Consider the following 52,461-nt stretch of genomic DNA (forward strand, 5'->3'; position numbering starts at 1 on the left):
GGCGCTGCGGCAGGCACGGCGGCGGGCGCCAACGGCGCGGCGCGCCAGGGCGGCCGTCGCGAGGATCGCGAGGCGCGTGGCGGACGCGAAGGTCGTGAACTGCGCGAAGTCCGCGAGCCGCGTGAGGCTCGTGAGGCGCGCGAACCCCGCGAAGCACGCGAGCCGCGTGAGGCACGCGAGGCACGCGAACCGCGTGAAGCGCGCGACCGCAACGCGGAACGCGCCGGGCGTCCGGAAGCAACCGAACGTCCGGAACGCCGCGAGCGTCCGGATCGTGGCGAACGCGCCGAGCGTGGCGACCGCGCTGAACGAACCGAGCGCGCGGAACGCGGCGAGCGTCGCAAGCCGCAACCGGAAGCCGCCGTCGAGGCGCTGACGCAAGGCGAAACGGTGCCGTCGGAAATCGTCGAAGCGGCGCAAGCCAATGCGGACGCGCAAGTGGCCGGCATCGATGCGGCATCCGACGCGGCGGCCGCACGTGACGGCGAAGAGCGTCGTCGCCGTCGCCGTGGGCGTCGTGGCGGTCGTCGCGAGCGCGAAGAAGACGGCATGACGGTGAATCACGCGGCGGACGTCGCCGAAGCAGAAGGCGCAGCAGAGAGCACTTCGGCGCAAGCCGGCGTGTTTGATGCGGAAGCCGCGCAGGAAGCGGCTGCACGTCGCGAACCCCGCCCGGCCGCGCCGCAACCGGTGGAAGCGTCGGTGCAGCAACCGGCCGCTCAGCCGCTCGAAGCGAAGCCGCAAGAGCAAGCGCCCGCCGCTGCGGAGGAAGCGCCGGTCGCCACGACTGTTGAGGCCGAGCCTTTCGAACTGAAGGCGCAAACGCCCGAACCGACGAACTTCGATCTCTTCGCCAAGCCCGCTCCGGCACCGGAGGTCGAGAATCCGTTCGGTCCGGAGCCGAAGGTCGCCGAGACGAAATTGGCCGATCCGTTCGCACCCGCGTCCGCGCCGGTCGCATCCGAAGAGCCGAAGCCCGTGGAAACGGCGCCGACGCCCGTCGAGCCGGTCGCGGCCGAGCCTGCCGAAGTCGCCGAGCCGGTGAAGACCGCCGCTGTCGCATCGACGCCCGAAGCGACAGCCGTCGAGCCAGTGAAGCCGGTCGAGATCGCGCAAGCGCAGACGCAAGCGCCGGTCTTCGCGCCGGAGCCTGTCGCAGTCGTCGCCGAGCCGGTGAAAGTCGCTGCGCCCGCCGCGCCTGCAACGTCGACGCCGATCGCCGTCGACACCCTTCAGCCGATGCTGGAGCGTGCGGGCCTCGTCTGGGTGAACACCGACGAAGGCAAGCTGCGCGAAGCCAATGCCGCCGCCGCACGCGAGCCGGCTGCGGTGCGCGTGCCGCGCGAACGCAAGGCACTTCCGCCGGCCGACACCGCGCCCATGCAGCAAGTGGAAACCAGCAAGCAGGCCCACTAAGCGCGCGCGTCCCGTTCACTCCGGTGAACGGGCAAAAGCCAGAAACGCCATCGATCCCCGATCGATGGCGTTTTTTTGCGTCGTAAAACGGCTGAACCGAGGGAAAACCGCGACTCCGTGGCAGTGCGTCCCGATGTCCCGCTTCCGTTAGAATGGAACGATCCAACCATTATTCGAACAAGGCCGAAGCGGCCGAGCCGAGCCCCGAGTCATCATGCCCCGACGCATCATTCCTCTCGCCGATGTCAGCGCGATCCCGGATTTCTCCGGCGCCGCGACATCGCCGTCCGGGCTGCTCACGGACACGCTCGCGCGCCCATTGCGGGATTTGCGCATTTCCGTGACAGATCGCTGCAACTTTCGCTGCGTGTACTGCATGCCACGCGAAGTGTTCGATAAGGATTACCAGTTTCTCCCGCACGCCGCCCTGCTCTCGTTCGAGGAAATCGAGCGCCTCGCGCGCGTATTCGTCGCCCACGGCGTGGAAAAGATTCGCCTTACGGGCGGCGAGCCGCTTCTGCGCAAGAACATCGAATTCCTGATCGAGCGGCTCGCGCTGTTGCGCACGCCGGAAGGCCGCCCGCTCGATCTGACGCTCACGACGAACGGCTCGCTCCTCGCGCGCAAGGCGAAGTCGCTGAAGGACGCGGGTTTGTCGCGCGTCACAGTGAGCCTCGATGCGCTCGACGACGCCCTCTTTCGCCGCATGAACGATGCCGATTTCGCGGTCGCCGACGTGCTGAACGGCATCGAGACGGCGCAAGCCGCCGGGCTCGCTCCGATCAAGGTGAACATGGTCGTGAAGCGCGGCACGAACGATCAGGAAATCGTCCCGATGGCGCGCCATTTCAAAGGCAGCGGCGCGGTTCTGCGTTTCATCGAATATATGGATGTCGGCGCGTCGAACGGCTGGAACATGAGCGAAGTGCTGCCTTCGGCGCAAGTGGTCGAACGCATCGACGCGCACTTTCCGCTGGAACCGCTCGAAGCCCACACGGCCGCGGAAACGGCGCAGCGCTGGGGCTATCGCGACGGCAGCGGTGAAATCGGCGTGATTTCGAGCGTCACACGCGCGTTTTGCGACTCGTGCACGCGTGCCCGGCTCTCGACGGAAGGCAAGCTGTATCTGTGTCTCTTCGCGGTTTCCGGCCACGACCTGCGCGGACTGATCCGCAGCGGCGCGGGCGACGACGAAGTCGCCACAGCCATCGCGCGAATCTGGGAGGCGCGCGGCGACCGGTATTCGCAATTGCGCGGCAGCGCGTCGGCGCCATCTCGCGACGATGCACGTCGCGTCGAGATGTCGTACATCGGCGGCTGAGCGCGGCGGATCGTTCGTGCTGAGCGCTCATTCATCGTCCAGCGTCACGGCGCTCGTGCTCGCGGGCGGACGCGGCTCGCGCATGGGCGGCATCGACAAGGGCATGCAGCCGTTTCGCGGTGAGCCGCTCGCGTTGCACGTGATGCGGCGCATCGCGCCTCAGGCGGGCGCGCTTCTGATCAGCGCAAATCGTTCCATCGAAGACTACGCGCGCCTCGGCGCGGCATTCGGCGCGCGCGTTGTCGCGGACGCGCGCGCGGATTTCCCCGGGCCGCTCGCCGGCATCGCCGCTGCGTTGCGCGTTGCGAGCACCGAATTCGTTCTGACCGCGCCTTGCGACGCCCCTTTCGTCGACGAACACATCGGCGCCGCGTTGATGCAAGCACTCGACGCGCACGGCGGCGACGTTGCATACGCAGCAACAATCGACGCGTCGGGCGAAGTCATGGCCCACCCCGTTTTCGCGTTGCTGCGTACATCGCTCGCCGACGACCTGGACGCCTGGCTGGACGCGGGCGAGCGCAAGGTGCGCGCGTGGTACGCGCGCCACAAGGCGGTGGAAGTGCAATTTCACGACGAACGCGCGTTTTACAATATCAACGATTTACAGCAGCTCGCCGATCTGGAACGCCGCTGACTCGTTCAACCGGCTGCCCGCTCACATCGCCATTGCGGGCGCTCAACCACCGCGCGGCCACGTGCTGCTTCGCCGGATTCCGGCCGCGATCCACGCCGATTCATGACCACGTCCAAGGATTTTTCCGCCTGCGTCGCCCACTACGATCCGAATGCGCTGCCCGTTGAAGCCGCGCAGGAAATCGTGCGTCAGTGGGCCATGCCGCGCATGCGGGACGCGCAGATCGAGCGCGTGAGCCTGTTCGACGCGCTCGGCCGCGTGCTCGCCGAGGATGTGATCTCGCCCATCGACGTTCCCGCTTACGACAATTCCGCGATGGACGGCTACGCGTTCGCCGGCGATGTGCTCTCGCGCGGTGGCGATACGGTCGGCTTGTCCGTCGCGGGCACGGCGCTCGCCGGACGGCCGTTCGAAGGCGCGCCGGGCGCGGATCAATGCGTGCGGATCATGACGGGCGCGCTCATCCCGCCCGGCTGCGACACGGTCGTGCCGCAGGAGTTCGTCACGCGCGAAGGCGACGCGATCCGCTTTTCGCCGGCGACGATCCGTGCCGGCCAGAATCGCCGCCTCTCCGGCGAGGATCTCGCGAAAGGCAAGCCGGCGCTGCTCGCGGGTCGCGTCGCGCGGGCATCGGATCTCGGTTTGCTCGCGTCGCTCGGTATCGGCGAAGTGTCGGTTCGCAGGCGGCTCACCGTCGCCTTCTTTTCGACGGGCGACGAATTGCGTTCGGTCGGCGAAACGCTGAACCCTGGCAGCCTTTACGACAGTAATCGCTACACGCTCTTCGCAATGCTCAAGCGGCTCGGCGTCGAAACCGTCGATCTAGGTATCGTGCGCGACGATCGCGCCTCGCTCGAAAAGGCGCTGCGTCATGCGACCGAAAGCGCCGATGTCGTCATCAGTTCGGGCGGCGTGTCGGTTGGCGATGCGGACTTCACGCGCGCGCTGATGAATTCGCTCGGCGACGTCGCCTTCTGGAAGATCGCGATGCGCCCCGGCCGCCCGCTGGCATTCGGCCGGCTGTGGTCGGGCGAGCGCCCGGGCGCGGGCGAGTCGGCGCTCTTCTTCGGGTTGCCGGGGAACCCGGTCGCCGTAATGGCGACGTTCTACTTCATCGTGCGCGAGGCGCTTCTGGCGATGTCGGGCGCGATGCGCCAGCCGCTCACCGTCATCCGCGCGCGCGCCGCCGAGCCGATGAAAAAGCGCGCGGGCCGCACCGAGTTCCAGCGCGGAATCGCGACGCGCGACGACGACGGGCGCTTTCGCGTCGTCACCACCGGTCCGCAGGGTTCCGGCGTGCTGAGTTCGATGAGCGAAGCGAACTGCTTCATCGTGCTCGAACACGCGCGCGGCGACGTCGAAGCGGGCGACGAAGTCGAAGTCGTGCCGTTCGACGGCCTGATCTGATCCGGCGCCGCCGCCAGCCGGTACAAACATTCCTACATCGATAGACGGGGCTTTCCTTCCATGAAAAAGCAGATTTCATTCATCGCACCGGGACAGACCGCCAAGGCGCTGATCCTCGTGTACCTGACTTTCAGCGTGCCCATTGTGCTGCTCGGCGTCGTGGTCGCGTTCGTGCGATACGGCTCGGTGGAAGTGAGCACCGTCACGAGCGCGCTGCTCCTGAACGCGATTCTCGGTTTCATCCTGCTGTGGATCGCGTGCCACGCGTACAACTGGGTGGCCTCGCGTTTCGGCGGCATCGAGATCGTGCTCTCCGACGCGCCGGAGGAAGCGTGAGCGCCCCGATCATCCGCGCGGCCTCGCCCGCCGACGTCGCCGCGATCTTCGGCCTGATGTACGAGCTGGCCGAGTTCGAGAAGCTCACGCATCTGTTCATCGCGACGGAGCAAGGCGTGCATGACGCGCTCTTCGGCGCACGACCGGCCGCTGAAGCGCTCGTCGCGGAAGTCGAAGGCGAAATCGTCAGCTATGCGCTCTTCTTCCAGAACTTCTCGACCTTCCTCGGCAAGCGCGGCCTGTATCTCGAAGACCTCTACGTGCGTCCTTCGATGCGCGGCAGCGGCCTCGGGACGCTGATGCTGAAAAAGCTCGCCGCGCTCGCGGTCGAGCGCCAGTGCGGCCGCTTCGAATGGTCGGTGCTGGACTGGAATCAGAACGCCATCGATTTCTACGAAAAGATGGGCGCGACCGTGCTGCCCGACTGGCGCATCGTGCGCGTGACGGGCGAGCCGCTCGAACGCCTCGCGTCCTGAATCGCGTCCTGCATCACGGCTCGTCGTCGCCTTCGGGCGATGACGGATCGCCGAACGCCTCGCCCAACAATCCCGCCGCCTGTTCGCCGGGCAACGCCTCGACATCCCGAAGGCGCTTGCCCATCTGCCGCGTGCGCGTCTGCGCCGCTTCGATCGAGCGCGTCACCGTTTCGAGCTGCGACTTTGTTCGCGCCAGCACTTCGCCGAACTTGCCGAACTCAGTCTTCACCGCGCCGAGCACCTGCCACACTTCGCTGGAACGCTTCTCGATGGCCAGCGTGCGGAAGCCCATCTGCAGGCTGTTCAGGAGCGCGGTGAGCGTCGTGGGTCCCGCGACGGTCACGCGAAACTCGCGCTGCAACGAATCGCTCAGGCCAGGACGGCGCAAGACTTCCGCGTAGAGACCTTCGGTCGGCAGGAAGAGCAATGCGAAGTCCGTCGTGTGCGGCGGCGCGACGTACTTCTGCGCGATCGATTTCGCCTCCGCGCGCAAGCGCCCTTCCAGCGCGCGCGACGCGTCCTCGACACCGGCCGGGTCCGCGCGTTCCTGCGCATCGATCAGACGCTCGTAGTCCTCGCGCGGAAATTTCGCGTCGATGGGCAGCCACACGGGCGTAGCCACGTCGCCCGGCGCACCCGGCGCGTCGTGCCGGCCAGGCAGCCTGATCGCGAACTCGACGCGTTCGTTGCTCTTCGGAACCGTCGCGACGTTCTTCGCGTACTGATCGGGCGTGAGCAACTGTTCCAGCAGCGCTTCGAGCTGCACTTCGCCCCAGATGCCGCGCGTCTTGACGTTGGTCAGTACCTTCTTCAGATCGCCGACACCCGCCGCGAGCGTCTGCATCTCGCCGAGTCCGCGATGCACCTGCTCCAGCCTGTCGGAGACGAGCTTGAACGACTCGCCGAGCCGTTGCTCCAGCGTCGCGTGCAACTTTTCGTCGACGGTGCGGCGCATCTCGTCGAGCTTCGTCGCGTTGTTCGCCTCGATGTCCTTCAGGCGCGCTTCGAGCGTCGCGCGCACTTCGCCGAGCCGCCGCTCGTTCGCTTCGGAAAGCTGCGCGAGATGCAGCGACATGGAATCGGCGAAGCGCTTCAACGCGTTGCCCTGATCCTCGCGCGCCTGCTGGCTTTGCTGTGCGAGCTGCTGCGCAAGCGCGTCGAATTGCGCGTTCTGCACGTTCGACGTGCTCGCCAGTTGCGTCGAAAGCGTCTGATGGAATTGCGCGAAGCCGCTTTGCGATTCCATGCGCGAGACGCGCGCGCTCTCCGCGATATCGCCACGCAAGCCGCGTTCGAGCCGTTCCTGCGCGCGCGCGTGTGCCTCGCCCATGTCGTTGACGCGATCGTTGAGCGCTTCGAACTCGTCGAAGATGACCGCGTTCGAATTGCGCCGCATCGTCATGACGAGCGCGACGAGCGAGACCACCAGCGCGATCGCCAGCACGGCGATCGCGCCAACCAGCAGTTCCATCATTTCTTCAGTACGTCCGGATTGATCGGGTTCGGCGGATTGCCTGCGCGCGGCCCTTCGCCCAGCGCGGCGATGAGATTGTCGGCCGCGAGATTGGCCATCGCGCGGCGCGTGCCTTCGGTCGCGCTCGCGATATGCGGCGTCAGCACGACGTTGTCGAGCAGCAGGAAATCCGGGTTGAAATTCGGCTCGCCCTCGAACACGTCGATGCCCGCCGCCGCGATGCGCTTGTCGCGCAACGCCGCGATCAACGCCGCATCGTCGACGATGCCGCCGCGCGCGATATTCGTCAGCGTCGCCGTCGGCTTCATCAGCGCGAGTTCGGCCGCGCCGATCGTATGATGGCTTTCCTTCGAGTAAGGCACGACGAGCACGACATGATCCGCGCGCTTGAGCAGATCTTCCTTCGACGCGTACTCGGCATTCAGCTCGCGCTCGATTTCCGGCGCGACGCGCGAACGGTTGTGATACATCACGCGCATGTTGAAGCCGGCCGCCCGCCGCGCCAGCGCCTGCCCGATGCGCCCCATGCCGATCACGCCGAGCGTCGAGCCGTAGACATCGGCGCCGAGGAACGAGTCGAACGACCACTTCTGCCATTTGCCCGCGCGCAGAAAGTGCTCGGATTCGGTGACGCGACGCGCCGCCGCCATCATCAGCGCCCAGCCGAAATCGGCCGTGGTTTCGTTCAGCACGTTGGGCGTGTTGGTGCCGAGCACCTTGTGCGCGTCGAACGCCCGCATGTCGAAGTTGTTGTAGCCGACCGCCATGTTCGCAACGACCTTCAGATTCGGCGCGCCCGAAAGCTCTTTCTCGCCGACCATCTCGCCCGCCGTGAACGCGCCGTCCTTGTCGGCGAGACGCCGCGCGAATTCTTCCTGCGGGAGCACGTCGCCGAGATTCACATCGACATCGAAATGCTGCTTCAGTCGCTCGATCACGTCGGGAAATGTGGGACGCGCTACCAGCACTTTCTTCTTCATCGGTTGCTCCTAGAAAAATAGCCAGCCCAGAACGGCGAAAAGCGGCAAGAGAATCGCGCCCGACCACGCCATGAAACCGAAGAAACTCGGCATGCGTACGCCGCGCGATTCGGCGATCGCCTTCACCATGAAATTCGGCGCATTGCCGATATACGTGTTCGCGCCCATGAAGACCGCGCCCGCGGAGATGGCGGCGAGCGTCGTGGCGTCGCTGGTCATGAGCGTGCGTGCGTCGCCGCCCGCGAGATTGAAGAAGACGAGGTAGGTCGGTGCGTTGTCGAGAAACGACGACAGAAGACCGGTCGCCCAGAAATAGGCGATGTCGACGGGCTTGCCCTGCGCATCCGACACCGCGTGCACGATGCCCGCGAACGCGCCCGATTCACCCGCGCGCAGGATCGTGATGACCGGCGCGATGGTGATGAAGATCGCCGCGAAAAGCTTCGCGACTTCCTCGATGGGCGCCCAGTCGAACGCGTTGCCCGCGCGCGCGCTTTTCGGCGTGAGCGCGAGCGATGCGAGCAGCACGGCGACGAGCAGCACGTCGCGCACGAGATTCTGCAACTGGACATGCGTGCCGAAGATGTCGAACGTGATGCCGGGTTTCCAGATGCCGCTCATCAGCACGAGCACGACGATCGCCGCGAGCAGCGCGAAATTGATCTTGCCGTCGATGCCAAGCGGAGGCGTATCCGGCGTCGGGTCGAGAAACGCGGGCCGCGCGTCGTGCCTGCGCCAGTAGAAACTGTCCAGCACGAAGAACACCGCGAGGAGCACGGCGCAGACGAAGAGCATCGGCAGCGCGAGATGCACGGTAGTCCAGAAGAAGCCGACGCCGTTGAGAAAGCCGAGAAAAAGCGGCGGATCGCCGAGCGGCGTGAGCGAGCCGCCTGCGTTCGCGACGAGAAAGATGAAGAACACGACGACATGCACGACGTGCTTGCGATTGTCGTTCGCGCGCAAAAGCGGACGGATCAGCAACATGGCCGCGCCCGTCGTGCCCATGACGCTCGCGAGCGCGGTGCCGAGCGCGAGCAGTCCGGTATTGAGATGAGCCGAGCCGTGCAGGTTGCCGCGTACGCAAATGCCGCCCGCAACCGTATACAGCGCTGCGAGCAGAATGATGAACGGCACGTACTCTTCGAGCATCGCGTGGACGAGCACGCTGCCCGCCGTGCCGACACCGAACGCAAGCCCGAACGGCGCGAGGAACGCGATCGCCCACCCCGCCGCGATCTTGCCGAAATGGTGATGCCAAACCTTCGGCGCGACGAGCGGAAACACCGCGATAGAAAGCAGGATGCCGACGAACGGTATGCCCCATGTGGCCGGGAGCGTCGCGCCGTCGGGCGTCGCAGCACCGGCCGGCGCCGCGATCAGCGCCAGCATCGCGCAAGGCACGTACAAAACCAGACGCCGCATTGACTCACGCTCCGCGCACGACGATCACATGCACGCGATACGGCCCATGCGCGCCGAGCACGATGGTCTGTTCGATATCGCCGGTGCGCGACGGACCCGACACGAAGTTCACCGCGCGCGGCAACTCGCCGCGCTCGGCGCGCATCAACGCGAATGCATCTTCATGCGCGGCGACGATGCGCGACGCCGGCACGATCGCGATATGCGTCTGCGGCAAGAGCGCGCCGGATGCGGGCGTCTGCGCGCCCGAGAGCAGCACGAGCGAACCGGTTTCAGCAGTCGCGCAGAAGCAGCCGGTGATGCCGACGAGATCTTCATCGGCAGGCTTGCGAAACGCCGCCCGAATGCCCGCTTCGGACCAGCGCAGATGAGCAAGCGCGGGCCACGCGACGACATTGACGGGAAGGTTCAGCGATTGGAGATAGCGCACGGCTTCGGCGGGCGCATCGTCGATCGATTCGACTTCGGCGACGGTCGTGGAAAGACGCTCCGCTTCGAGCGTGAAGCGCGCGATCAGCTCGTCACGCGTCTGAGGCAACGGAGGACGCGGACCCGCCGGATGTCGCTCGACATACTCGTCTGCGCCAGCGCGCTCGGCATCCGTAGCCGTGCCGCGACGGCCCTGCGCGCTGCGAATGCGCGCGAGAATATTGCGGCGCGCGTCCGATGTATCCATGGTGCCGTCCTCGTGTTGGCGTGCTTGAGATTCGTGCGCGCCGCGATGATTTACGACGCGTCCGAATTATAGCGAGCGGCATACACGCACGAACCTCGGCCGAACGGCATAGGCCGAATGGACGAATGCGCGTCGCTCAGTCGTCGCCGACCGGCTGCTCGATGCCGAAGACCTGACGCAGATAGGCGAGATACGCCTTGTCGTCGCACATGTTTTTGCCGGGCGAATCGGAGAGTTTCGCGACCGGCTGACCGTTGCATCGAACCATCTTGATGACGATCTGCAGCGGCTGATAGCCGAGATCGTTGGTGAGATTCGTGCCGACGCCGAACGCGAGCTGGCAACGTCCGCGAAAACGCTCGTACAGCTGCAGCACCTTCGGGATATCGAGCGCGTCGGAGAACACGAGCACTTTGGTGCGCGGGTCGCAGCGGTTTTCCTCGTAATGCCGGATGAGGCGCTCGCCCCAATCGAAGGGATCGCCCGAATCGTGGCGCGCGCCGTCGAACAGCTTGCAGAAGTACATGTCGAAGTCGCGCAGAAACGCCTTCATGCCATAAACGTCCGACAGCGCGATGCCGAGGTCGCCGCGATATTCCTTCGCCCACATCTCGAAGCCGAAGATCTGCGAGTCGCGCAGACGCGGGCCGAGCGCCTGACACGCCTGCAAGTACTCATGCGCCATCGTGCCGAGCGGCCGCAAGCCGTGCTTCATCGCATAGAAGCAGTTGCTCGTGCCGGCGAACTGCGCACCGAGCTTGTCCTTCAGCGTGAGCACGACTTCCTCGTGCCACTGCCCCGAAAAACGGCGGCGCGTGCCGTAATCGGCGATCTTGCAGTCCGAATATTCGGGTGGCGTGGCGAGCAGCTTGATCTTGTCGCGCAGGCGCTCGCGGCCGGTTTCATACTCGGGCTTGCGCTGCGTGTTGCGGAAATAGACTTCGTTGACGATCGCGAGCACCGGAATCTCGAAGAGAATCGTGTGCAGCCACGGCCCTTCGATCTCGATGTCGATCTCGCCGTTCTTCTTAGGCGACGGCGAAATGCGGATCGACTTTTCATTCAGATGGAAGAGCGCGAGGAAATCGATGAAGTCGCTCTTGATGAAGCGCATGCGCCGCAGATAATCCAGTTCCTCTTCCTTGAAGCGCAGATTGCAAAGCTGGCGCACTTCGTCGCGAATTTCATCGATATACGGCACGAGATCGACATTCGGCGTGCGGCAGCGGAAGCGATATTCGACATGCGCCGCGGGGAAGTGATGCAGCACGACCTGCATCATCGTGAACTTGTAGAGGTCGGTATCGAGCAGCGAATTGATGATCATGGTTCTGACGGGAACATCCACGCGAATGGACCGCGCGCTTTGCCTGCTTGCCAGCGCGCAGCCCGAGGCCTTTAGGGTCATGTTACCCGAATGTCCGCGCGGACATGATCCGCGCCCTGCCCTTTTGCGACGCCGCGCATACATACATCACGAATCGATATAAAGAGCGCTTCGCGCGGCGCGCGCCCACTTTTACCGTTACGCTACAATATGCGTTTCGGCAAGCGCACCTTCCGGCCCATGCAGCCGCCAGGGCGCCGCCCCCACGAATTCCGCATGCAGGAGCCTGAATGACTCACGTTGTGACCGAAAGCTGCATCAAGTGCAAGTACACCGATTGCGTGGACGTGTGCCCGGTGGATTGCTTCCGCGAAGGTCCCAACTTTCTCGCGATCGATCCCGACGAGTGCATCGACTGCGCCGTGTGCGTCGCCGAGTGCCCGGTGAACGCTATCTACGCCGAAGAAGATGTGCCTGGCGACCAGCAGCACTTCACCGAACTGAACGCTGAACTCGCGCGTAACTGGCCGAGCATCACGAAGACGAAAGGCTCGCTTCCGGAAGCGGACGAGTTCAAGGACGTCAAGGAAAAGCTGAGTCTGCTCGAGCGTTGATTGTTGCGCTCGCCGACGCACGCGCTTCATTTGATTGCAAAAAATGCGTATCAAATGAAGATTGAGCGTTGACACGCCAAAAGCAGCCCCCTATAATTCCGCTTCTCTGCTGTAGATGTTCCCCGATAGCTCAGTCGGTAGAGCGCCGGACTGTTAATCCGTAGGTCCCTGGTTCGAGCCCAGGTCGGGGAGCCAAAAACTCCAGCAAGTCGGTTTCAAAAGAGCTCGGTCAGTTGGCTGAGTTTTTATTTCAGTTGTAGATGTTTCAGTTGTTCCCCGATAGCTCAGTCGGTAGAGCGCCGGACTGTTAATCCGTAGGTCCCTGGTTCGAGCCCAGGTCGGGGAGCCAAAAGCTTCTGTCAAAAAGCCCAGTCGCATGACTGGGCTTTTTGCTTTGTGCGCTGACTTCATCGCTTCACGCAAGCCACACGACGGTCAGCGAGCGCACGCCCTGCGCGCCGCGAATCAGCACGCCTTCGATATCCGCCGTCGCCGACGGCCCCGTCACGAGTACCGCATAGCGCGCCGATTTGAAATCGTCGCGTCGATACACCTGCTGCAAGCCCTCGACGAGTTGCGCCGGGTCGAGCAGCACGACGAGATGCTGCGACAGATAGCCGATCGCGTTCACGACGTACTCTTCTTCGCTGAACCACACCGAGCCCGTTTCAGCGACGCCGAAGCGCCCTCGCACGATGCCCACATCGACATCCTGAAGCGATGCCGGCACGGTATCGGATGAAAGCGGCCGCGTGCCGTCGACGCCCGGAACCGCCGATGCAATCACCTTCGCATCGGCAAAGCGTGCCGCGATCAGCGCGTTCACGTCTTCGAGACTGGCCGCTTCGACGCATGTGCCGCCCATCGCGGTGAGCGCGGTCGTAAAGCGCGCCTTCAGTTCGCCTTCCGGCGACGGGAACACGGGCACGTCCGGGCGCGGACGCGATGGGGGCTGCGCCGCGCGGATCTTCGAGAGAAAAGCTTCGCGAGTCGTCATTTATCGAGCTTCCGGTTTTTCCTGTACCACTCGTGAAAAGTCTCGGCGGGCGCTTCGGGCAGATCGCGGCCGCGTCCCCAGATATTGAGCGGGTTGTAGAGCACGAAGTTGGGCAGGCGCTTCAACGCGCCGCCGAGCGATGCGACCGTCGCACGATAGAGCGTCGGGCTCGCGAGCAGGCGCCCCGCCATCTTCAGCACTTCCTGCTTCACGAACGGCACTTCGTGCTTCTCGGCGATGACCTCGCGCCACTTGTAGATCTGCTCGTGAATGTTCACCTTCACGGGACAGACATTCGTGCAACTGCCGTTCATCGTCGACGCGAACGGCAGCGCGCTATAGCGCTTCAAGTCGTGCGTCGGATTGATGATCGCGCCGATCGGACCGGAGTACGTCCCGCCATACGAAAGCCCGCCGCTTCTGCGATACACCGGACACGTATTCATGCACGCGCCGCAGCGGATGCACTTGAGCGAGTACCAGAAATCGTCCATCGCGAGGCGTTCTGAGCGGCCGTTATCGACGAGGATGAAGTGCATCTCCGTGCCCGGACGCGGCGCGCGAAAATGCGACGTGTACTGCGTGATCGGCGAGCCGAGCGCGCTTCTCGACAACATTCGAACGAACACGCCGAGATCGCTGATCGTCGGAATGATCTTTTCGATGCCGATCGACGCGATATGCAGCGGCGGCACGTTCGCCGAAAGATCCGCGTTGCCCTCGTTCGTGCACACGACGACCGTGCCCGTCTCCGCGACCGCGAAGTTGCAGCCCGTCATGCCCGCCGTCTTCTCGCGCACGAAATATGGCCGCGTGTTCATGCGCTGGCTTTCCGCGAGATAGTGGATGTCGCTGTTCCGCGGATCGGTGCCGATCGTCTTGCCGAACAGTTCGGCCACGTCCGCGCGCAGCTTGTGCACGGCCGGCACGACCATATGGCTCGGATCCTGATGATCGAGTTGCTGGATGCGCTCGCCGAGATCGGTTTCCATCACCGTGATGCCGCGCGGTTCGAGATAGTCGCGCATGTAGCACTCGTCGGTGAGCATCGACTTGCTCTTCACGAGCGACGTCATGCCGCGCTCGCTCATCAGCCTGAAGACGAGCGCGTTGTGCTCCTCGGCGTTCGCCGCGAAATGCACGACGACGCCGTTTTTCTCGGCCTGATCGACGAACTGCGCGATGTAATCGGCGAGATTGGACAGCGTGTGTTCCTTGATCGCCGATGCGAGATTGCGCATCGTCTCCCATTCGGGGATGCCGTGCGCCTGCGCGTCGCGCTTGCTGCGCAAGTCCCACAGACGCTTGTCGTGGAACGCGACGTGATCTGGCTTCTGCAGGAACGCGCCCGCCGCCTTCGCGTGATCGATACGAACGCTTTTGCTCATGCGCGCGCCCCGTTCAGAACCTGCGCGATGTGGATGAACTTCGCATCGGCTTTCATGCGCTCGGCGCAGCATTGCTGATGCATGAGACACGACATGTCGCCCGACACGATGTACTCCGCGCCCGCGCCGACGTGATCGCGCACCTTGTCCTGACCCATCCGCACGGAGACGGCCTCTTCCGTCACCGAGAACGTGCCGCCGAATCCGCAGCATTCGTCGGGACGCGCGGGCGCGACGAACTCGATACCCCTCACGCGTTCGAGCAGCGTGCGCGGCTTCGAATACGGCGTTCCGGCCACTTCCGAATTCGACGTTTCGCGCAGATGCCGCACCGCGCTGCAACTGTTGTGCAGCCCGACCTTGTGCGGAAATTCGGCCCACGGAAACTCGCGCACCTTCAGCACGTCGTGCAGGAATTCGACGAGCTCGAACGTATTGCGCCGCACCTTCTGCACGGCGCTCGTCTGCTCGATCGCGGTGAAATGCTCGCGTACGTGATGCGTGCAACTCGCCGATGGCCCGACGACATAGTCGTAGTCGGCGAAATTGCGCGCGAACACGCGCTCGGCGCCGGCAGCCTCCTTGTGTGCGCCGCTATTGGCCATCGGCTGGCCGCAACAGGTCTGATCCTGCGGATAGTCGACGTCCACGCCCAGCCGTTCGAGCAGTTCGAGCGTGGCGATGCCGACTTGCGGATAAAAAGCGTCGATGAAACAGGGGACGAACAAGGCGACTTTCATGACGGGTTCGGCGATTTGGTAAGCTTGGTCTGACCGAGACTTTAATGAGATGCCTCTTTCGTGTCAAACTCGGGCATTCCCCGGCTTTCACCTCGCATTCACGTCGAACGATGACTTTCCAGCCCGTCCATGCGCATTCCTACGCCCGCGTGCGTCTCTCCGATGTCGTGTCGGGACAGATCCGGGAATTGATTTCGAACGGCACGCTGCTGCCGGGCCAGCGCCTGCCCGCCGAGCGCGATCTGGCGGAGCAGTTGAACGTGTCGCGTCCGTCGCTGCGGGAGGCGTTGATCCGTCTGGAGTCGGACGGATTCATCCGCGCGGCCGGGCGCGGCGGTTTTGTCGTATCGGATGTGACCGCGCCGCTCGTGTCGCATCCGCTCGCCGCCCTGCTCGGGCAACAACCGAACGCGAGCGCCGACGTTCTCGAACTTCGCCACGGCCTCGAAACGCTCTCGACCGCCTACGCCGCCGAGCGCGCCACCGACGACGATCTGGCGCGCATCGCCGCCGCCTTCGACGCGCTGCAAAACGCCGTCGCCGAAAAAAGCACGCGCATCGCGGAGAGAGACGCGGCGTTCCATCTCGCCATCGCGGACGCGACGCACAACGTCGCGCTCACGCACGTCATGCACGGACTCAATGAACTGGTGCGCGAATCGATGCTCACGTCGCACCGTCTCGTCGATTACGACGACGAAGTCGAAGCGAACCTGATGACGCAGCATCGCGCGATCTTCGATGCGATCGTAGCGCGCGATCCGGCGCGGGCGCGGGAGTGCGCGGGCGCGCATCTCGATTACGTGCGCACGCTGTATCGCGATGTTCCCGCGAAGAAAAACCGCGCGGCCTGATCCAATCACATTACGAATCTGTAAGCCGCAAGAAAGTGATGATAGGACGTCGCCTACACGCATTTCGGACACGCACGGCTAACGCGGGCGGCGCATCCTCGCGATACTGAAACCGTCGAAAACAACATGCGAAGGAGGACAACATGCCTTATCTACTCGGATGGCTGCTCGGCGTGCCGGTCATCGTGCTGGTGATTCTGTATCTGATCTTTCATTGACCGCATGCGGGCACGAGATGCATCGAAGAGCCAAGGGCGTCGATACAATACGACGCCCTTTCTCTTTTCCGAAGGATGACGATGAACCGCTCCGTCCTCGCGCTCGCCGCATCGCTCGCACTTTTCTCCGGCGCCGGACTCGCGCACGCGGAGGAAATCGCGAGCGTCAACACCAACTTCCGCTTCACCGGATCGGACCGCGTGACCGTCGATGCGTACGACGATCCGCTCGTCCAGGGCGTCACCTGCTATGTGTCCCGCGCGCGCACGGGCGGCGTGAAAGGCACGCTGGGCATCGCCGAAGATCCGACCGAAGCGTCGATCGCGTGCCGCCAGGTCGGGTCGATCAAGATCGCCGAACCGCTCAAGCAGAAAACCGACGTGTTCTCGGCCGGCATGTCCTTCATCTTCAAGACGCTGCATGTGGTGCGCGTCGTCGATACGAAACGCAATACGCTCGTCTATCTGACTTACAGCGACCGCATCGCGACCGGCAGCCCGAAAAACAGCGTGACGGCGGTTCCGATGCCCGAGGGCACGACCATACCGGTGAAGTGACACGCAACTGTCCGGCCGGGCGCGAAGCAAAGTTGTAAACTGGGCGATTCCGCTTATCTCAGAATTGCTCGATCATGCACGCCGACCGTTTCCGCAATGCCGCACGCTACTGGCGCTCGCCGCTCGTGCCGGACGCGGACATGGTCACGGCCGAATACTACGATCACGAATTCTCGCCGCACTGGCATGACGCCTATACGGTGCCCGTGATCGAGGCCGGCGCGGAGTGCTTCGACTATCGCGGCGCGCATCACGTCGCCGAAGCCGGTTCGGTGCCGGTGATCAATCCCGGCGAAGTGCATACCGGCGCGCGGGCCGTCGATGCGGGCTGGCGCTATCGCGTGTTCTATCTGCCGGTGCCGTTCGTCGAAACTCTCGCGCGCGACCTGTCGGGGCGGCCGGAATCGTCGCCGTGGTTTCCGGATGAAATCATCCGCGATCCCGATCTCGCGCGGCGTTTGCAGATCGCGCATCGCCTGCTGGAAAACGGCGCCGACCCGCTCGCCGCGGAACTGGCGCTCGTCGATGCAGTGACGACGCTGCTCGGACGCCACGCGCTCGAACGTCCGCGCATCGCGCCGCTCGCCGCCGACGCGCACCGCGTCACGACGATGAAATCCCGCCTCGCCGAGGATCTCCTCGAACCCGTCACGCTCGCCCAACTCGCGCAGACGGTCGGTCTCTCGACCTTCCACGCCGCGCGCCTCTTCACGCGCGAAACCGGTCTCGCGCCGCATGCGTGGCGCAATCAGCTGCGGATCGTGCGCGCGCTGCCGGCGTTGCGCGCGGGCGCATCCGTGACGGATGTCGCGGCGGCGAGCGGTTTCACGGATCAGAGTCACTTCACGCGCCATTTCAAGCGCACGTTCGGCGTGCCGCCCGGCCGCTGGCGCTAGGCGGTCCGGCCTCGGGAAAGCGCAAGAACGTACAAGCATTCTCATCGACGTTTTGCGTATCCTCGCTTCCATAGGAGGAAATCTTGAAAGCAACACCTTTGCGCGAATTCGCCGCCGGCGCACGCGACACCATCCCGATGATGATCGGCGCCGCGCCCTTCGGCGTGATCTTCGGCACGCTCGTCACCGCAAGTCCGCTCACGCTCTGGCACGGCCAGTTGATGTCGCTCGTCGTGTTCGCGGGCTCGGCGCAGTTCATCGCGGTCGGCCTGATCGCGTCGCACGCGAGCTTCGCCGTCATTCTGGCGACGACGCTCGTCGTCAATCTGCGTCATGTGCTCTATTCCGCGACGCTCGCGCCGTATGTCGCGCATCTGCCGCGCCGCTGGCGCTGGGCGCTCGCGGGCATGCTCACCGACGAAGTTTTCGCCGTCGCCTACGCGCACTATCAGAAGCGCGCGCCGGGGGAGATCGGGCCGCACTACTTCTTCGGCTCCGGCGTCGCGATGTATCTGAACTGGCAGTTGTGGACGCTCCTCGGCCTCCTGTTCGGCGCCGCGTTTCCCGGACTGAAATCGCTCGGGCTCGACTTCGCGATGGTCGCGACGTTCATCGCGATCATCGTGCCGCAGCTCGTCGCCGTGCGTTTCGTCGCGGCGGCGCTCGCATCGGGCGTGCTGTCGTTCGCGTGGCAAGGCTGGCCGTACAAGCTCGGCCTGCTCGCGGCGGTGTTCGTCGGCGTGGCCGTCGGCATGCTGCTCACGCTGATGGAAAACCGTCCGCAGGCGAAGGGCCACGCGAAACATCGTCTGAAGAACGCGAAGGAGCGCACGCAATGAACTACGTCACGCTGATCTTCGGCATGGCGGCCGTTACGTTCGCGATCCGCGCCGCCGTGTTCGTGCTGGGCGAACGCCTGCCCTTTCCGCCGATCGTCCGCACCGCGCTTTCGTTCGTGCCGGTGACGGTGCTCACCGCGATCATCGTGCCGATGACCGTCTCGCCGCACGGTAACGGCGCGGAAATCACCTGGCGCAATCCGCAGCTCGTGGCTGCGATCGTCGCGATCATCGTTTGCGCGTTCACGAAACGGCCGCTTTTGACGATTGCCGTGTCGCTCGCGGTGTTTTTCGCGTGGCAGTTCGCCGTGCTGCGCTAAACGTTTTCTCTCCATCAGCCGTTAAACGGCTTTCAAAGAGCATCGAAGAATCCTCAAGTTCCCGAAGCGCGCGCCGATAACAGAAACGAATGGACTCCGCCTGAGACGCGGCGCCGACAGCTTTTCCCGCCTTCGGGGATCGAAGGCGGAACCGGGAACCAACATGCGTCAAATCACCTTATCGTTACGCGACGAGACCATCGCTTCGCTGCAGCGCGATTTCGAAGCGTTCACGCGTCTGTCGCTGAAGCTGGATCCGCAATTCGTCACGCCTTCGTTCGAGGACTTCCTGCGCGCGAAGCTCCTGGACAACAACACGCCGCTCACCGAGCAGGCGGTGCAGCGCATGCTCACGCACGGCCAGTACGCGTGGGCGAAGCGCGCGCTCGACAAGGAGTTTCCGGACGTCGTCGAGATCCTGATCCGGCAGGCAGCCGAGCACGGCTTCGCGTTCGCGATCCGCGCGGACTGGACCGCCGAGGATCTCGTCAAGGCATCGCGCGCGTGGGCGACGGCGATCGTCACCGAAGCGGACGGCGACGTATCGCAAGTCGACATGCTCGCCTCGCAGATCAAATCGGCGGCGGCGGATATTCGCGAAGTCGAGGAAAAGATGCAGACGCCCGCATGGCGTCTCGCCGATTCGCTACGTCAGCGCGTGTATGAAACCAAGATTTCGGTGGAGACGAGCATCGGTTCGACCGCGCGCGAGAAGCTCGGCGAACTGCGCTGCCTGCTGCGGCTAGGCATCTTCTATGGCTCGATCCAGAAGCAGGAAGCGCAGCAAGTGCTGGAATATCTGCGCTCGCTGCGGCCCGAGCTTTTCGTCGAAGAGCCTTACGACGGCTACACACGCTTCGCAGCATGGCTGCGCAGCATCTTCTCGCCGTCGCCGCGCGCGCCGCGTGCATCGCGCGCGCAGCGCTGAGATTCAGGTCAGTCCCACATTCCCTTTAGGCGCGCCGCGATATCGATCTTCGCTTTCGCGGCCGCAGCCAGCCCCGCCGCCGTCGGCGCAGCGGGCGCGATGACGGGCGGCCACGCGGCCGCTTCGAAGTTCTGCATCAGATGCGGCGGAATGAAACGCGTGCGCTGCGCCCATACGTGACGGTCGCCGAGATGCGTCTGGTTGTACACGTAGAAGCGCTGCGGCGTGATGATGTGCAGGTCTTCCTTCGCGCGCGTCATCGCGACGTATAACAGCCGCCGTTCCTCGTCGAGTTCCTCGTCGCTGCCCGTGCCGAGATCGGACGGAATGCAGCCGTCGACGCCGTTCAGCACGAACACGTTGCGCCATTCCTGGCCCTTCGCCGAATGGATCGTCGAGAGAATCAGATAGTCTTCGTCGAGCAGCGGCACGCCGGATTCGTCGCTGGTCGCGTCGGGCGGATCGAGCGTCAGTTCGGTGAGAAAGCGCTCGCGCGTGGGATACGTCGCCGCGATGCTTTCCATCTGCAACACGTCGCCGATGCGGATCGCCGCGTCCTCGTGATTGCGTTCCAGATGCGGCTCGTACCAACGCCGGATCATTTCGAACTCGGCGGGCCAGCCGGAGTCGCGGCCGCAGAGCTTCGCCATCAGGCCGACGAAACGCGGCCAGTCCTCCGACGCGCGCGCGGGCGCCTGAAACGCGGCGATCGCATTCGACGCCACCGCGTCTGGCGCGCTCACGCTGTCGAGCAGGCGCCCGGCGATCGCCGGTCCGACGCCCGGCAACAACTGCGCGACGCGAAAGCCCGCGACGCGATCGCGCGGATTCTCGGCCCAGCGCAACACCGCGAGCACGTCCTTGACATGAACGGAATCGAGAAACTTCAGTCCGCCGAACTTCACGAACGGAATGTTCCGGCGCGTCAATTCGATTTCGAGCGCCGCGCTGTGATGCGCGGCACGAAACAGCACCGCCTGCGCCTTGAGCTTCATGCCGCCTTCGCGCGCTTCGAGCACTTTTTCGACGACATAGCGCGCCTGATCGGCTTCATCGGCGACGGCAACGACGCGCGGCTTTTGCGCCGATGCCTTGTCGGTCCACAGATTCTTCGTGTAGCGCTCGGTCGCGAGGCCGACCACCGCGTTCGACGCTTCGAGAATCGGCAAGGTCGAACGATAGTTGCGGTCGAGCGTGACGGTCGCGGCGGGCGGATCGAAGTGGCCGGGAAAATCGAGGATGTTGCGCACCGTCGCGCCGCGAAACGAGTAGATGGATTGCGCATCGTCGCCGACGACGGTAAGGCCGCGCCCGTCCGGTTTCATCGCGAGAAGAATGGATGCCTGCAGACGGTTCGTGTCCTGATATTCGTCGACGAGAACGTGATCGAAGCGGCTCGCGAGATCGGCGGCAATCGACGGCTCCGCCGCGAGATGCGACCAGTAGAGCAGCAGATCGTCGTAATCGAGCACGCTTTGCGCCTGTTTCGCGCTGACGTACGCGGCGAAGAGGCGCTTCAGGTCCGCTTCCCACTCGCGGCACCACGGATACGACTGATCGAGCACGGTCGCCAGGGACGCGCCGGTGTTGACGACGCGCGAGTAGATCGCGAAGCACGTCGATTTGGCGGGAAAGCGCTTTTCCTTCGACGACAAACCGAGCTCGTGCCGCACGAGGTTCATGAGATCGGCCGAATCCTCGCGATCGTTGATGGTGAACGACGGCGCGAGCCCGACGAGATCGGCGTAATCGCGCAACAGCCGCGCGCCGACGCTATGGAACGTGCCCGACCACGACAAACCCTGCGCGATTGCGCTTCTCGTGCCGAGCGCGTTCATTGCGATGCGCGACACCCGCCGCGTCATTTCGAGCGCCGCGCGGCGCGAAAACGTGAGCAGCAGGATGCGATGCGGATCCGCGCCTTTCACCAGCAGATGCGCGACGCGATGCGCGAGCGTGTTGGTCTTGCCCGATCCCGCGCCCGCGATGACGAGCAGCGGCCCGCCCGCGCGCCCCGGTTCGTCGACGCCGAATTCGACGGCCTGACGCTGCGCCTCGTTGAGCTTCGCGAGATAGTCGGCGACCTGTTTTGTGGTGGATTCGTCGGCGGTGTCGGGGAGCGTGAGCACGGGAGAAAAGGCGGCGGGAAATGAGTGACGCACACTGTATATCCATACAACCCGCACGCGCAAGCCTTTGGCTCGACAAGGGTTTTGGCCCCAAATGCAACGAGCCCGGCTCGCACGGAACCGGGCTCGCATCGCTGCAAAAGATTTGCGTCAGTCGGCCTTCTTCGCGTTCTTGAGCTTCGCTTCGGCGGCGGCTTCATTGGCGTCCGATTGCGCCTCGGTCTTTTTCTTGTCGGCCTTGGCTTGCGCGACGGCCGCCTTCTTGTCGGCCTTGCTCTGTTCCTTCGCGGCCCTTTGATCGGCGGCAGTCGGCGTATCCGACGCCGTTTGTGCGAACGATGCCACGCTCGCGCTCGCGAACGTCCCCGCGATCAGCGCGGCCAGCAGTGCATGAGTTTTTCGATTCATGGTCTTCTCCCTTGTTCGATGCCGCGAGCCGCGCCAAACGCGAGCTCGCGGCGATTCCCGGTTCGCCCGCTTAATGCTGCAAGCCGGTGTCCTTCGGTGCGTTCGGCTCGGTCGCGTTCAATTCGGCCTTGGCGGCGTCCTTGTCCGCCTTGCGATTGATCTTCGCGTTCTTCACCTCTTCCTTGTACTGCGCCTTGGCCTGCTCGGTCTGCGCCTTCAATTCGGCCTTCGACGCCTTCTTCGACGCGCTGTATTCGGCGTTCGCCTTCGCATTGGCATTGCGGCGCTCGACGAGCGGATCGGTCGGCGCGGGCGCGACGAGGTTCTGCGGCGGCGGCGTCATCGGCTGTTGGGCTTGCATCGGCTGCACTTGCGCTTGCGTTTGAGTCTGCACCGGTGCGGACTGGGTCGCGGTTTGCGCATAAGCGCCCGAAGCGGCGAAAGTGGCGATGGCGGAGCCGATCAAAAGGATTCGTGCGCGAGTCATGAGCTAGTCCTCTCTTTAGTTGGCGTCGGCGGCGCTCTTACGACGGTGAAACGAGCGATCCGCGCGACTTTTGTCGATTGGAAAGATGACCGAAGCTGCATCGATCAAATGGTCGGACCGGCGGTCAATCGGGCAAGTTCGCGAAAATCAGTCACTGTTACCGACGGTTTCATCTGGCTACATTTGCCAACGAGCGCGCTTGCGTGGGGATTACCGGTCCTCGCGATCCCTGAGCACGGCGCATGCCCGGCGTGGTTTATCATTGAGCCCTTCCCGCATTCCCGCCTTGCCCGCCTCATGCCGCCACTCCAATTCACCCTGACGGGCGACTTCATCGAACTCCACAATCTGCTCAAGCTGATGGGCCTCGCGGACAGCGGCGGCTCGGCGAAGGCACGCGTCGCCATGGGCGATGTCACCGTCGACGGCCAGGTGGAACTGCGCAAGACCTGCAAGATCCGCGCGGGTCAGCGAGTGAAGCTCGACGGCCAGACGATTTACGTGCGCGCGCCCGATTAAGCGCGCGGCGATTTGCGCGCACACGCCGCGCAATTGCGAAAATCCGGGCATAAGCAAACGCGTCATCGACATGCCGCACGCGACGCAATAAGCTGACGGTCTGTTCTTTCGTTCTGGTTTCAGCGTCGGTTCCCGTCAGCGCGTTTGCGCTTCGATCCTTGCCCCCTCGCGTTCCAGTCCGGCCGCACTCATTGCGGCCTTTTGGTTTCGATCCGATCAACATGCAACCGCCAGTCACGCGCGCCGCGCGCGCGCATCAAGGACCGCCGAGCCTCTCGCGTCACGCCGTCGACACGGCGCGTCTCGCCGCGCCGCTTGCCATCGCGCAGCTCTCGCAGATGGCGATGGGCGTCACCGACACCATCCTGCTCGGCTCGCTCGGCCCCGATGCCCTCGCCGCGGGCGGCCTCGGCGCGAATCTCTTTTTCGTCGTCGTGACGCTCCTACAGGGCGTGCTGACGTCCGTTTCCGTGTCGGTGGCGCATGCGCGCGGCGCGAACGCCGATCATCGCGTGCCAGGCATCTACTGGACCGGGTTCGTGCTCTCCCTGCTGCTCGCCGTGCCCGCGTTCGTGCTGCTGAGCTACGCCGAACCGATCCTGCTCGCGTTCCATGAACCCGCGACGCTCGCGAAGAACGTCGGCGAATACTGCGCGGTGCTGCGCTGGGGGACACCCGGCAGTCTGATCGGCGTCGGGATGATGCGCGCGTTTCTGCCCGCCATTGGCGCGGCGCGCAGGCTCTTGTGGATCTCCATCGGCGGCGTGTTCGTCAACGGCTTTCTCAACTACGGCCTGATCCACGGCGCGTACGGCCTGCCGCGCGAAGGCTTCCTCGGCTCGGCGGCGGCGACGACGATCACCGTCTGGGGCATCGCGATCGCGCTCGTCGCGGTGCTGCATCTGCGGCCGCGCTACCGGCATTTCGTCGCGCGCGCGCGCCCGCGCCTGCCGCTGATGCGGGAACTGTTCAGCATCGGCTGGCCCGTCGCGATCACCTACGGGGTCGAATCGACGCTCTTTCTCGCCACCGGCATGATGGTCGGCCTGCTCGGCGAAGCGCCGCTCGCCGCGCATCAGATCGCACTCAACGTCGCGTCGGTCGCGTTCATGGTGCCGCTGGCGATCGGCCAGGCGGCGAACGTGCGCGTCGGCTACTGGGTCGGCGCGGGCGTGCCTGTCGCCGCGCGTCACGCGGGCTTCGTCGCGCTCGCGCTCGGCGTCGGCTTCATGATGTGCTCCGGGCTCGTGCTGATCGCCGTGCCGCGCGCGATCGTCGGGCTGTATCTGCATCTCGACGATCCCGCCAACGCGCATACCGTCGCGCTCGCGGCGTCGCTGCTCGGCGTCGCGGCGGTGTTCCAGATCGTCGACGGCATGCAGACGGTCGGCTCCGGCTGCCTGCGCGGCCTGAAGGACACGCGCATTCCGATGCTCGCCGCCGCGTTCGGCTACTGGGGCGTCGGCTTTCCGACCGGCTATGTGCTCGCGTTCCACTTCGAACTCGGCGCGAAGGGCCTGTGGTGGGGCCTCGCGGCCGGGCTCGCGAGCGTCGCCGTGCTGATGACGCTGCGCTTCCATCGCATCAGCCGGCGCTTCATCGAAACCGGCATCACGCCACGGCCGGACGACGCCGGCGCCGCGAGCGCCGCGCCGCACGGTCACGTCTGATAAGCACACGATCCGCGCGCCGATTTGCATAGCACGAATGCTTGGTTGGGCCGCGCGGCGCGCATTGCTACGATGAACCCGTCTCCTCCTTGAGACATCTGTGACAGGGGTTGTAGGCCCGCTCTAGCCAGCGGGCTTTTTTTCGTCCGTACGCCACCGCCCAGTGCAACGTTCGGCGCTTTCCCGATTTCCCATAGAATAATTTCGAGATCCGGCGCGAGTACGCTCCTTGCTACTTTCGTGCTGAAGACCGAAAACGCGAAAACGTCGCCGAGCGCTTCACGAGCGGCGACCAGAACGGGGAATCGAAGTGTCGGAAAACCGGGGATTGCGGGAAATCGCGCGCCGCGACGCGCGCGCACGAACATTCGGCGCCGCCGTGCGCAACATCGCCGTCATCGTGACGATGACGACGCTCGTCGCCGCTTGCGAGACGCGCCCGCCCGCGACGGCGTTCGACCGGCCGGAGAGCCACGCGCTGGCATCGACGGAAACGACGCCCCTCGCGACCGCCCTCGCGCCGCTCGAGAAACGGCATCCGGACGAGTCGGCGGTGCGCCTGCTGCCGACCGGCACCGACGCGCTGCAGGCGCGCATCGCACTCGCGCGCGCGGCGACGAAGACGCTCGACATGCAGTACTACATCGCCAACGAGGACAACACCGGCAAGCTGCTGCTCGGCGCGGCGTTGTATGCGGCGGATCGCGGCGTGCGCGTGCGCATGCTCGTCGACGATCTGAACTTCAAGGACATCGACCAGATCATGGCGGCGCTCAATTCGCACGACAAGATCGAGATTCGCGTGTTCAACCCCTACGGCAGCGCGCAACGCAGCTTCTCCGAGCGCACGCAGAATTTCTTCACGAATCTCAGTCACTTCACGCGCCGCATGCACAACAAGGCGATGATCGCGGACAACCAGATCGCGATCGTCGGCGGCCGCAATCTCGGCGACGAGTACTTCAGCGCGAGCCCGACCTTGCAGTTTCGCGATCTCGACGTCTTCGCCGCCGGTCCGGTCACGCAAGAAATATCCGCGAGCTTCGACGATTACTGGAACAGTTCGCTCGCGTACCCGCTGCGCGCGCTCAACAAGCAGAAGTTCGACGCCCGCGAACTCGACAAGACCCGCGACGACTTGCGCAAGCACTGGCGCGAGCAGGCCGATCCGCTGAACGCGAAGCCGCTCAATGCGACGCCGCTCGCGCAGCAGATCGCGCGCGAGGAAATGGGCCTCGTGTGGGCGCCGACGGAGTTCCGGGTCGATTCGCCATCGAAGATCGAGCATCCGAGCGACGACTATAAAAGCCCGCCGATGGAGCGCCTTGTCGCTCTGCTGAAGGACGCGCAGAGCGAATTCCTGATCCTGTCGCCCTACTTCGTGCCGCACGACGCGGGCGTGAAGGCGCTCGCCGGTCTGACGAAGCGCCGCGTGCGCGTCGCGGTGCTGACGAATTCGCTCGCCGCGACCGATGCCGTCGCCGTGCAGGCGGGCTACGCGCCGTATCGCATTCCGATGCTGCAAAACGGCGTCGAACTGTACGAGTTCAAGCCGATTCAGGTCGAAGGCGAAAGCAGTCCGCGCGCGGGTCTCTTCGGCTCGCAGTCGCGCGCGAGCCTGCACGCGAAGGCCTATGTGATCGATCGGAGTATCCTCGTGATCGGCTCGATGAATCTCGATCCGCGTTCGGCGAAGCTCAATACCGAGCTCGCGCTCGTGATCCACAGCAAGCCGATCGCCGAGGAAGCCGCGAAACTCTTCGAGAACGGCATTTCGCCGAAGGTGAGCTGGCAGGTGCAACTGGCGAGCGCGGCGGTGACGGAGGAGCTTCGGCGCACGGGCGCGCCGCAGTCGGGCCTCGTCTGGATCACCGAGGAAAACGGCAGTCTCGTCACCTACAATTTCGATCCCGAGGCAGGTCTTTATCGCAATGCGATGACGGGCCTCTTCATGATGCTGCCCGTCGACAAGCAGCTTTGATCCAACTTCGTAAGGAAACTCACGCGATGTCACACGATGCGAAAGGCGACGTACGGATGGAGACGGACACGTTCGGCGAGATCGCCGTGCCGAACGACAAGCTCTGGGGCGCGCAGACGCAGCGCTCGCTGCAAAACTTCAAGATTTCGACGGAAAAGCAGTCGCCCGAGCTGATCACCGCGCTCGCGATCATCAAGCACGCCGCCGCGGAAGTGAACGAAGGCCTGAAGGTGCTCGACTCGAAGAAGGCGAAGGCGATCGTTCAGGCGGCCGAGGAAATCATCGACGGCAAGCATCCCGACGAATTTCCGCTCGCCGTCTGGCAAACCGGCTCGGGCACGCAGACCAACATGAATCTGAACGAGGTGATCGCCAATCGCGCGAGCGAAATCATGGGCGGTCCGCGCGGCGAGGAGCGCCTCGTGCATCCGAACGACGATGTGAATCGCGGCCAGTCGTCGAACGACGTGTTTCCGACCGCGATGCACGTCGCCGCGGCCGTGGCGATCAAGAAGCATCTGCTGCCGTCGCTGAAAACGTTGCGCGATACGCTCGACAAGAAGGCGAAGGCGTTCGACAAGATCGTGAAGATCGGCCGTACGCACTTGCAGGACGCGACGCCGCTCACGCTCGGGCAGGAGTTTTCGGGATACGTCGCGCAGCTCGATCAGAGCATGAAGCACGTCGAGGCGACTTTGCCGCATCTGTATCAGCTCGCGCAGGGCGGCACGGCGGTCGGCACGGGGCTGAACGCGCATCCGGAATTCGCGGTGAAGGTCGCGCAGGCGATCGGCAAGCTCACCGGCCTGCCGTTCGAGACTGCGCCGAACAAGTTCGAGGTGATGGCCGCCGCCGATGCGCTCGTCGCCGCGCACGGCGCGCTGAAGACGGTCGCGGCGAGCCTGATGAAGATCGCCAACGACATCCGCTGGCTGGCGAGCGGACCGCGCTGCGGGTTGGGCGAGCTGTCGATCCCGGAGAACGAGCCGGGCAGCTCGATCATGCCGGGCAAGGTGAACCCGACGCAATCCGAAGCCGTCACGATGCTCTGCTGCCAGGTCTTCGGCAACGATGTCGCGGTGAACTTCGGCGGCGCGAGCGGCAACTTCGAGCTGAACGTGTTCCGGCCGATGATCGCGCACAACGTGCTGCAATCGGTCCGCCTGCTCGCGGACGGCGCGCAGAGCTTCAACGATAACTGCGCGGTGGGCATCGAGCCGAACGAGAAGCGCATCGACAGTCTGCTGAACGAATCGCTGATGCTCGTGACGGCGCTGAATCCGCATATCGGCTATGACAAGGCCGCGCAGATCGCGAAAAAGGCGCACAAGGAAGGCACGACGCTGAAGGCCGCCGCGCTCGCGCTCGGTCACGTGACCGAGCAGCAGTTCGATGAATGGGTGAAGCCGGAGGAAATGGTGGGAAAAAGGTAAGCGCGTTCTTGCCCGAAGAGCGGCGGGTTACACCTTCCCCGCTGCCACCTCTTCCGGCTTCAGCTCGACGATTGCATCGAGCGCGTCCTTCACGTCCATCGCGTATTTCGCGAGGCGCTTTTCCTCTTCCGTTTCCGGCACGAACGCAGGCACGGGCGTCGGCTGGCCTTTTTCATCGACGGCGACGAAAACCATCAGGCAATCGGTCGTCTGCTCAAGCTCGCCGACTTTCGGGTCGCCCGCATGCACGGAAATGTGGATGTGCATGCTGGTGCGCCCCGTCGTCACGACGCGCGCGCGCAACTCGACCAGATTGCCGACGAGAATCGGCCGCCGAAAACGGATGTTGCCGACGCTCACCGTGACCGCATAGCGCCCGGACCACATCGCGGCGCAGGCGTAGGCGGTTTCGTCGATCCATTTCATCAGCGCGCCGCCGTGCACCTTGCCGCCGAAATTCACCGAAGTCGGCTCGGCGAGAAAGCGGAAAGTGGTTTCGGCACGGCTTTTCGGGACGGCTGGAATGGGGGATGAGGTCGGCGTATTCATGGGAAGCCCGGCTGATGCGGAAAATGAATGCCGATTATAGGGTCGGCAATATTCAATCGTGGATGGTGATGCCCTGATCGATCGTGCCGTACATCGTGATGCTGCCGCCGCTGCCCGCCGACGACGACGGCGCGCCCGCGCAGCCCGCGCAGAGCACGAGAACGCCTATAGCGCTCGCGAGAATGAATCTGGCCATGGAATTCTCCCCTGCTGCCTCGAAATGCCAGCGGTCATTCTAGCGCCGCGCCTCGCGCATCGACATTTCGGCGCACGGTGAAACATCGGTTGCGCGATCGCGCTAGAGTGGACGCATCGACTACTTCGCCCGATACGGAAATCGCCATGAACCCCGCTTTCGACGACGCCGATTCCCGCGCGCGCCATTTTCCCGGCCTGTCGCGCATCGGCGCGCTGATCGCGGATCCGGGCCGCGCCGCCATGCTCTGGTCGCTGATGGACGGCACCGCGCGCCCCGCCGGCGAACTGACGATGATCGCGGGGCTGTCGCCATCGGCGGCAAGCGGGCATCTCGCGCGGCTGACCGAAGGCGGACTGCTCGCGCTCGAAGTGAGCGGACGGCATCGGTACTACCGGATCGCGACGGCGGATATCGCCGCGGCCATCGAAGCGCTCGCCAATCTCGCGCGGGCGAGCGCGCCGCAGCGCGCGCCGGAACGGCCGCCTTCCGCCGTGCCTGTCGAAATGCGTTTCGCGCGCACCTGCTACGACCATCTGGCGGGCGAACTCGCCGTGCAGCTCTTCGAGCGGATGATCGCGCGCAACTGGCTCGCCGCCGCCGATCGTCACGACGCCGCGCACGGCCCCGCCGCGCTCGACGCCACGCCCGAAGGCGCGCAGGCGTTCGCCGAACTCGGCATCGATCTGAAGGCGCAGCGCGCGCGGCGGCGACGGTTCGCGTGCACCTGCATCGACTGGAGCGAGCGCCGGCCGCATCTGGGCGGCGCGCTCGGCGCGGCGTTTCTCGACGCGTGCGAGTCGCACGGCTGGATCGAGCGCACGGCGAAACGCCGCGTCCTGCGCGTGACGCCCGCGGGGCATCGGCATTTCGAAGGCTTCCTGTCCGCGCGATAAAGCTTTGTTACGCGCGCCTGCGAGCCGTTACAAACGGCATCGTACGGATACAGGCGCCGGCGATACATTGATCCGACAGGTCTCGCGAACTCAGTGCGCCGAACGGAACGCACGCGCGGCCGCCGGAGAACGTAATGAAGATCAAGATCGCCGCTTTGTGCGTGCTTTTGTCGGCATCGGGGCTTAACGCGTTTGCGCAAACCGGACAAGGCGATCCGCCCGGACGCATCGCGCGGCTCAACTACATGGCGGGCACGGTGACGACGGAGCCAGCGGGCGCATCCGACTGGTCCTACGCGCAGATCAATCGTCCGCTGACGACGGGCGATCAACTCTGGAACGACGAGAACGCGCGCTCCGAACTGCATATCGGTTCGACGGCGGTGCGGCTCGGGTCATCGACGGCGCTGTCCGTCCTCGCGCTCGACGACGACACCGCGCAACTCAAGATCGCCCAGGGCACGCTGTCGACGCGCGTGCGCGAACTCCCGCCCGGCACGACCTACGAGATCGACACGCCGAACACCGCGCTCGCGATCACGACGCCCGGCGAGATGCGAGTCGACGTCGCGCCCGATGGCCGCGCGACGACTGTGACGGTGCGAAGCGGCGGCGTGACCGCGTACGGCGACGGTGGCTCCGTGCAACTCGCGGGCGGGCAGCAGATGACGTTCGAGGGCACGAATCTGCAGCAGGCATCGGCGAATGCGGCGCCCGCGCCCGACGCGTTCGATCAATGGGCCGCCGGGCGCGACGCATCCGAAGATCGCTCGATTTCGGCGCGATATGTATCGCGCGACGTGCCCGGTTATCAGGATCTCGACGCCAACGGAACGTGGCGCAACGATCCGTCGTACGGGCCGGTCTGGACGCCGACCGCCGTGTCCGCCGACTGGGCGCCGTATCGTCAGGGATATTGGGCCTGGCAGGATCCGTGGGGATGGACATGGATCGACGACGCGCCGTGGGGCTTCGCGCCGTATCACTATGGCCGCTGGGCGTATATCGGATCGCGATGGGCGTGGGTGCCCGGCCCGATGGACGTCAGCGCGCCGCCCGCGTATTCGCCTGCGCTCGTCGGTTTCGTCGGCGATGGCGATGGCGATGGCGGCCCCGACTGGAACGTCGCGGTGACGGTCGGCGGCATCGCGGCGGCGGGCGTCGCGTGGTTTCCGCTCGGACCGGGCGAAGCTTGGCGTCCGCATCGGGATGGCTGGAGTCCGCGTTATTTCGAACGCGTGAACCGCAATGTCTATGTGCGCAATACGTACGTCAACTATCACGCGCCGCGCGGGCTGACGGCCGTGCCGACGAACCTGTTCGTGCTTGGCCAGCCGGTCGGACGTCAGCCGTACGCGGTCGATCCGTCGCGCTGGCGCCATCCGCGCTTCTTCGCGGGCGCGCCGGGCATTGCGCCGACGCGCGACAGCTTCGCGCCCGGTGGGCGACGCGCGAGTTATCGGCCGCCGCAGGCCGGATTCGGACGACCGGTGGTCGCGACACGCGCGCCCGTCGCGCCGCCGGCTTTTCATGACCGGTACGTGCAGCAGAATCGCGATCCGCGCGGCGGGTACGGCGCGCGCAACGAACAGGTGCATCTCGTCGCGACGCATGGACCGGCGCGGTCGGTCATCGCGGGCGGCACGTTGCCGGCGCCGGTTCCCGCTCAGCCTGCGCAGCCGCATGGCTACGGCGTTGCGCATCCGCCGCAGGCTGCGCAATTCGGCGCGAACGATCCGCGCTTCGCGCATGGGGATTCATCGCGCGGACATGCCGTTTCGCGCGAGCCGCGCGCGCCGCAGCAGGCGTATCAACCGATGTGGCAGCGTCAACGCGCAAACGATGCGCCGCACGTCGATCAACGCATGCCGATGCATTCGATGCAGCCGCAGCCCAATCACGCGTCGCCGGAGGCGTATCGCCAGGCGCGGGTCGAACAGCCGCGCCATGAGATGCCGCCGCCTCATCCGCAGCCGGAAGCGCAGCGGCCGCAGCCTCACCAGGAGCCAACGCGTCAGCCGATGCATCAGGAAGTTCGTCAGGCTCCGCCGCCGCAGATGCAGAATCGGGAGCCTCATCAACCGCAACAGCCGCAACAGCAACGTGGCGGCGGCAACGAGCACCATCGCGGTTAAGACCTCAAAAACAAAACGCGCGGCCTCGACCGCGCGTTTTCTTGTGCAAACCGACGAAACCCGGCTTATACGGCCATCGGCGCCGTGAGTGCGTCGTGATGCTTGTAGCCTTCGAGCGCGAAATCCTTCGGCTCGATCTTCTCCAGCCATTCCGGTTCATAGCGCTTCGTCACCGCGTAATCCGGCACGCGATCGGAGATGATCAGTTGCGGCGAAGGCAGCGGCTCGCGCCTCAGTTGCTCGTGCAGCATGTCGAGCTGGTTTTCGTAGATATGCGCGTCGCCGATGAAGTACGTGAACCAGCGCGGCTTGTAGCCCGTCAGCCGTCCGACGAGATGCAGGAGCGCCGCGCCTTCGGTCAGATTGAACGGCGTGCCGAGGCCGACGTCGTTGCTGCGAATGTACAGACACAGCGAAATCTCGCGCGTCACCGCGTTCGGGATGAACTGATACAGCAGATGGCACGCGGGCAGCGCGATCTCGTCGAGCTTCGCCGGATTCCACGCGTGAAACAGAATGCGCCGGTCGGTCGGGCGCTCGATGATCGTGTCGAGACATTGACGCAACTGATCGATCGCCTTGTACAGCAGCACCTGCTCGCGCCCGTTTTCGACGAAACTCGTCACGAGCTGATAGCCGCGATTCGTGGCGTCGGCGATCTGGTCGCCCGCGCAGGCGTCGACGAGCTTGTACGCGGGCCACTTGCGCCACTGCACGCCGTAGACGTCGCCGAGATCGTCCGGACCCTGGCGATACGGATTCTCGAGCCACTCCGGATTCTCGTTGGCGTTGGCGTCCCACACCTTGCAGCCGAGCGCGCGAAAGTCCGCCGCGCTCTTCGACGCGCGCAGAAAGCCCACGAGTTCGCCGATCGCCGACTTGAACGCGAGCTTTTTCGTGGTCACGGCCGGGAAGCCTTGCTGCAGGTCGAAACGCAGCATCGCGCCGGGCATGCTGATCGTGCGGATGCCCGTGCGGTTTTCCTGCCAAGTGCCGGTATCGAGAATCGTCTGGACGAGCTCGAGATACTGTTTCATTCGATGTTCCCTGGGTACGCTGCGCGCCCTCGCGAGCGGAAGGCGTAAACGATCGATTTTACCAAGCGCTGGATGCGGGCGCTTAGTGCAGCGGCACGAAAAAACGGGCGCCTTGTGGCGCCCGTCCGGTGTTCGTCCGCGACCTGGCTGTCAGCCGCGCGTGGCGTGTTCCGAGGGCGCATCGACCTCGATGTGACGCATGCCATGCGCGCTCAACAGCCGATACAGCGTCACGCGCGAGATGCCCAATTCGTGCGCGGCGTCGCCAAGACGCCCGCGATGGCGCAGCAGCGCGAGTTCGATCGCCTGTCGTTCGGCGGCCTCGCGCGCCTGTGCGAGCGAGACCGGCGCGACTTCGACGTATTCGCCGAGTTCGAGATCGCGCGCTGTAATCTGACGCCCTTCCGACATCACGATGGCGCGCCGCACGCGGTTGATAAGCTCGCGCACGTTGCCCGGCCAGCCGTAGTTGTGGATCGCGGCGATCGCATCCGGCGAGAATCCGCGCAGCCGACGGCTCGCGTCCTTCTTGAAGCGGTCGAGCATGTGCTTCGCGAGCAGCTCGATGTCCTTGCCGCGCGCGCGCAGCGGCGGCTCGTCGATCTGCAGCACGCACAGCCGGTGATACAGGTCCGCGCGAAAGCGCCCTTCGATCATCGCGGTCTGCATGTCGACGTGCGTCGCGGAAATGATGCGCACGTCGACGGGCGTCGAGCCGTGTCCGCCGAGGCGCTCCACCTTGCGCTCCTGCAGGAAGCGCAACAGGCTCGCCTGGCTTTCGAGCGGCAGGTCGCCGATTTCATCGAGGAACAGCGTGCCGCCATTGGCCGCTTCGACACGGCCGATCTTGCGTTGATTCGCGCCCGTGAAAGCGCCGCGTTCGTAACCGAAGAGCTCCGATTGCAGCAGATGCGCGGGAATCGCGCCACAGTTGATCGCCACGAACGGCTGATCGCGGCGCGCCGAGCGCTCGTGAATGGCAACAGCCGTGAGTTCCTTGCCGGTGCCGGATTCGCCGGAGATGAACACGGGCGCATCGGTCATCGCGACCTTGCGGATCGAGCGGAAGAGCGCGAGCATCGCGTCGCACGAACCGACCATTTCGCCCTCGGCGCGGCCCTCGCTGCGCGCATCGTTCGACGCGGCGTCATGCAGCGAAACCATGCCGTACGCATGACCGACGGAATCGACGATGCGGTCGTTGGACGTCGGCAGCGTCACGTAATCGAAGCAATAGTCGCGAATGAGACGCCGCACGGCAGCGTCTTCGAGTTGTCCGGCAACCGTGGCCGCGACCCAGCCCACGTTGGTCATCGTCAGCGACGATTCGAACGCCGCCAGTTCATGAGATTCGAAATGACTCGACAGATCGAGCAGCCCGCCGGTCGCCAGATCGCTGCGCAAAGCCTTGCGCGTGTCGCGCGCGTTCGCGACGATTTCGATATGCCAACCGCGCTCCTCGAATCGCGCGCACAGCGTGTCGCTTGGATCGCGAGTCACATAGATGAGTTGCCGCCGAGCGACGTCCATTATTCAGATCCTTTGTTCAACATTCGTTGAAAAGGTCACGTAGTTCAAGGCTCGCGCTACATCGCAAACTTCGTTGCCCTCGCACGTTGCTCGCAAACGTCTGGAGAGGATTTGCCATTCGAACCGTCGCCCCCGGGACACGGCGCGAAACACCACGCACCCTTCCACGAAACCCTTTATGTCTGATTCTGCGCCGTTTTTGAGAGACTACTATAACCCAGAAACCCCGGAAACAAATATCGCGAGAGTCGCCGGATTAGCCACAAAACCTTGACAGGACGGCCTTGGCAAGAATTTCTCACACGATTATCAACGAGATTGCGCACAATTTAATAAGACAAAATCTTATACCGATTTCGCCGGAAGTTCACGTTTTTCTGCCTTCATGTTTCAGCAGTGAAACGTTTACAGCCGAATTTTTGCTGCGGACTTTCGTCGGATTTTCGCGATTCATTGCGCAGCAACGCTCTGCCGGACATGGCACGCAATTCGCTCCAATAGAACCGCGCTCGAAGGTAAGAAATACTCGCTGCCGAACGAGCGTTCATCTTTATCCCTGCATTCGACTCCCGCTTAATCGTTTTACCGAGAAAGCGATTACTTTATTTCCGGATATTTCCGTGGCGGGAATTTATTACTTGGTTATGTCGTCACGATGGCACGCGATAGTACTTTAAGGCGCGGAGAAACAACCGACGCGCATCAAAATGGCGAGAACGCGGACGAATCCGCCGCGTCGGGCCTGCCCGACGATCGTCCGACTGGCTCGGGCGTCAGCGTGACGCTATGGGACGAGATCGCGCCGCCCCCATGGCACACGACGCTGCCGCTCGGCGACGAAGCGCCGGAGGCGTAGGCCCGCGCGGCGCGCCGAGCGCTGGCCGCGCCGCAAGCGTCGGTTAGAATCGTCACCCGGCCGCGCTGCCCGCGCGCGCCAGCTTGCCGGACTTCTATTCCATGACGACGCTGACTCTGATCGTCGCCCGCGCGCGCAATGGCGTGATCGGACGCGAAAACCAACTGCCCTGGCGCCTGCCCGAGGATCTCGCCTTCTTCAAGCGCACGACGATGGGCGCGCCCATCATCATGGGCCGCAAGACGCATGAATCCATCGGCAGGGCGCTGCCGGGGCGGCGCAATATCGTCGTGTCGCGCGACGGCACCCGGCGCTACGAAGGCTGCGATGTCGTGACGAGCCTCGAAGCGGCGCTCGCGCTCGAACCGGCGAAGGAAGCGTTTCTGATCGGCGGCGCGCAGTTGTATCAGGATGCCATTGCGCGTGCGGACAAGATGATCGTCACCGAGATCGACGCCGATTTCGATGGCGACACGCGCTTTCCGGCGCCCGATCCCGAGTTGTGGCGCGAAGTGTCGCGCGAGCCGCATCGCGCAGCGGCGCCGAACGATTTCGCGTTCGCCTTCGTGACCTACGAGCGCATCGCCTCGTCGGAATGAAGCCGGAATGAAAAAAGGCTCCGGATGCGCTCCGGAGCCTTTCTCTTCTCGACCGGCGCGGCTTACTGGCCCGCGACCGTCATCCGCTCGATCAGCACCGAGCCGATTTCCTTCGTGCCGCGCACGACGGTATCCGCGCCGATTGCCTCGATATGGCGGAACATCTCCTGCAGCGTGCTCGCCACGGTGATTTCCTCGACGGCATGCACGATCTTGCCGTTCTCGACCCAGAAACCCGACGCGCCGCGCGAGTAGTCGCCCGTCACGTAGTTCACGCCTTGCCCCATCAGTTCGGTAAGCAGGAGGCCGGTATCGAGCTTCTTCAGCATCGCTTCGAAGTCGTCCTCGGGCTTCGTGTGCGCGCTCGTCATCGTCAGATTGTGCGAGCCGCCCGCGTTGCCGGTCGTCTGCATGCCGAGCTTGCGCGCGGAGTACGTCGAGAGGAAATAGCCCTGCACGACGCCATCCTCGACGACGTTACGGCGTTGCGTACGCACGCCTTCTTCGTCGAACGGGGCGCTGCCCATGCCGCCCTTCACATGCGGATCCTCGACGATCTGGATATGCGGCGCGAACACCGGCTTGCCGAGGCTGTCGACAAGGAACGTAGTCTTGCGATACAACGCGCCGCCGCTCACCGACTGCACGAACGCGCCGAGAATGCCCGCCGCGAGCGGCGCTTCGAACAGCACGCGGCACTTGCGCGTGTCGAGGCTCTTCGCGTTGAGCCGCGCGAGCGCCCGCTCGGCGGCGTAGCGGCCGACGGCTTCGGGCGCCGCAAGCGCGGATGCATCGCGTTTGGACGTGTACCAGTCGTCGCGCTGCATGTCGCGGCCGGCCGCGGCGATCGGCGCGCACGCAATGTAGTGACGCGAGTACGGATAGCCCGCCATGAAGCCGCGCGACGTCGCGAGCACGAACTGCGAATGCTGCGCGGAAACGCTCGCGCCTTCCGAATTGGTCACGCGCTTGTCGACGGCGAACGCTGCGGCCTCCGCGCGGCGCGCGATCTCGGCGGCCTCTTCGGCGTCGATGTCCCACGGGTGATAAAGATCGAGGTCCTGCGGCGACTTTTCCAGCAACTCGGCTTCCGCGAGGCCGGCCGCGCTGTCCTCCGCCGTGAAGCGCGCGATGTTGTACGCGGCCGCGACCGTGTCGCGCAATGCGTCGCGCGTGAAGTCCGCAGTGCTCGCGTTGCCGCGCTTCTTGCCGATGAACACGGTCACGCCGACCATCTTGTCGCGATTGTGCTCGATGGTCTCCACTTCGCCGCGCCGCACGCTCACCGACAGGCCGTCGCCCTCGGAGATCTCGGTGGCCGCATCGCTCGCGCCGAGTTCCTTCGCGTAGCGCAGGATGTCGGAGGCGATCTCCTTCAGCTCATCCTGCGTATGCGGGAAGTAGCGTTGCTTGACGTCCATGTCTGCTGCCATTTTTGGTTGCCTTTGGAAGTCGGGCGTGTCGCGCCCGCGCATGTCGTGATTGCTTCGGGATTCCCTGCCAGATGCGCTCGTCGTCGAGCATCGCAAAGCGGGACCGGCGTATCACGCGATCATAGCAAGGACGGCGTGCATTCACCCGCCAAGGTTTGTCGCAGCGCCGGCCGCGACCCGGCAAAAGCGATGCGGGCGCAAGCTACAATGTCGGGATGAACCGTAAAACCCGCATTCAACCGATCGATTCCGGCCGCGACGACGATCGCGAGGCCGACGAAAACGGCTACGACCGTCCGAGCAAATCCCAGCTCAAGCGCGAAATGCACGCGCTGCAGGAGCTGGGGGAAGCGCTCATCGCGCTGCCCAAGGATGCGCTCAAACGCATGCCGATGCCCGAGGATCTCGGCGACGCCGTGCGCGAGGCACGCCGCATCACCGATCACGAAGGCAAGCGCCGTCAGTTGCAGTACGTCGGCAAGGTCATGCGCTCGCTGACCGAAGACGAAGTCGCCGCGCTGCGCACCGCGCTCGACACCCATCGCGGCGTGAACAAGGCCGAAACCGCGCGCATGCACTGGATCGAGCGCACGCGCGAACAATTGCTCGCCGATGACGCCGCGCTCACCGAATTCATCCGCACGCATCCGGGCGTCGATCCGCAGGAAGGCCGCACGCTGATCCGCAACGCGCGCAAGGAGCGCGAGCAGCAAAAGCCGCCGCGCTATTACCGCGAGCTCTTCCAGTGGATCAAGAACGCGTCGGGCGCGCAAGACGACGATGTCGAAGACGACGAGGACGATCGCGATGACGACGCGTGACGAACTGATAGTCGGACTGGTGTCGATCAGCGATCGCGCGTCTTCCGGCGTCTACGAGGACAAGGGCTTGCCGTCGCTCGTCGAGTGGCTCGGCGCGGCGCTCTCGACGCCGTTTCGGGCCGAGACGCGGCTGATTCACGACGACGCCGCGACCATTTCCGCGACGCTCGTCGAGCTCGTCGATACGCACCGCTGCGATCTGGTGCTGACGACAGGCGGCACCGGCCCGTCCCGCCGCGACGTGACGCCCGAGGCGACGCTCGCCGTCGCCACCAAGCCGATGCCCGGCTTCGGCGAGCAGATGCGCCAGATCAGCCTGAATTTCGTGCCGACGGCCATTCTCTCGCGGCAAGTCGCGGTGATTCGCGAAACGGAAGACCACGCTGCGCTCATCATCAATCTGCCGGGCCAGCCGAAGTCGATCCGCGAAACGCTCGAAGGTCTGAAAGACGCAGACGGCAGAACGAAAGTGCCGGGCATTTTCGCGGCCGTGCCGTATTGCATCGATCTGATCGGCGGGCCGTATATCGAAACGCGGCCGGAAGTGGTCGCCGCGTTTCGTCCGAAGAGCGCGATCCGCCCGCGGAAGAATTAGGACGCGGCTGCGCTCGCCGACGGAATCAGGAAATGCTGGCGGTAGTACTTGAGCTCGTCGATCGACTCGTGGATATCGGCGAGCGCCGTGTGCATCGCACGCTTCTGAAAGCCCTTGTAAATCGCCGGCTGCCAGCGGCGGCACAGTTCCTTCAACGTGCTGACGTCGAGATTGCGATAGTGGAAGAACGTCTCCAGTTCGGGCATCCAGCGCGCCATGAAGCGGCGGTCCTGGCAGATCGAGTTGCCGCACATCGGCGACTTGCCGGGCGGCACGTAAGCCCCGAGAAAATCGCGGATCTGGCGCGTGGCTTCGGCTTCATCGACCGTCGACGCCTTCACGCGCTCCGTCAGCCCCGAGCGGCCGTGCGTGTTGCGATTCCACTCGTCCATGCGGCCGAGCGCTTCTTCCGTCTGATGAATCGCGAGGACCGGGCCTTCGACCATCTTGTCGAGCGTCGAATTCGTGACGACCACCGCGATCTCGATGATGCGATCGTTGTCCGGATCGAGGCCGGTCATCTCCATGTCGAGCCACACGAGGTTCATGTCGCTGCGCGCGAGCGCGTTTTCTTCTGATTCGGGCGTGGTGGAGATGTCGGTCATGAAAAGCGGCCTGAAAGATGGGAAAGCCATGCCGCACAGTTTCTGAGCGCGCCGGCACGGCCTAGAACCTATAATTCTCGCATAGTTCAATCGGAATTCCCGGATGACCAACCTCACTCTCGCCTTCTCGACGATCTTCGTCGTCGCCCTCGTCGCGATGGTTTCGACCAAGCTGTGGCTCGCATCGCGCCAGATCCGCTACGTCGCCGCGCATCGCAACGGCGTGCCCGCGCAATTCAGCGGCACGATCCCGCTCACGGCGCATCAGCGCGCCGCGGATTACACCGTCGAGCGCACGCGCCTCACCATGATCGAAGTCGTCACGAGCGCGGTCGTGCTCGTCGCGCTGACGCTGCTCGGCGGCGTCCAGGCGCTCGATCTCGCCATTTCGGACTGGCTCGGCCGCGGCTATCTCGGACAGATCGCGCTGGTGGCGTCGGTGGTGGCGATCACGAGCGTCATCGATCTGCCGTTCGACTACATTCGCCATTTCGTGATCGAGGAAAAGTTCGGCTTCAATCGCATGTCGAAGAAGCTCTTCTTCGTCGATCTCGTCAAGGGCACGGTGCTCGCCATCGTGATCGGCGCGCCGCTCTTGCTGCTCACGCTCTGGCTCATGGATCGCGCCGGCACCTTCTGGTGGCTGTGGACGTGGATGGTCTGGGTGGCTTTCCAGCTGCTCGCGATGATCATCTATCCGACCTTCATCGCGCCGCTCTTCAACAAGTTCGAACCGCTGAAGGATGAAGCACTCGTCGCACGCATCACGAATCTGATGTCGCGCACGGGCTTCGCCGCGAAAGGCCTGTTCGTGATGGACGGCAGCCGCCGCTCGGCGCACGGCAACGCGTACTTCACCGGCTTCGGCGCGGCAAAGCGCATCGTGTTCTTCGACACGCTGCTCGCGCGGCTTTCCGGCAACGAAATCGAAGCGGTGCTCGCGCACGAACTCGGCCATTTCAAGCGCCGTCACGTTCTGAAGCTGATGGTCGTCATGTTCGGCATCAGCCTCGCGATGCTCGCGCTGCTCGGCTGGCTCATTCAGACGACGTGGTTCTACGAAGGTCTCGGCGTGCGGCCGTCGCTCGTCGGCAGCAACAACGGGCTCGCGCTCGTGCTCTTCATGCTCGTGCTGCCCGTGTTCATGTTCTTCATCACGCCGCTCGGCAGCCTGACATCGCGCAAGAACGAGTTCGAAGCCGATGCTTTCGCCGCCAGCCAGACCGATCCGAAGGATCTCGTGAACGCACTCGTGAAGCTATATGAAGACAACGCGTCGACGCTCACGCCCGATCCGATCTACACCGCGTTCTACTACTCGCATCCGCCCGCCTCGCAGCGCATCGACCGCCTGATGCAGCACGCCGCATGACGCGCGGGTTCAAGCGGTCAGGTGCGGCGGCACGGCTCGAAGGCACGGTGATCGCCGCGCACGGGCGGCACTATCTCGTCACGCCCGAAGACGGCGGCGCGATGCTCCAGTGCTTTCCGCGCGGCAAGAAAAGCGAGGTGGCCGTAGGCGATCGCGTGTTCTACGAGCAGTCGTCGGCGGATCAGGGCGTGATCGTCGAGATCGCCGAACGGCGCAATCTGCTCTATCGCTCGGATCAGTTCAAGTCGAAGCTCTTCGCGGCGAATCTCGATCAACTTCTGATCGTGCTCGCCACCGAGCCGCATTTCAGCGAAGACCTGCTCGGACGCGCGCTGATCGCGGCCGAGGCGCACGGTCTGGAATCGCTGATCGTATTGAACAAGATCGATGTCGAAAGCGCGTTGCCGCTCGCGCGCGAACGTCTCGCGCCGTATCGCGAACTCGGCTACACGGTGATCGAGCTCTCGGCGAAGATGGCGCCCGGCGACGTTCATCCGCAACTCGACGCACGCCTCAAAGACCGCTCGACGATCCTGCTCGGTCAATCCGGCATGGGCAAATCGACGCTCGTGAACCTGCTCGTCCCCGATGCCGACGCGGCCACACGCGAGATTTCGTCCGCGCTCAACAGCGGCCGTCATACGACCACATTCACGCGCCTCTACGATCTGCCAGGCGGCGGCTCGCTGATCGATTCGCCGGGCTTTCAGGAATTCGGCCTGCATCATCTGTCGGAAGGCCAGCTCGAGCGCGCCTTCGCCGATTTCCGGCCTTATCTCGGACATTGCCGCTTCTACAACTGCCATCATCTGCACGAGCCGGGATGCGCGGTGCTCGAAGCCGTCGAAGCGGGAAAGATTCGCCCCGAACGTCACGCGCTCTACGCGCAACTCGTGCACGAAGCCAGCCAGATCGTTCGATGAAGCGGCTCACGCGCGCTCCCGATCTCATCACGGCGCAGCATTGGGTGAACGTGCTGTCGGCCGCGGGCGTGCCGTGCGAGTTGCACAACCGTTATTTGAATGGCGCGATGGGGGAGATTCCGGCCGATCAGTGCGCGCCGGAAATCTGGATCGTCGACGATCGCGACGAAGCGCTGGCCTTGCGCCTTCTGGAGCGCGCGAGAAAAGGGCCGGACGCGAACGCCCGGCCCTGGAAGTGCAAGCATTGCGGCGAGTGGCTGGAGCCGCAGTTCACCGTCTGCTGGAATTGCCAGACGGCGCGCGATCCGCTCGACGATTGATTACGCCAGCCACACGGCGATCGTCAGCATCAGCAGCAGCAACATCCACAAAATGACTGCCCGCCATACGAGGCCGACAGCCGATTGCAGCGTGCGCGGCGTGCAATCGTCGCCGACGGGCAACGGACTGGCATCGCCGACGGCAAGCGCTTCGACCGAAAGCGGCTCGGCGAGCGGCCCCGCGAGACGCGCGCCCAGCGCACCGCTGCCCGCTGCCAGCAACACGCCTTCGTTTGCGTCCGGCCATTGGCGCGCGTGATTGCGCCACGCGTAAATGGCGTCCTCGAAATTGCCGACGATCGCGAAACCGAGCGACGTCAGACGCGCGGGCACCCAATCGATGATGAAGAACGCGCGTTGCGCGAACGACGAGAACTCCGCGGTGCGCTCGGGATTCGGCTTCGACCACGCGCGCGCGAGGTATTCGGCGATGCGATAGAGCACCGCGCCCGCCGGGCCGATCGGAATCAGAAACCAGAAGAACACGCCGAACACGTGCCGGTGCGATGCCACGACCGCATGAACCAGCGTATGCCGGACGATTTCGCTGACGGGCATGTCGACCGTATCGATGCCGGTCCACTCGGCCAGGACTTCCCGCGCGCGCGGAACGTCGTCGTTGTTGAGCGCGAGGTGGATATCGGTGAAATAGTGGCTGAACTGCCGGAAACCGAGCGTGAAATAGACGATCACTACGTTCCAGAAGAATGCCAGAACGAAGTTGATCCGATAGAGCACGTAATAGACGAGCCCGACGAAGAGCGTCCACGGCAGCACGACCACGAGCCACGCGACGATGCCATGCTTCTCCTTGCCGGCATCGAAACCGTGCGCGGTGGATTCCGCATGATATTGAAGCAACGCCGAAATCGGATTGTGCGGCGATAACGCGCGCATCTGCTCAATGACGAGAGCCAGCAATACGGAGAAAAAAGTCATGCGAAGCGCCGAAACGGTCGGATAGTTCGAGTTTCGCGTAACGATAGCACAGCACCCGACGCCTTTAATGCGCTAAGTATTTGCGCAACGCGCAACAAGGGCGCGGACTTTTCGCGCCGTCACGCGCGAGCCACGAGGAAGCGATAGAAATTGCGCAACATGCCAGCCGTTGCGCCCCAGATGAAATATGGAGCCTTCCCGTCGCCGGGGCTGTATGGCATGGAAAAAAAACGACGCTCGCCGCCTTCCCAGCGAAAGACCCGCACTTCATGATTCGCGGGATTCATGAGCCACGCGAGCGGCACTTCGAAGATATCGGCGACTTCGCGTGTATCGGCCTTCAATGTGAATGGCGGATTCACGAGCGCGACGACCGGCGTCACCTTGAAACCCGTGCCCGTCAGATACTCGGGCATCGCGCCGATGACCTCGCAATGCTCCGCGCCCAACCCCACCTCTTCGTAGGCTTCGCGAAGCGCGGTGGCGGCGGCATCGGCGTCTTCGGGCTCGCGTCGGCCGCCCGGAAAACTGATCTGCCCCGCGTGATCCGACAGATGATCGGCGCGCTGCGTCAGCAGCACGGTCAAGCCGCCCTCGCGCACGACGAGCGGCACCAGCACGGACGCCACGCGCGGATCGCCGCCGATCGCCTTGATGCGCTGCTCGCGCTCTTCCTGCGCCCAGTCGAGATCCATCGCGAAACGCGCGCGCAAGCCTTCAGGCGTGAGGCGCTCGGGCGGAACGGGCGGGAGTGTCTCGCCCGTCGAGAGGACGGGCATCGTTTCGGGTTCGAGGATGCGGGGAGTCGAAGTCTTTCCGGTGGACACGGGTCGAGAACGGTTCTGTGGAAGCCTCAATTTGAACACACCAAAGAAAAAAGCACCCGAGGGGTGCTTTTTTCGTACTGCGTCTGGCGAGGGACTTACTCTGCGGAAGCAGCAGACTTGTCCTTGAACACCAGCTTTTCCTTGATTCGAGCCGACTTGCCCGAACGCTCGCGCAGGTAGTAGAGCTTCGCACGGCGGACATCGCCACGACGCTTCACGACGATGCTCGCGAGCAGCGGCGAGTAGGTCTGGAACGTACGCTCGACGCCTTCGCCCGACGAGATCTTGCGGACGATGAAGTTCGAGTTCAGGCCACGGTTACGCTTCGCGATGACGACGCCTTCGTAAGCCTGAACACGCTTGCGCGTGCCTTCGACCACGTTCACGTTGACGACGACGGTATCGCCCGGCGCGAAGTCGGGGATGCTCTTCTCGCCCAGAACGCGTGCGATCTCTTCCTTCTCGAGTTGCTCAATCAGATTCATTACTGACTCCTTGTGCCATCTTGCCGGAGTTGTGTGCCTTGTATTGAGTCAGGCCCCGGTAGAGGATGGGTTTGCTTCAGGCGCCGATACCACTCGACGCCCCCATTTTCCCGCTCGTCCGCTCGAAACCTATGCGGGCTTCGACGCTTCCTTCGCGAGTTCTGCGAGCCACGCCTCATCGGCACGGCTCAACATCTTGCTGCGACGCGCCCGCTCGATCAGATCGGGCCGCTTGTTGAATGTGTTGCGCAATGCTTCGCGCCTGCGCCAGGCGTCGATTTCCTTGTGATGGCCGCCGAGCAGCACATCGGGAACGCGCACGCCGTCGTACTCTTCCGGACGCGTGTAGTGCGGGCAATCGAGCAGCACATCGACGAAACTGTCCTGCACCGCCGATTGCGCGTCGTTCAGCACACCCGGCAACTGACGCACTACGGCGTCCATCAGCGCCATGGCGGGGAGTTCTCCGCCGGACAGCACGAAGTCGCCGAGGCTCACTTCTTCGTCCACTTCACGGTCGATCAGGCGCTGATCGATCGCTTCGTAACGGCCGCACAGCAATACGAGACCGGGTTCCTGCGCGAATCGCATCACGCGATCGTGATCCAGCTTCGCACCTTGCGGCGACATCATCACGACGCGCGTCGACGTGATGCCCTGCTCGCGCTGCGCAGCCTTCGCCGCGTGGATCGCGTCTTCCAGCGGGCGCGCCAGCATGACCATGCCGGGGCCGCCGCCGTAAGGGCGATCGTCGACGGTGCGGTAGTTGTCCGTGGTGAAATCGCGCGGATTCCACGTGCGCAGACCGAACCGCTCCTGCTTCACCGCCCGGCTGGTGATGCCCCAGTCGGTCAGCGCGCGAAACATTTCGGGAAAGAGCGTCACGACATCGAACTGCATCGCTCTCTCCGTAACGTGCCGATGTTCAATAATCGGCGTCCCAGTCGACGACGATACGCTTCGCCGCCCGGTCCACCGTCTTCACATATACGCCGACGAACGGAATGAGCCGCTCGCCGGTGACGGGCGCGCCGTCCTTGTTCGTATTCGGATATTCGATCCGCAGAATGGAATGCGCGCCGTTGTCGATCAGATCGGCGACGCGACCAAGCGCAACGCCAGCTTCATTTTCGACATCGAGGCCGATCAGATCGACCCAGTAGAATTCGTCGTCGCTGTCGAGCTTCGGGAAATCGCCACGCGCGATATTCACCGTATGGCCCTTCAGCGCGAGCGCCGCATCGCGGTCATCGCAGCCGGCCAGACGCGCGACGATGGTATCGGCGTGCACTTTCGACTGCAGGCAGCGCGCGGACTTGCGATCGCGGCCTTTGACGAGCCACCAGCGTTTGGCGCTCAGCAGCGCGTCGCCGCCCTGCTTGCCGTTCGCGTGCGGAACGATCTTGACCCAACCCTTCAGACCGTACGCATCGGCGATAAAACCGACTTCGACGGCGTCTTCGGGCAAAGCCTCGACCCGCTCGATTGCGGCTTCCGGCTGAATGCTGCCTTTATCGCTGCCTTTGTTGCTACCCGAAACGTCGCCCGCCACGCGGCGCGCGCCCGGCTTGCGGACGAACGCGCCAAACGTGGCGGAACTTTCATCTTGCCCCGGCTTCGTTCGGCCGATGTTTTCCGATGCGCGGCCGGATTCAGAATCGCGCGCGGACATCGGCGAACCTTTGGGCAGGTTTCGAGCGTTTACTACAGCGTCGGCTCAGCGAACTCAAGCAGCCGGCTGGGCTTGCTGAGCTTGCTTGACGAGACGCTCGACGGTCGGCGACAGTTGCGCGCCAACGCCTTGCCAGTACGTCAGGCGATCTTGCGCGATGCGCAGCGATTCGCCCTTGGTCGCGACCGGGTTGTAGAAACCCACGCGCTCGATGAAGCGGCCGTCACGGCGGCTACGCGAGTCGGTTGCGACGATGTTGTAGAACGGGCGCTTCTTCGAGCCGCCACGAGCCAAGCGGATGATGACCATGCTGAAATCCTTGAAAACCGGGGTTCGGAACAACGAGAACAGGCGATTATAGCCGGATTCCGACGCCCTAACAAACACTTAACGCATTTTTTGCATGTGACGGCAAGTTCGACAAGAATTCGGCGCGTTGCCGGATACCGGAAATCACGCCGATGCGGCAACGTGCCATGGGCGGCGTGCTCGGCGGTAGGCGTAAAATGTCAGACCGGCGTCCGCCTCAATCCACCACCGCTTTCGCTGATGACTTCCTCGTCCGTCGCCACGCAATCCGGCTCCAAGCCGGCCGGCAAGCAGGTTCCGCCATACTTCCGCTCGAAAACGCTGACCGCCGCGCTGGCGTTCCTGTTCGGCTATATCGGACTGCATCGCTTCTATCTCTATGGAATGCGCGACAAGTACGGCTGGGCGCATATCGTCGGTATCGTCATGGGTGCGTTCGGCTATCTGCTGCTCGCCGAAACGGAGCGCACGTCGATTCTCGGCTGGGCGCTGGCGTTTCCCGGGTCAATCTCGCTGCTTGCGGCTTTCCTCTCCGCGCTCGTCTACGGCCTGCGCCCGGACGCCAAGTGGGACGCGCAGTTCAACGCGCACACGGGACGCGAAAGCCGCTCCGGTTGGACCGTGATCTTCGTCGTGATCTTTTCGCTGCTGATCGGCGCATTTCTGCTGATGACCGGTCTCGCGCTCACGTTCCAGACTTATTTCGAAGGCCAGGTCGAAGCCGCGAAGACTTTGTCGCAATAGAACGTCAGAACAAATCGAGCTGCGGGCTCGCCGGCGGCGGCGGCCGTTTCGCCGGTCGCTGAAACTCGGACATATCGAGAATCCCGCGCTGTCTTGCATTAAGCCCAAGACGTTTCGTCGCCTTCTGAAAGCGCTGTTTCAGCATGTCGGCCCAAAGGCCCTCGCCTTTCATGCGCTTCGAGAAATCCGAGTCGTAATCCTTGCCGCCGCGCATGTCGCGCACGCGGCTCATCACGCGATCCGCGCGGTCGGGAAAATGCGCGGCGAGCCAATCCTTGAAGAGCGGCGCGACTTCCCATGGCAGACGCAGCACGATATAGCTCGCGGTCGTCGCGCCCGCCTCTGCGCACGCTTCCAGCACACGCTCCAGGTCCGGCTCCGTCACGAACGGAATGACCGGCGCGATGCTCACGCCCACTGGAATGCCCGCCTCCGCGAGCGTGCGAATCGTGCGCAGACGCCGCGAAGGTGTGGCCGCGCGCGGTTCGAGCGTGCGCGCGATATCGGCATCGAGCGTGGTGACTGTGATCGCCGCCATCATCTGGCCGCGTTCGGCCATCGGCGCGAGTAGGTCTATGTCGCGCTCGATCAGCGAGCTCTTCGTGATCGCCGCGAACGGATGGCCGCAGTCGTGCAGCATCTGAATGACGCGCCGCGTGAGTCGCAGATCCCGTTCGACCGGCTGATACGCGTCGGTGTTGACGCCGAGCGCGATCGGCTCGGGCTCGTAGTTCGGCTTCGCCAGTTCGCGTTCGAGCAATTCGGGCGCATTGATCTTCGCGTAAATGCGGCTTTCGAAATCGAGGCCGGGCGACAGTCCGAGATAGCTGTGCGTCGGACGAGCGAAACAGTAGATGCAGCCGTGTTCGCATCCGCGATAGGGATTGAGCGATACCGAGAACGGAATATCCGGCGAACTGTTGCGCGTGAGGATGGTTTTGGCGCGCTCTTCGAACACCTGCGTGCGCAGCGGCGGTGCGCTCTCGTCCTCGGCATCCGCGGCGTGCAGCCAGCCGTCGTCGACGCGCTCGCGCTCGTCCTTCTCGTAGCGGCCCTGGATGTTCGTGACCGCGCCGCGCCCCTTCAACGGAGCGGGCGGCGCGACGGGATATTCACGATCCGGCGATGACATTTGCGACAAAATCCAACGATTGATACTGTACAAATATACAGTATCGACGTTTCGTCGCAAGCGAAAAATCACGTCTCGACGAGAATCTTCAGCGTCTCCTTGATCTCCTCCATCACCACATAGCTCTTCGACTGAACCGCGCCCGGCAGTTGCAACAGGATGTCGCCGAGCAGCTTGCGATAGTCCGCCATTTCGCCGATCCGCGCCTTGATCAGATAGTCGAAATCGCCCGACACGAGATGACACTCGAGCACTTCGGGAATCTTCTGCACTTCGCGCCGGAACTGCTCGAACATGTTGCCGCTTTTGTGATCCAGCGTGATCTCGACGAACACGAGCAGCGCCGCGCCGAGTTCAGTCGGATTCACGCGCGCGTAATAGCCGACGATGACGCCGTCGCGCTCCATGCGTTTCACGCGCTCGATACACGGCGTCACGGACAATCCGACGCGTTCCGCCAGATCCTTCATCGCGATGCGGCCGTCCTCCTGAAGGATGTTCAAGATCTTGTGATCGAGCTTGTCGAGCGTACGGACCGGATTTCGCTGCGTTCGCATTTCTTTTTCCTGAAAATCGACCAAATACAATAACTAAAACTGCTTTGATCTCAATACTATAGGCGATAACACTAGACGGACAGGGTGTCGCAGGTTTGGCCGGCTGTCCAGCGAAATCGAATTGGAGATCACATGCGAATCGTTATTCTCGGAAGCGGCGTCGTCGGCGTGACGAGCGCGTATTACCTTGCTCGCGCCGGCCACGAAGTCACGGTCATCGATCGCGAAGCCGGCCCCGCGCTCGAAACGAGTTTCGCGAACGCCGGACAGATCTCTCCCGGTTATGCATCGCCGTGGGCCGCGCCGGGCGTGCCGCTGAAGGCCGTGAAGTGGATGTTCGAAAAGCACGCGCCGCTCGCGATCCGCCTCGACGGCACGATGAATCAGTTGCAATGGATGTGGCAAATGCTGCGTAACTGCACGCAAGATCGCTACACGGTGAACAAGGGCCGCATGGTCCGCCTCGCCGAATACAGCCGCGACTGCCTGCAGGCGCTGCGCGCGGACACGGGCATTTCCTATGAAGGCCGCACGGGGGGCACGCTGCAACTGTTCCGTACGCAGCAGCAATTCGATGGCGCGGGCAAGGACATCGCCGTGCTGAAAGACGCGAACGTGCCGTTCGAGCTGCTCACCGCCGACGAACTCAAGAAGGCCGAACCCGCGCTCGCCGCCGTGTCGCAGAAGCTGACGGGCGGTCTGCGTCTGCCGAACGATGAAACCGGCGACTGCCAGATGTTCACCACGCGGCTCGCCGCAATGGCCGAAGCGCTCGGCGTCAAGTTCCGCTACAACACGTCGATCGACGCGCTCGCCGTCGCGAATGGCCGCATCGCCGGCGTGCAGTGCGGCAAGGAACTGGTGACGGCGGATTCGTACGTCGTCGCGCTCGGCTCGTATTCGCCGAAACTGCTCGGCGATCTCGTCAAGATTCCGGTCTATCCGCTGAAGGGCTATTCGATTACCGCGCCGATCGTCGATGCGAACCGCGCGCCTGTGTCGACCGTGCTCGACGAAACGTACAAGATCGCGATCACGCGTTTCGACGACCGCATCCGCGTGGGCGGCATGGCGGAAATTGTCGGATACGACAAGAAGCTGAAAGCGGCGCGTCGCGAAACGCTCGAAATGTGCGTGAACGACCTCTTCCCGGGCGGCGGCGACACCGCGAACGCCACGTTCTGGACCGGCCTGCGCCCGATGACGCCTGACGGCACGCCGATCGTCGGCCGCACGCCGGTGCCGAACCTGTTCCTGAACACGGGCCACGGCACGCTCGGCTGGACGATGTCATGCGGCTCCGGCCAATTGCTCGCCGATCTCATGTCCGGCAAGCAGCCCGCGATCCGCGCGGACGACCTTTCGGTGCATCGCTATTTCGGCGACGTCGGCGTGAAGACGCGTCCGGGATACGCGAACGCGTAATTCGCGTTGTCGCATCAAAGCAAAGCAAAGGCGCCTTCGATGAAGGCGCTTTGTCGTTTCTAGAACTGATCTTCGCTGAGTGCGAGCACGCCTTCCCCGCCGTTCGCGCTGACGATGGACGCCTCGATCCCAGGAGCCAGCGACAGAATGTGCTCCGCGAAAAACTCGGCTGTCGCGATCTTCGCGGAATGAAAGCGCTCGTCTTCCGCGCGTTTCGCCTGCGAGACGAGCATCGCGCGCGCCATCTGCCATCCGGACAACACGATGCCCGCAAGCCGCAGATACGGCACGCTGCCCGCGAACACCGCGTTCGGATCGCTCTTGAACTTCGCGACGATGAACTCGATCGCGCGCGCCAGCGACAGACTTCCCGCGCTCAAATGTCGATGCATCGACTTGAACGGCTTGCCATCCACTTCGGCGAGCGCGGCGATCGTCTGATCGATCTGCGCGAGCAGCGCTTGCGCCGCACGGCCACCATCGCGCACGGTCTTGCGGCCGACGAGGTCGTTCGCCTGAATCGCCGTCGTGCCTTCGTAGATCGGCAGAATGCGCGCGTCGCGATAATGCTGCGCCGCGCCCGTCTCCTCGATGTAGCCCATGCCGCCATGCACCTGCACGCCGATACTCGCGACATCGACCGACATTTCCGTGGAAAAGCCCTTCACGATCGGCACGAGATATTCGTAGATCGCCTGATGATTCTTCCTCGCGTCGTCGTCCGGATGGCCGTGCGCGAGATCGCTGTGCGACGCTGCGACGTAGGCGAGCGCGCGGGCGCCTTCGGTGTAGGCGCGCATCGTCGAGAGCATGCGGCGCACGTCGGGGTGATGGATGATCGTCACCGGCTCCTTCGCGCTGCCATCGACGGGACGGCTCTGCACGCGCTCCTTCGCGTACGCGACCGCCTGTTGATACGCGCGCTCGGCGATCGCGACACCCTGCATGCCGACCGCAAAACGCGCCGCGTTCATCATGATGAACATGTATTCGAGGCCGCGATTCGCCTCGCCGATCAGATACCCGGTCGCCCCGCCGTGATCGCCGTATTGCAGCACGGCCGTCGGGCTCGCCTTGATGCCGAGCTTGTGCTCGATCGACACGCAATGCACGTCGTTGCGCTCGCCGAGCGAGCCGTCGTCATTGACGAGGAACTTCGGCACGAGAAAGAGCGAGATGCCTTTCACGCCCTCGGGCGCATCGGGCGTGCGCGCGAGCACGAGATGGACGATGTTCTTTGCCATGTCGTGTTCGCCGTACGTGATGAAGATTTTCGTGCCGAAGACCTTGTACGTGCCATCGCCCTGCGGCTCGGCCCGCGTGCGCACGAGCGCGAGATCGGAACCCGCCTGCGGCTCGGTGAGGTTCATCGTGCCGGTCCATTCGCCGCTAATGAACTGCGGCAGATAGCGCGCCTTCTGCTCGTCGCTGCCGGCGGTGAGGAGCGCCTCGATTGCGCCGTCGGTGAGCAGCGGGCACAGCGCGAAAGAGAGATTCGCCGAGTTGAGCGCTTCGATGCACGGCGTCGCGATGAGCTTCGGCAAGCCCTGTCCGCCGAAGTCCGCCGGATGCACGACGCCTTGCCAGCCGCCTTCCGCGAACTGGCGGAACGCGTTCTTGAAGCCGGGCGTCGTCGTGACTTCGCCGTTCGCCCAGGCGCTTGGATTGCGATCGCCTTCGACGTTCAGCGGCGCGATTACTTCGCTGCAAAAGCGCGCGGCTTCTTCGACGACGGCCTGCGCCGTATCGAAGCCCGCGTCTTCGTGACCGGGCAGCGCGGCGATGCGGTCGATATCCGCCAGCTCCTTCACTACGAACAACATGTCCTTGACGGGTGCGCGATAGCTCATCGTCCTGTCTCCTCCTGTTTCAATTTTCGGGTACAAAAAAAGGGCGCAACGTTCGTCGCGCCCTTTCTTATTTTTGTGGTGAGTGTTCGACTCACATGGCGCGGTTAGCCGAGCTCTTTCACCAGTTCCGGCACGACCGAGAACAGATCGCCGACGAGACCGTAATCGGCGACACTGAAGATCGGCGCTTCGGGGTCTTTGTT

General features: G+C 64.1%; 54 protein-coding genes, 2 tRNA genes and 1 pseudogene. 30 read left to right on the forward strand and 27 right to left on the reverse strand.

Going from position 1 to position 52,461, the window contains the following annotated elements:
- The 6 genes from NCS02_RS10180 to NCS02_RS10205 all read left to right on the forward strand — a co-directional run.
- Positions 1–1,416 (forward strand): ribonuclease E domain-containing protein (locus tag NCS02_RS10180; RefSeq protein ID WP_502800874.1); only part of this gene is annotated, 1,416 nt, incomplete at its 5' end.
- A 214-nt stretch (positions 1,417–1,630) separates the two neighbouring features.
- Complete coding sequence (gene moaA / locus NCS02_RS10185; RefSeq protein WP_250458307.1) at positions 1,631–2,737, forward strand: GTP 3',8-cyclase MoaA; 1,107 nt, start codon at positions 1,631–1,633, stop codon at positions 2,735–2,737.
- An 82-nt stretch (positions 2,738–2,819) separates the two neighbouring features.
- Entirely contained in the window at positions 2,820–3,374 is a 555-nt protein-coding gene (gene mobA, locus NCS02_RS10190) for a molybdenum cofactor guanylyltransferase MobA (RefSeq protein ID WP_235366333.1), read from the forward strand.
- A 102-nt stretch (positions 3,375–3,476) separates the two neighbouring features.
- The gene (gene moeA / locus NCS02_RS10195) at positions 3,477–4,781 is read left to right on the forward strand and encodes a molybdopterin molybdotransferase MoeA (RefSeq protein ID WP_250523041.1); all 1,305 of its coding nucleotides are present in this window, start codon (positions 3,477–3,479) and stop codon (positions 4,779–4,781) included.
- 60 nt (positions 4,782–4,841) lie between these two features.
- Positions 4,842–5,117, forward strand: a complete 276-nt coding sequence (locus tag NCS02_RS10200) for a hypothetical protein (RefSeq protein WP_008342276.1) — start codon at positions 4,842–4,844, stop codon at positions 5,115–5,117.
- A gap of 56 nt (positions 5,118–5,173) precedes the next feature.
- Positions 5,174–5,593, forward strand: a complete 420-nt coding sequence (locus NCS02_RS10205) for a GNAT family N-acetyltransferase (RefSeq protein WP_051078884.1) — start codon at positions 5,174–5,176, stop codon at positions 5,591–5,593.
- A 13-nt stretch (positions 5,594–5,606) separates the two neighbouring features.
- Here NCS02_RS10205 and NCS02_RS10210 read toward each other — a convergent pair whose 3' ends face one another.
- The 5 genes from NCS02_RS10210 to pncB form a co-directional block, all read right to left on the reverse strand.
- Complete coding sequence (locus NCS02_RS10210) at positions 5,607–7,067, reverse strand: DNA recombination protein RmuC (RefSeq protein WP_250523042.1); 1,461 nt, start codon at positions 7,065–7,067, stop codon at positions 5,607–5,609.
- On the reverse strand, positions 7,064–8,047 hold the full coding sequence (locus NCS02_RS10215; RefSeq protein WP_250523043.1) for a 2-hydroxyacid dehydrogenase: 984 nt from the start codon (positions 8,045–8,047) through the stop codon (positions 7,064–7,066). Before NCS02_RS10215 ends, NCS02_RS10210 begins: the two co-directional genes overlap by 4 nt.
- Before the next feature lie 9 nt (positions 8,048–8,056).
- Positions 8,057–9,469 carry a sodium:proton antiporter gene (locus NCS02_RS10220; protein ID WP_250523044.1) on the reverse strand — a complete coding sequence of 471 codons (1,413 nt, stop codon included), beginning with the start codon at positions 9,467–9,469 and terminating at the stop codon, positions 8,057–8,059.
- Between the two features lie 4 nt (positions 9,470–9,473).
- Complete coding sequence (locus NCS02_RS10225; protein WP_250523045.1) at positions 9,474–10,145, reverse strand: LutC/YkgG family protein; 672 nt, start codon at positions 10,143–10,145, stop codon at positions 9,474–9,476.
- 136 nt (positions 10,146–10,281) lie between these two features.
- Positions 10,282–11,472 (reverse strand): nicotinate phosphoribosyltransferase, encoded by a 1,191-nt coding sequence (pncB, locus tag NCS02_RS10230; RefSeq protein WP_008342288.1) that lies wholly within the window; start codon positions 11,470–11,472, stop codon positions 10,282–10,284.
- A 290-nt stretch (positions 11,473–11,762) separates the two neighbouring features.
- On the opposite strand from pncB, the gene fdxA reads away from it, so the two are divergent.
- From fdxA to NCS02_RS10245, 3 genes are all read left to right on the forward strand, one after another.
- Positions 11,763–12,086: a ferredoxin FdxA gene (gene fdxA, locus NCS02_RS10235; protein WP_008342289.1), complete on the forward strand. Its 324-nt coding sequence runs from the start codon at positions 11,763–11,765 to the stop codon at positions 12,084–12,086.
- A gap of 119 nt (positions 12,087–12,205) precedes the next feature.
- Positions 12,206–12,281 (forward strand) — tRNA-Asn (locus NCS02_RS10240).
- A 78-nt stretch (positions 12,282–12,359) separates the two neighbouring features.
- Positions 12,360–12,435 (forward strand) — tRNA-Asn (locus tag NCS02_RS10245).
- Between the two features lie 66 nt (positions 12,436–12,501).
- On the opposite strand, the gene NCS02_RS10250 is transcribed toward NCS02_RS10245, so the two are convergent.
- Genes NCS02_RS10250 through NCS02_RS10260 form a run of 3 tightly spaced genes read right to left on the reverse strand, consistent with a single transcriptional unit; the run spans position 12,502 to position 15,211 of the window.
- Positions 12,502–13,083: a LutC/YkgG family protein gene (locus NCS02_RS10250; RefSeq protein ID WP_250523046.1), complete on the reverse strand. Its 582-nt coding sequence runs from the start codon at positions 13,081–13,083 to the stop codon at positions 12,502–12,504.
- On the reverse strand, positions 13,080–14,471 hold the full coding sequence (locus tag NCS02_RS10255; RefSeq protein WP_250523047.1) for a lactate utilization protein B: 1,392 nt from the start codon (positions 14,469–14,471) through the stop codon (positions 13,080–13,082). The genes NCS02_RS10250 and NCS02_RS10255 overlap by 4 nt, the downstream gene beginning before the upstream one ends.
- Complete coding sequence (locus NCS02_RS10260) at positions 14,468–15,211, reverse strand: (Fe-S)-binding protein (protein WP_250523048.1); 744 nt, start codon at positions 15,209–15,211, stop codon at positions 14,468–14,470. Before NCS02_RS10260 ends, NCS02_RS10255 begins: the two co-directional genes overlap by 4 nt.
- Before the next feature lie 110 nt (positions 15,212–15,321).
- Here NCS02_RS10260 and NCS02_RS10265 point away from each other — a divergent pair, with 110 nt between their 5' ends.
- The 6 genes from NCS02_RS10265 to NCS02_RS10290 all read left to right on the forward strand — a co-directional run bounded on the left by NCS02_RS10265 (position 15,322) and on the right by NCS02_RS10290 (position 19,824).
- Positions 15,322–16,065 (forward strand): FadR/GntR family transcriptional regulator, encoded by a 744-nt coding sequence (locus tag NCS02_RS10265; RefSeq protein WP_250523049.1) that lies wholly within the window; start codon positions 15,322–15,324, stop codon positions 16,063–16,065.
- Positions 16,066–16,364: 299 nt separating this feature from the next.
- Positions 16,365–16,841, forward strand: a complete 477-nt coding sequence (locus NCS02_RS10270; protein WP_250523050.1) for a CreA family protein — start codon at positions 16,365–16,367, stop codon at positions 16,839–16,841.
- 74 nt (positions 16,842–16,915) lie between these two features.
- Entirely contained in the window at positions 16,916–17,737 is an 822-nt protein-coding gene (locus NCS02_RS10275; RefSeq protein ID WP_250523051.1) for a helix-turn-helix transcriptional regulator, read from the forward strand.
- A gap of 137 nt (positions 17,738–17,874) precedes the next feature.
- Positions 17,875–18,576, forward strand: a complete 702-nt coding sequence (locus tag NCS02_RS10280) for an AzlC family ABC transporter permease (protein ID WP_250523065.1) — start codon at positions 17,875–17,877, stop codon at positions 18,574–18,576.
- Positions 18,573–18,896 (forward strand): AzlD domain-containing protein, encoded by a 324-nt coding sequence (locus tag NCS02_RS10285; RefSeq protein ID WP_008342300.1) that lies wholly within the window; start codon positions 18,573–18,575, stop codon positions 18,894–18,896. Before NCS02_RS10280 ends, NCS02_RS10285 begins: the two co-directional genes overlap by 4 nt.
- 163 nt (positions 18,897–19,059) lie before the next feature.
- Positions 19,060–19,824 (forward strand): DUF4088 family protein, encoded by a 765-nt coding sequence (locus NCS02_RS10290; protein WP_008342301.1) that lies wholly within the window; start codon positions 19,060–19,062, stop codon positions 19,822–19,824.
- Positions 19,825–19,832: 8 nt separating this feature from the next.
- Here the strand turns inward: NCS02_RS10290 and NCS02_RS10295 are convergent, their stop codons facing one another.
- From NCS02_RS10295 to NCS02_RS10305, 3 genes are all read right to left on the reverse strand, one after another.
- Positions 19,833–21,953: an ATP-dependent helicase gene (locus NCS02_RS10295; protein WP_250523066.1), complete on the reverse strand. Its 2,121-nt coding sequence runs from the start codon at positions 21,951–21,953 to the stop codon at positions 19,833–19,835.
- A gap of 150 nt (positions 21,954–22,103) precedes the next feature.
- Positions 22,104–22,361: a hypothetical protein gene (locus tag NCS02_RS10300; RefSeq protein ID WP_250523052.1), complete on the reverse strand. Its 258-nt coding sequence runs from the start codon at positions 22,359–22,361 to the stop codon at positions 22,104–22,106.
- A gap of 70 nt (positions 22,362–22,431) precedes the next feature.
- On the reverse strand, positions 22,432–22,848 hold the full coding sequence (locus tag NCS02_RS10305; protein ID WP_033537095.1) for a hypothetical protein: 417 nt from the start codon (positions 22,846–22,848) through the stop codon (positions 22,432–22,434).
- 297 nt (positions 22,849–23,145) lie between these two features.
- On the opposite strand from NCS02_RS10305, the gene NCS02_RS10310 reads away from it, so the two are divergent.
- From NCS02_RS10310 to fumC, 4 genes are all read left to right on the forward strand, one after another.
- Positions 23,146–23,367: an RNA-binding S4 domain-containing protein gene (locus tag NCS02_RS10310; protein WP_008342305.1), complete on the forward strand. Its 222-nt coding sequence runs from the start codon at positions 23,146–23,148 to the stop codon at positions 23,365–23,367.
- Between the two features lie 221 nt (positions 23,368–23,588).
- On the forward strand, positions 23,589–25,037 hold the full coding sequence (locus NCS02_RS10315; RefSeq protein ID WP_250523053.1) for an MATE family efflux transporter: 1,449 nt from the start codon (positions 23,589–23,591) through the stop codon (positions 25,035–25,037).
- Positions 25,038–25,443: 406 nt separating this feature from the next.
- On the forward strand, positions 25,444–27,018 hold the full coding sequence (locus tag NCS02_RS10320) for a phospholipase D family protein (protein WP_250460493.1): 1,575 nt from the start codon (positions 25,444–25,446) through the stop codon (positions 27,016–27,018).
- 26 nt (positions 27,019–27,044) lie between these two features.
- On the forward strand, positions 27,045–28,451 hold the full coding sequence (gene fumC / locus NCS02_RS10325; RefSeq protein WP_250523054.1) for a class II fumarate hydratase: 1,407 nt from the start codon (positions 27,045–27,047) through the stop codon (positions 28,449–28,451).
- Between the two features lie 27 nt (positions 28,452–28,478).
- Here fumC and NCS02_RS10330 read toward each other — a convergent pair whose 3' ends face one another.
- Together NCS02_RS10330 and NCS02_RS10335 are read right to left on the reverse strand one after the other, a co-directional pair.
- Complete coding sequence (locus tag NCS02_RS10330; protein WP_250523055.1) at positions 28,479–29,000, reverse strand: acyl-CoA thioesterase; 522 nt, start codon at positions 28,998–29,000, stop codon at positions 28,479–28,481.
- 52 nt (positions 29,001–29,052) lie between these two features.
- Entirely contained in the window at positions 29,053–29,196 is a 144-nt protein-coding gene (locus NCS02_RS10335) for a hypothetical protein (protein WP_250523056.1), read from the reverse strand.
- A gap of 146 nt (positions 29,197–29,342) precedes the next feature.
- Here NCS02_RS10335 and NCS02_RS10340 point away from each other — a divergent pair, with 146 nt between their 5' ends.
- Together NCS02_RS10340 and NCS02_RS10345 are read left to right on the forward strand one after the other, a co-directional pair.
- Positions 29,343–30,092 (forward strand): ArsR/SmtB family transcription factor, encoded by a 750-nt coding sequence (locus NCS02_RS10340; protein ID WP_008342310.1) that lies wholly within the window; start codon positions 29,343–29,345, stop codon positions 30,090–30,092.
- A gap of 134 nt (positions 30,093–30,226) precedes the next feature.
- Positions 30,227–32,227 carry a DUF6600 domain-containing protein gene (locus tag NCS02_RS10345; protein ID WP_250523057.1) on the forward strand — a complete coding sequence of 667 codons (2,001 nt, stop codon included), beginning with the start codon at positions 30,227–30,229 and terminating at the stop codon, positions 32,225–32,227.
- 65 nt (positions 32,228–32,292) lie between these two features.
- Here NCS02_RS10345 and NCS02_RS10350 read toward each other — a convergent pair whose 3' ends face one another.
- Together NCS02_RS10350 and NCS02_RS10355 are read right to left on the reverse strand one after the other, a co-directional pair.
- Complete coding sequence (locus tag NCS02_RS10350; protein WP_250523058.1) at positions 32,293–33,264, reverse strand: thymidylate synthase; 972 nt, start codon at positions 33,262–33,264, stop codon at positions 32,293–32,295.
- Between the two features lie 150 nt (positions 33,265–33,414).
- Positions 33,415–34,794 (reverse strand): sigma-54 dependent transcriptional regulator, encoded by a 1,380-nt coding sequence (locus NCS02_RS10355; protein WP_250523059.1) that lies wholly within the window; start codon positions 34,792–34,794, stop codon positions 33,415–33,417.
- A 655-nt stretch (positions 34,795–35,449) separates the two neighbouring features.
- Between NCS02_RS10355 and NCS02_RS10360 the strand changes: the two genes are divergently transcribed.
- Entirely contained in the window at positions 35,450–35,650 is a 201-nt protein-coding gene (locus NCS02_RS10360) for a hypothetical protein (protein WP_250502313.1), read from the forward strand.
- A 101-nt stretch (positions 35,651–35,751) separates the two neighbouring features.
- Positions 35,752–36,249 carry a dihydrofolate reductase gene (locus NCS02_RS10365; RefSeq protein ID WP_008342320.1) on the forward strand — a complete coding sequence of 166 codons (498 nt, stop codon included), beginning with the start codon at positions 35,752–35,754 and terminating at the stop codon, positions 36,247–36,249.
- 62 nt (positions 36,250–36,311) lie between these two features.
- On the opposite strand, the gene pmbA is transcribed toward NCS02_RS10365, so the two are convergent.
- Positions 36,312–37,682 (reverse strand): metalloprotease PmbA, encoded by a 1,371-nt coding sequence (gene pmbA / locus NCS02_RS10370; protein ID WP_008342321.1) that lies wholly within the window; start codon positions 37,680–37,682, stop codon positions 36,312–36,314.
- Positions 37,683–37,897: 215 nt separating this feature from the next.
- Between pmbA and yjgA the strand changes: the two genes are divergently transcribed.
- Positions 37,898–38,503 (forward strand): ribosome biogenesis factor YjgA, encoded by a 606-nt coding sequence (yjgA, locus tag NCS02_RS10375; protein ID WP_034472813.1) that lies wholly within the window; start codon positions 37,898–37,900, stop codon positions 38,501–38,503.
- Positions 38,490–39,098, forward strand: a complete 609-nt coding sequence (mog, locus tag NCS02_RS10380; RefSeq protein ID WP_250523060.1) for a molybdopterin adenylyltransferase — start codon at positions 38,490–38,492, stop codon at positions 39,096–39,098. Before yjgA ends, mog begins: the two co-directional genes overlap by 14 nt.
- Here mog and orn read toward each other — a convergent pair.
- On the reverse strand, positions 39,095–39,703 hold the full coding sequence (gene orn, locus NCS02_RS10385; protein ID WP_033537098.1) for an oligoribonuclease: 609 nt from the start codon (positions 39,701–39,703) through the stop codon (positions 39,095–39,097). The two genes, mog and orn, sit on opposite strands and share 4 nt — an antisense overlap.
- Positions 39,704–39,806: 103 nt before the next feature.
- Between orn and NCS02_RS10390 the strand changes: the two genes are divergently transcribed.
- Genes NCS02_RS10390 through NCS02_RS10400 form a run of 3 tightly spaced genes read left to right on the forward strand, consistent with a single transcriptional unit; the run spans position 39,807 to position 42,318 of the window.
- Positions 39,807–41,075: a M48 family metallopeptidase gene (locus NCS02_RS10390; RefSeq protein ID WP_008342330.1), complete on the forward strand. Its 1,269-nt coding sequence runs from the start codon at positions 39,807–39,809 to the stop codon at positions 41,073–41,075.
- Positions 41,072–41,998 (forward strand): ribosome small subunit-dependent GTPase A, encoded by a 927-nt coding sequence (rsgA, locus tag NCS02_RS10395; RefSeq protein ID WP_250434988.1) that lies wholly within the window; start codon positions 41,072–41,074, stop codon positions 41,996–41,998. The genes NCS02_RS10390 and rsgA overlap by 4 nt, the downstream gene beginning before the upstream one ends.
- Positions 41,995–42,318, forward strand: a complete 324-nt coding sequence (locus NCS02_RS10400; RefSeq protein ID WP_034472677.1) for a putative signal transducing protein — start codon at positions 41,995–41,997, stop codon at positions 42,316–42,318. The genes rsgA and NCS02_RS10400 overlap by 4 nt, the downstream gene beginning before the upstream one ends.
- Here NCS02_RS10400 and NCS02_RS10405 read toward each other — a convergent pair whose 3' ends face one another.
- The 6 genes from NCS02_RS10405 to rpsP form a co-directional block, all read right to left on the reverse strand.
- Positions 42,319–43,257, reverse strand: a complete 939-nt coding sequence (locus NCS02_RS10405; protein WP_008342334.1) for a CobD/CbiB family protein — start codon at positions 43,255–43,257, stop codon at positions 42,319–42,321. It abuts the gene before it with no gap.
- A gap of 119 nt (positions 43,258–43,376) precedes the next feature.
- Positions 43,377–44,036, reverse strand: coding sequence for a CoA pyrophosphatase (locus NCS02_RS10410; RefSeq protein ID WP_250523061.1), 660 nt, complete (start codon positions 44,034–44,036; stop codon positions 43,377–43,379).
- Positions 44,037–44,179: 143 nt separating this feature from the next.
- Positions 44,180–44,569 carry a 50S ribosomal protein L19 gene (rplS, locus tag NCS02_RS10415; RefSeq protein WP_008342338.1) on the reverse strand — a complete coding sequence of 130 codons (390 nt, stop codon included), beginning with the start codon at positions 44,567–44,569 and terminating at the stop codon, positions 44,180–44,182.
- Between the two features lie 129 nt (positions 44,570–44,698).
- The gene (gene trmD, locus NCS02_RS10420) at positions 44,699–45,469 is read right to left on the reverse strand and encodes a tRNA (guanosine(37)-N1)-methyltransferase TrmD (protein WP_008342340.1); all 771 of its coding nucleotides are present in this window, start codon (positions 45,467–45,469) and stop codon (positions 44,699–44,701) included.
- A 25-nt stretch (positions 45,470–45,494) separates the two neighbouring features.
- Positions 45,495–46,241, reverse strand: a complete 747-nt coding sequence (gene rimM, locus NCS02_RS10425; RefSeq protein WP_250523062.1) for a ribosome maturation factor RimM — start codon at positions 46,239–46,241, stop codon at positions 45,495–45,497.
- Positions 46,242–46,295: 54 nt separating this feature from the next.
- Positions 46,296–46,550 (reverse strand): 30S ribosomal protein S16, encoded by a 255-nt coding sequence (gene rpsP, locus NCS02_RS10430; RefSeq protein ID WP_008342343.1) that lies wholly within the window; start codon positions 46,548–46,550, stop codon positions 46,296–46,298.
- 240 nt (positions 46,551–46,790) lie between these two features.
- On the opposite strand from rpsP, the gene NCS02_RS10435 reads away from it, so the two are divergent.
- Complete coding sequence (locus NCS02_RS10435; RefSeq protein WP_034472686.1) at positions 46,791–47,294, forward strand: TM2 domain-containing protein; 504 nt, start codon at positions 46,791–46,793, stop codon at positions 47,292–47,294.
- A 4-nt stretch (positions 47,295–47,298) separates the two neighbouring features.
- Here NCS02_RS10435 and NCS02_RS10440 read toward each other — a convergent pair whose 3' ends face one another.
- Together NCS02_RS10440 and NCS02_RS10445 are read right to left on the reverse strand one after the other, a co-directional pair.
- Positions 47,299–48,426 (reverse strand): PA0069 family radical SAM protein, encoded by a 1,128-nt coding sequence (locus NCS02_RS10440; RefSeq protein ID WP_250523063.1) that lies wholly within the window; start codon positions 48,424–48,426, stop codon positions 47,299–47,301.
- A gap of 68 nt (positions 48,427–48,494) precedes the next feature.
- Positions 48,495–48,983 (reverse strand): Lrp/AsnC ligand binding domain-containing protein, encoded by a 489-nt coding sequence (locus tag NCS02_RS10445; protein WP_008342349.1) that lies wholly within the window; start codon positions 48,981–48,983, stop codon positions 48,495–48,497.
- Between the two features lie 132 nt (positions 48,984–49,115).
- On the opposite strand from NCS02_RS10445, the gene NCS02_RS10450 reads away from it, so the two are divergent.
- The gene (locus tag NCS02_RS10450) at positions 49,116–50,408 is read left to right on the forward strand and encodes a D-amino acid dehydrogenase (protein ID WP_250502318.1); all 1,293 of its coding nucleotides are present in this window, start codon (positions 49,116–49,118) and stop codon (positions 50,406–50,408) included.
- Between the two features lie 59 nt (positions 50,409–50,467).
- On the opposite strand, the gene NCS02_RS10455 is transcribed toward NCS02_RS10450, so the two are convergent.
- Positions 50,468–52,258, reverse strand: a complete 1,791-nt coding sequence (locus NCS02_RS10455) for an acyl-CoA dehydrogenase (RefSeq protein WP_250523064.1) — start codon at positions 52,256–52,258, stop codon at positions 50,468–50,470.
- Between the two features lie 104 nt (positions 52,259–52,362).
- Positions 52,363–52,461 (reverse strand): annotated as a pseudogene (locus NCS02_RS10460) (electron transfer flavoprotein subunit alpha/FixB family protein); the annotation flags it as partial.

The organism is Caballeronia sp. NCF2 (assembly GCF_023631205.1).
Lineage (GTDB): Bacteria > Pseudomonadota > Gammaproteobacteria > Burkholderiales > Burkholderiaceae > Caballeronia > Caballeronia zhejiangensis.

Bases quoted from the DNA above. Each gene is read 5' to 3' on its own strand.
- pmbA (WP_008342321.1), bottom strand. From the start codon at position 37,682: ATGGCAGCAGACATGGACGTCAAGCAACGCTACTTCCCGCATACGCAG.
- rsgA (WP_250434988.1), top strand. From the start codon at position 41,072: ATGACGCGCGGGTTCAAGCGGTCAGGTGCGGCGGCACGGCTCGAAGGC.
- NCS02_RS10280 (WP_250523065.1), top strand. From the start codon at position 17,875: ATGATGATCGGCGCCGCGCCCTTCGGCGTGATCTTCGGCACGCTCGTC.
- NCS02_RS10210 (WP_250523042.1), bottom strand. From the start codon at position 7,067: ATGATGGAACTGCTGGTTGGCGCGATCGCCGTGCTGGCGATCGCGCTG.
- NCS02_RS10275 (WP_250523051.1), top strand. From the start codon at position 16,916: ATGCACGCCGACCGTTTCCGCAATGCCGCACGCTACTGGCGCTCGCCG.
- NCS02_RS10350 (WP_250523058.1), bottom strand. From the start codon at position 33,264: ATGAAACAGTATCTCGAGCTCGTCCAGACGATTCTCGATACCGGCACT.
- NCS02_RS10405 (WP_008342334.1), bottom strand. From the start codon at position 43,257: ATGACTTTTTTCTCCGTATTGCTGGCTCTCGTCATTGAGCAGATGCGC.
- rpsP (WP_008342343.1), bottom strand. From the start codon at position 46,550: ATGGTCATCATCCGCTTGGCTCGTGGCGGCTCGAAGAAGCGCCCGTTC.
- NCS02_RS10440 (WP_250523063.1), bottom strand. From the start codon at position 48,426: ATGTCATCGCCGGATCGTGAATATCCCGTCGCGCCGCCCGCTCCGTTG.
- NCS02_RS10345 (WP_250523057.1), top strand. From the start codon at position 30,227: ATGAAGATCAAGATCGCCGCTTTGTGCGTGCTTTTGTCGGCATCGGGG.
- NCS02_RS10450 (WP_250502318.1), top strand. From the start codon at position 49,116: ATGCGAATCGTTATTCTCGGAAGCGGCGTCGTCGGCGTGACGAGCGCG.
- NCS02_RS10285 (WP_008342300.1), top strand. From the start codon at position 18,573: ATGAACTACGTCACGCTGATCTTCGGCATGGCGGCCGTTACGTTCGCG.
- NCS02_RS10310 (WP_008342305.1), top strand. From the start codon at position 23,146: ATGCCGCCACTCCAATTCACCCTGACGGGCGACTTCATCGAACTCCAC.
- NCS02_RS10400 (WP_034472677.1), top strand. From the start codon at position 41,995: ATGAAGCGGCTCACGCGCGCTCCCGATCTCATCACGGCGCAGCATTGG.
- NCS02_RS10340 (WP_008342310.1), top strand. From the start codon at position 29,343: ATGAACCCCGCTTTCGACGACGCCGATTCCCGCGCGCGCCATTTTCCC.
- NCS02_RS10255 (WP_250523047.1), bottom strand. From the start codon at position 14,471: ATGAGCAAAAGCGTTCGTATCGATCACGCGAAGGCGGCGGGCGCGTTC.
- mobA (WP_235366333.1), top strand. From the start codon at position 2,820: ATGGGCGGCATCGACAAGGGCATGCAGCCGTTTCGCGGTGAGCCGCTC.
- trmD (WP_008342340.1), bottom strand. From the start codon at position 45,469: ATGCAGTTCGATGTCGTGACGCTCTTTCCCGAAATGTTTCGCGCGCTG.
- NCS02_RS10365 (WP_008342320.1), top strand. From the start codon at position 35,752: ATGACGACGCTGACTCTGATCGTCGCCCGCGCGCGCAATGGCGTGATC.
- pncB (WP_008342288.1), bottom strand. From the start codon at position 11,472: ATGATCATCAATTCGCTGCTCGATACCGACCTCTACAAGTTCACGATG.
- NCS02_RS10220 (WP_250523044.1), bottom strand. From the start codon at position 9,469: ATGCGGCGTCTGGTTTTGTACGTGCCTTGCGCGATGCTGGCGCTGATC.
- NCS02_RS10265 (WP_250523049.1), top strand. From the start codon at position 15,322: ATGACTTTCCAGCCCGTCCATGCGCATTCCTACGCCCGCGTGCGTCTC.
- NCS02_RS10390 (WP_008342330.1), top strand. From the start codon at position 39,807: ATGACCAACCTCACTCTCGCCTTCTCGACGATCTTCGTCGTCGCCCTC.
- NCS02_RS10410 (WP_250523061.1), bottom strand. From the start codon at position 44,036: ATGCCCGTCCTCTCGACGGGCGAGACACTCCCGCCCGTTCCGCCCGAG.
- rimM (WP_250523062.1), bottom strand. From the start codon at position 46,241: ATGTCCGCGCGCGATTCTGAATCCGGCCGCGCATCGGAAAACATCGGC.
- mog (WP_250523060.1), top strand. From the start codon at position 38,490: ATGACGACGCGTGACGAACTGATAGTCGGACTGGTGTCGATCAGCGAT.
- NCS02_RS10200 (WP_008342276.1), top strand. From the start codon at position 4,842: ATGAAAAAGCAGATTTCATTCATCGCACCGGGACAGACCGCCAAGGCG.
- NCS02_RS10360 (WP_250502313.1), top strand. From the start codon at position 35,450: ATGGCACGCGATAGTACTTTAAGGCGCGGAGAAACAACCGACGCGCAT.
- NCS02_RS10455 (WP_250523064.1), bottom strand. From the start codon at position 52,258: ATGAGCTATCGCGCACCCGTCAAGGACATGTTGTTCGTAGTGAAGGAG.
- NCS02_RS10205 (WP_051078884.1), top strand. From the start codon at position 5,174: ATGTACGAGCTGGCCGAGTTCGAGAAGCTCACGCATCTGTTCATCGCG.
- NCS02_RS10435 (WP_034472686.1), top strand. From the start codon at position 46,791: ATGACTTCCTCGTCCGTCGCCACGCAATCCGGCTCCAAGCCGGCCGGC.
- NCS02_RS10250 (WP_250523046.1), bottom strand. From the start codon at position 13,083: ATGACGACTCGCGAAGCTTTTCTCTCGAAGATCCGCGCGGCGCAGCCC.
- moaA (WP_250458307.1), top strand. From the start codon at position 1,631: ATGCCCCGACGCATCATTCCTCTCGCCGATGTCAGCGCGATCCCGGAT.
- orn (WP_033537098.1), bottom strand. From the start codon at position 39,703: ATGACCGACATCTCCACCACGCCCGAATCAGAAGAAAACGCGCTCGCG.
- NCS02_RS10225 (WP_250523045.1), bottom strand. From the start codon at position 10,145: ATGGATACATCGGACGCGCGCCGCAATATTCTCGCGCGCATTCGCAGC.
- NCS02_RS10445 (WP_008342349.1), bottom strand. From the start codon at position 48,983: ATGCGAACGCAGCGAAATCCGGTCCGTACGCTCGACAAGCTCGATCAC.
- NCS02_RS10335 (WP_250523056.1), bottom strand. From the start codon at position 29,196: ATGGCCAGATTCATTCTCGCGAGCGCTATAGGCGTTCTCGTGCTCTGC.
- NCS02_RS10320 (WP_250460493.1), top strand. From the start codon at position 25,444: ATGACGACGCTCGTCGCCGCTTGCGAGACGCGCCCGCCCGCGACGGCG.
- NCS02_RS10330 (WP_250523055.1), bottom strand. From the start codon at position 29,000: ATGAATACGCCGACCTCATCCCCCATTCCAGCCGTCCCGAAAAGCCGT.
- moeA (WP_250523041.1), top strand. From the start codon at position 3,477: ATGACCACGTCCAAGGATTTTTCCGCCTGCGTCGCCCACTACGATCCG.
- NCS02_RS10300 (WP_250523052.1), bottom strand. From the start codon at position 22,361: ATGAATCGAAAAACTCATGCACTGCTGGCCGCGCTGATCGCGGGGACG.
- NCS02_RS10215 (WP_250523043.1), bottom strand. From the start codon at position 8,047: ATGAAGAAGAAAGTGCTGGTAGCGCGTCCCACATTTCCCGACGTGATC.
- NCS02_RS10260 (WP_250523048.1), bottom strand. From the start codon at position 15,211: ATGAAAGTCGCCTTGTTCGTCCCCTGTTTCATCGACGCTTTTTATCCG.
- NCS02_RS10315 (WP_250523053.1), top strand. From the start codon at position 23,589: ATGCAACCGCCAGTCACGCGCGCCGCGCGCGCGCATCAAGGACCGCCG.
- fdxA (WP_008342289.1), top strand. From the start codon at position 11,763: ATGACTCACGTTGTGACCGAAAGCTGCATCAAGTGCAAGTACACCGAT.
- NCS02_RS10305 (WP_033537095.1), bottom strand. From the start codon at position 22,848: ATGACTCGCGCACGAATCCTTTTGATCGGCTCCGCCATCGCCACTTTC.
- rplS (WP_008342338.1), bottom strand. From the start codon at position 44,569: ATGAATCTGATTGAGCAACTCGAGAAGGAAGAGATCGCACGCGTTCTG.
- NCS02_RS10290 (WP_008342301.1), top strand. From the start codon at position 19,060: ATGCGTCAAATCACCTTATCGTTACGCGACGAGACCATCGCTTCGCTG.
- NCS02_RS10355 (WP_250523059.1), bottom strand. From the start codon at position 34,794: ATGGACGTCGCTCGGCGGCAACTCATCTATGTGACTCGCGATCCAAGC.
- NCS02_RS10270 (WP_250523050.1), top strand. From the start codon at position 16,365: ATGAACCGCTCCGTCCTCGCGCTCGCCGCATCGCTCGCACTTTTCTCC.
- fumC (WP_250523054.1), top strand. From the start codon at position 27,045: ATGTCACACGATGCGAAAGGCGACGTACGGATGGAGACGGACACGTTC.
- yjgA (WP_034472813.1), top strand. From the start codon at position 37,898: ATGAACCGTAAAACCCGCATTCAACCGATCGATTCCGGCCGCGACGAC.